This window comes from Actinoplanes sp. NPDC051494 (assembly GCF_044454705.1).
In the GTDB taxonomy this organism is placed as follows: Bacteria; Actinomycetota; Actinomycetes; order Mycobacteriales; family Micromonosporaceae; genus Actinoplanes.
In genome coordinates, this window is record NZ_JBITDZ010000007.1 from 170,933 (window position 1) to 227,347 (window position 56,415).

Here is a 56,415-nt window from a genome sequence, read left to right on the forward strand (position 1 = left end):
ACGGACGGTTCGGCCAGGTCCACGGCTACGACGGGGCGAGCATCCCGGCCCCGCCGATGCCGATCACCAGGCTCGTGTCCCGGGGGCGGAGCCGCGACGGTTCCTGACCGGGTTCCCCCCGGCTCACATGTGGGTTGACGCTGGCGGCGGCGCGGCGGATCGTCGGGAGGAACGGAACTTCCGCACTGCCGGGAGGAGCACGCCATCAGCCTGCTCGACCTTGGAAAACTCGCCCTCATCGCGGTGACACCGACTCTCCTCGGCGCCGCGTTCTTCCAGGCGCCGCGAATGTGGGCCGCGGTCAGCCGGGCCTGGCCCCGCCGGGACGATACGCAACCGCAGCCCCTCGGGCCGCCCATCGAACGGCTGGCCACCGACCTGCGCCGGTTGCTCCGCCTGCACAACGACCTGACCAGCTCGGCCCAGCTCGCCCTGAGAGCCCACCGCCTCTGGTCCGTCGAAGCGGCAATCGCAGCACGGGCCGTCGAAGCCGCCCGGGCCATCGGCGTGCCCCACCACGAACCCGAGCCCTCGGCGGACCTCACCAGACCCGAACTGATCGCCCTGCTGCACGCTCTGACCGACGCCGGCCTGTCGTTGCCCACCTCGGTCGGGCACTTCACCCGGGACGGGCGCCTCTGACCAAGAGACATCCACCCGGACCGCGTCGGCGAACACCATCAGGACGGGCTGGCAGGCGGACGGCACGAGGCCCTGCGAATCAGCGTGCGGGGAGGACAGGGACGCGAGCGAAAGACAGGAAACGGGCTGAGGAGGTTTGTGCGCTGAGGCGAAGCCCGAGGAAGGCCCGAACCAGTCGCGGGGCGAACCAGTCGCGGGGCGAACCAGTCGCGGGGCGAACCAGTCGCGGGGCGAACCAGTCGCGGGGCGAACCAGTCGCGGGGCGAAACGGTGGCGGGTGCACCCGCCACCGTTTCTATGTCCCTGGCGGCGCTCATCGGGGGCGGTTCGCGCGCGCCAGGGGGCTTGATGCCTGCCGCCTTCCGGCCGGACCGCGGGGTCCGATGTCAGATCCTGACCAGGCGCCAACGGCGAGGGTTGGGGCCGGCCTCCAGCAGCGGAGTTGGCCGCCAGCGCTGGCGGCGGGCAGCGGGGCGTGGAACAGCCGGAATTAGGACGGCCGGAGTTGGGACAGCCGGGTTGGGACAGCGGGGGTTGGGACGGCCGGAGTTGGGACGGCCGGGTTGGGACAGCGGGGGTTGGGTGGCAGGCAGCGGGCAGCGGGCAGCGGGCAGCGGCCCGCCAGCAGGAGGCGGAGAGCAGCGGGCAGCAGCACCGGGTGTCGGGCGGCCAGCGGTAGCCGACCAACGGCGGGCGGCCGACAGCGGACAGGCAGCAGCAGGCAGGCAGCAGCGGGTAGGCAGCAGCGGGCGGGGAATCGCCGGCCGCGGGCTGTCAGTAGCGGGCGGCTCGGGCCTGGGAGTCCGCGGCCAGGACGCTGAGAGCCGGGGAATTGAGCACCGGGGAATTGAGGGCCGGGGAATTGAGGGTGGACAACGTCCAGGTGTCCAGGTGGCGCAGGATCGTCGTGAGCGTGGCGCGGACGGCGCCGAGGTCGAGGCGCGGCATGGGGCGCTCCTTTCGATCGGTGTCGTGCGGGTGTGGGCCGGGGGCGGCCGCCGCATCGTGGGATCGGGGCCGGGCAATCACTGTCGTGTATCTGTCACTTCCGCGGGCGAACCCTGATGGGGACGCCCACTGTGGCCCGTCGCGGCAGCCGCAGCAGACCCGCACAGCATCGGGTCGGCCCGTCCCACCAACCGTGACACCCGCACCCGTCAAGATCCGTGCCCGCCCGACGTGTCCCTCGACACGCTCACCGTACGTGTGCACAGGGTTGATCGTGCGGGGCGCACGGAATCGCGTACCCGGGGGATTTCTGCCTTTGTTCTCAGCCGGGGTTTAAGAATGGCTTAATTTATCGACCGTTCTACGCGCCCGAAACATTTAGCCACGCTCATGTAAGGAAATGCCGCCTCGACCGCCCCGGTCACTCTCTGTCGATCATCCTCGATCCGCCTGCCATCGCGCCGCAGGAAATGAACCCCTGGGCACCCGCGTCCGTACTATGCGTCGACGGACCATCACGGGTGGGCCGCGGCGCCGGATCCGGCCGGGAGCGCCGGGGGTACCCTCGGGACGGGTGACGCTCCTCCACGGGCGGTAGCGCCGTACGCAAATACGTGGTTAACCTTCCAACCCGACCGTGTAGAGGGACGCGCGGGCGAGGGTACGCGGAGGCTAGAACGGGGGGCACGGATGCGGCAGCGGGCCGGCTCGGCAATCCCGGGACCATGCCTCGGCGGCGGGGTGTCCCGGTGAGCTACGAGGACGACGAGTACTGGGAATCCGAGTACGACGACGGCAAGCGGCCGAGGCGCCAGCAGGGCACCCCGGCTACCGCGCGTGACCCGTACGCGGAGGCTGCCGTGCTCTCCCGCTGGGGTCCCGAAACCCGCCGCCAGGCCGAGAGCCGCCCTCCCGCGCCGCGCACGCAATACGTCGAGAACGACGATTTCGACCCCGAACCCCGCATTTCCCGTACGCCGCAAGGGGCCCCGCAGTCCGCCCCGCCGGCGCACGACGAGCTTGCCGAACGGCGTGAACGCCGCCAGAACGGTCACCCGCGGTCACCGGGCCGTGAGACGCAGATCAAGCAGGCGTTCGACGGTGCGCGTCCCAGCTGGTTGGACGACCCGAACTTCGAGGCCGCCGACCTGGACGCGGCTCCCCCCGAGCTCGGCCCGGACGGCACCTGGCAGACCCGCAGCCTCGACTTCGACGAACTGGAGTACGACGACCGCGAGTTCGACGCGGACGACTGGGAGACCCAGCGCAAGTACACCTCGATCGAGCGCGCCCGCCGGATCGAGACGTCGTCGTTCTGGGACGGCGATCCCGCGGTCGCGGAGCCCGAACCGGTCCCGGCCCGGCCCCGTCGTGGCCGCCGCAAGCCGGAACCCGAGGCACCGGCCGCCGCCGGACGCGCGAAGGTCACCCCCGCACGCCCCGAACCGGAGGAGAAAGCGCCGCGCATCGGCCGCCGGTTCCGCAAACGCGAGGACACCGGGTACGAGTCCGAGCCGCGCCGTGACGCCGAACCGGCCACGCGCCGTGAAGCGGATCCCGCGCGCCGTGACGTCGATCCGGCTGCCCGGCGGGAGGGTGAGCCCGGGCGGGAACGGCGCGGCGCCGAGAACCCGGCCGCGTTCCGGGGCAAGCCCGGTGGTCAGGCACCGCTGCGTCGCGACGAACCCGCGCAGCCGGCGTTCGACCGGGAGAAGTCCGGCCCGTTCCCGCGCGTACAGCCCGCCGCGTCCCGGCCGGACAGCTACGACCCGGCCGCGTTCCACCGGGATCAGCCGGCCGGGTTCGGGCGCGACGGCGCCGCTGCTGCCGGACGCGACCATGCCGTCACCTTCGGGCGCGGCGAGGCAGCCGCGTTCGGGCGCGATGACGCAGCCGCGTTCGGCCGCAACGATGCCGCTGCTTTCGGGCGCGACGACCTCGTGGCGTTCCAGCGCGAGGACGCCCCGGCGTTCCCGCCCGCCGCGGTCACGTCCCCCCACGACGTATCGTTCGAGGACGGCGGCGAGGTAGCCCTCGAGGATGCCCGCGAGGCGACGTTCGAGGAACCCACCACGTACCGGTCCGGGTCCTACGCCGCGGTCGTCATCGAGGGCGAGGCGGCGAGCGACCGCTGGGCCGACGAGCACGCCCCGTACCGTCCGCCGGTCGATGCTCCCCCGCCGAGCGGGACCGTCGCACCGGAGCCGCAGGGTGACGGGCCCCGGATCCTGAGCCGGGCCGTCCCGCCCACGCAGCCCAAGATCGTCAAGAAGGCGGCGCCGCCCGCGGTGCCCCGGGTCGTCAAGGCCGAACCGCCGGCCAAGCCGCGGGTGGTCAACGCTCCCCCGCAGGTGGCGCAGCCGCGCGTCGCCGCCGCCGCCGCGGATCAGGCACCGCCGGCTGCGCTCCAGCGTCCGGTCTCGCCCGCCGGCCCTGCCCAGGACGGCCCTGCCCAGGACGGTCCCGCCCAGAACGGTCTCGCCCAGAACGGTCTCGCCCACGACGGTCCCGCCCACGACGGCCAGGACCGGCGGTCGTCGCGGGTCGGCTACGTCACGTCGGACGGGCCGATCATCCCAGCCGGGCACGACCACGCCCGGCGTAGCACCGGTCGCGGCTCGGCGTCCGTACCGCCGGTCTCGCCGGCACCCGCGCCGGCCGCACACGCCGCGCCTCCGGTGTCCCCCGCACCGGCTTTCCCGCCGCCGCCCGTACCCCCGATGGCGTCCCCGCCGGTCCGGCGGCCCGCAGCGTCCGCACCCCCGCAGCGTCCGGCCGGGGACCGGCCCCCGTTCGAGGCACCGGCGGCCTACGCACCGTGGGACGAACACCTGCGGCGCCCCGAGGGCGAGACCTCCGAGCGTCCCATCGCCGGCGGACCCCGTACGTCGATGATCCTGTCGACCGGCGAGCCCAGCCAGGTTCCCCCGTCACAGCGGCCGCCGTCGCGCACCGCCCCGATGGGCGACATCCCGGGCACGGAACGCCCGACCAGCGGCGGACCGGGCCGGCACCCGGTCAGCGGCGCCCCCGGGCCGGTGCGCCCGGCGAGTGCCGTCCCCGACCAGCGGCAACCGGATCAGCGGCAATCGAATCAGCGGCAACCCGGGCAGGGCGGTCCGCACGGGCCGTTCACCGGGACCGGGCAGCCCGTCGGCGAAGGCCCGACAGTGCCGGTGTCGCGTGCCGGTGTCGCGCCGGTACCCGCGCCTCGCCTGCCCCACATGGACCGGCCGCAGTTCGCCGTACCCGGGCATGACACCGGGCAGCCGGCCCGCCACGCCGATGCCTTCCGCGACGCCTCCGGCCGGTCCGAGGCGGCGCGGCAGGCCGAGGCGGCACGGCAGGCGGCGGAAGCGGCACGCCAGGCCGCGGAAGCCCGGAAGGCCGAGGCCGTCCGGCTGGCGGAGGAAGCAGCGCGCAACGCTGAGGAGGCGCGCCAGGCCGAGGAAGCCGCCCGGCAGGCCGAACTGGCAGCGCGCCAGGCCGAGGAGGCACGCCGAGCCGAGGAAGGCGCCCGTACCGCGGAAACCACCCGTCAGCAGGACGAAGCCCGGCGAGCCGAAGCGGCCCGCCAGGCCGAGGCACGCCGGCAGGCAGAAGAGGCTGCCCGCACCGCGGAGACCGCGCGACAGGCCGAGGCCGCCCGGCAGGCAGAAGAGATCCGGCAGGCCGAGGCCGCACGCCAGGCGGCGGCGCAGCGTCAAGCTGAGGAAGCCGCACGCCGAGCGGACGCGGCACGGCAGGCCGAGGCGGCACGGCAGGCCGAGGCAGCGCGCCTGGCCGAGGCGCAGCGGCAGGCGGAGGCCGCACGCCAGGCCCAGGAAGCCGAACGCAAGGCCGAGGAAGCCCGCCTCGCCGAGGTGGAAGCCGCCTGGCAGGCCGAGCAAGCCACCCGCCGAGCCGAGGAAGCACGCCGGGCCGAGGAAGCCACGCGACAGGCGGAAGAGGCCGCCCGGCAGGCAGAGCTGGCCGCACGTCAGGCACAAGCGGAACGGGAGGCCGAGGCCGCCCGCCTCGTCGAAGAGGCACGGCGCGCCGACGAAGTCCGGCGAGCTGAGGAGGCACGCCAGGCTGAGGCCGCCCGGCTGGCCGAGGAGGCACGCCAGGCTGAGGCCGCCCGGCTGGCCGAGGAGGCACGCCAGGCTGAGGCCGCCCGGCTGGCCGAGGAGGCACGCCGGGCTGAGGCCGCCCGCCAGGTTGAAGTAGCACGCCAGGTTGAAGTGGCACGCCAGGTTGAAGCCGCCCGGCTGGCCGAGGAAGCACGGCAGGCGGACGTGGCACGGCGGGCCGAGGAAGCACGGCGCGCCGAGCAGGACATGGTCCGGCGGGATGCCGCGGCTCGGCAGGCCGCCGAGGCCGGGCGCCAGGCCGAGGCGGCACGGCAGTCGGCCGCCAACCGCGAGATGCAGCGCAACGGCGCCCTGCCGTCGAGTGCGCTGCCGGTCTCGGCCGTACCCCAGGCATCACGGCCGGGGCCGAACCCGGCCGCGGCGGCACTGCCCATCGGGCGGATCATGACGTCGGGTCCGTCCGCGCCGATCAAGTATTCCGACGCGGATCTCGGCCCGACCTGGTTCGGGGCGAAGGGTGACGCGCCGGCTACGGAACCCGATTCGGGGAGCGCGGGGACGCGGGCCGAATCGGCCGCGGCGGCTCCGGCTGCGGGGACCGGGAGCGGTGCCGGCCACAACATCCCGGTGGCAGGCAGCGCGACAACGAGCAGCCCTGCAGCGAGCAATTCGGCAACGGGCAACCCAGCAATGGCCAACGACACGACGGGCAGCTCAGCGACCCACGGCTCGGCAACGGGCAACCCGGTGACGGGCAACCCGGTGGCGGGCAGCTCAGCGACCGGCGGCTCGCCCACAAGCAACTCGGCCACGAGCAACTCGGCCACGAGCAACTCGGCCATGAGCAACCCGGCCACGGAGAGCGTCGTCAACGGCCACTCCGTCAGGGACAGCGCGGCCGGGGGCAACCCGATCGAGGATGGTCACGCCAAGAACGATCCGGCCGCGGGCGGCGCTGCCAGGATCAGCACGGTCGGCGACGATGTCCGTCATGACAGTCCGAACATGGACAAAACTATCGATGGCACTGCGACCAGGGCCGGTGCGGTCGAGAACAGCCTGGCCCAGAACAGCCCGGTCCGCGATGTCGCGGCCGGGAACGGCGCGGCCACGAGCAGTGTGAGCCACAACGCCACCACCAAGAGCAGCGGCGCCCAGGGCAGCGCGAGCCAGGGCAGCGCGAGCCAGGGCAGCGCGAGCCAGGGCAGCGCGAGCCAGAACGGGGCGGGCCAGGGCAGCGCGAGCCGGAACGGGGCGGGCGCAGGCGGCGCGAGCCAGGCGGGCGCGGGCGGTGCGGGCCGGAACGGCTTGGGCGGCGTGGGCGCGGGGGCTGGTCGTGGTGCGGCCGGTAGTGCTGTGGGTGACGGGGGTGGGACCGGGGGGAAGCCTGGGTTCGACCAGCCTACGTCCGAGCATGCGACGCTCGCGGATGACGCCGGGGTGGATGAGCACGGGTTCGTTCTCGACCTTGATATCACCGGGTTGATGAACGGGCTGGTTGCCGCGGCCGGCACCATGCCGGAGCCGGAGCCAGAGCCGGAGAAGCCTCGGGTCGCGGGGCTGATGCCGCTGGTCGCTCGGGAGGCCCGGGTGCCGGCTGCTCGCGTACCGGAGAAGAAGCCTCTTGGTCCTGAGGATCTTGCCGCCATCCGGTGGCGGTTGGACGGGGCTTCGCTCAAGGAGGTCGTCGACGACCGCGAGGCGCTGCGTGAGCTGGGGGAACGGCTCGACGGGCCGTTGGCCGAGGAGCTGGACAACGTTGCCCGGGCCGGGTTGCTGAGCGTGCGGGCCGAGGTCTACCGGTTGCTGGACGAGCTGGGGATGGCCGCCGCGGCCAGCCGGCTGGCGCTGGCTCACGCCGAGTCCGCCGGGGATGTGCAGGCCATTGTCATCGCGCAGGCCGAGTTGGCGCACGTGTTGCGGCTGCGGGGTGACTATCAGGAGGCGGACCGGTTGTTCGAGGAGGCCTCCAGCTCGGACGCGCCTGATCTGCTGCGCAGCGTGGTGCACGAGAACGCCGGCCGCAGCGCCTTCGACCAGGGTCGTCACATGGAGGCGCTCGACCATTTCACCCGGTCGGTCCGGTTGGGGCTGCCGGACGATCAGGAGCTCATCCAGCGTATCGACGTGGCGCTCGAGGCGATCTACATCCATGTGCTCCGCGACGGGTGGGGGCCCTACCCCCGGCTGCGCCGGGAGATCCTGGGGCTGGTCAAGGCCGCGGACCCGGAAACCGCCTGAGTGTCGGCGACGACGGGTACGGGATCCGGGTCCCGCCGTCCCCCGGCGACCGCGATCCGGCCTCGTCCCGACGTCTTCGCCTCGTAGAGCGCGGCGTCGGAGGCGGCGACCAGGCCCTCGACCGTGTCCGCGTCGGCCGGTAGCGCGGCGACCCCGATGCTCAGGCTGGGTGGCCCGCCCGGAAGGCCCGTGGCGGCCCGCACCAGCGTGGTCAGCTGCCGGGCCACGCCGACGGCGGTGGTGCGGTCGGTGTGCAGGAGCAGGACGAACTCGTCACCACCCAGGCGGGCCGCTGTCCCGGTGCCTGTGGTCACCGTACGCATCGCCGCGGCGACCACTGTCAGTGCGCGGTCACCCTCGGCATGACCGTACGTGTCATTGATGCCCTTGAAGTGGTCGAGGTCGACGGTGATGAGGGCGAGCGGGCCTTCCGCCCCGGCCAGCGCGGTCTCGAACGAGCGTCGGTTCGCGAGGCCGGTCAGCGGATCGGCGTTGGCCTGCTGCTCGAGCACGTCACGCAACCGGTCCGCGCGCGCCCGCAGGCCCCGGACGACGAGCGTGGTCATCGTCATGGCCAGGATCATCGCGACCACGTCGGCGAGGCCCTTGCCCGCGCCGAGCACGGTGTAGACGACGGCCGAGTGCCCGGCGTACACCATGGCCAGGACGACGTAGACGGCTTTGCGGCCGAGGAAGTTCGCCGTGTACAGCACCGGCCACAGGTAGAAGAGCTGCGCGCCGGTGCTGGCGTCCCGGGTTCCCAGGTTGAGCCCGGAGATCAGGGCCGTGGCGATGAGCGGGGCGGCGTACCAGAAGAGGCCCGGCAGTTTCCCCGGCCGGTGCCAGCAGACCAGGCCGATCCCGACCATGATCAGGGCGATCGTCAGGATCGCCGCGGTGGCGGATGGGCCGACGTGGGACAGGACCCCGGTGACCGCGACGTACGGGGCTCCGGCCAGCGTGAGGTAAGCGACCGCGCGCGACGCACCGTGCAGGTCGCGCAACTCACGGGCCCCGCTGAGCAACACACCCGTAGATCGGCGGCCGGGTCCCGGTCTTGAGGCATTAGCCCCGGCGGATCGTTGCGCCACCCGCATCGCGGAGGACGGCCGGGGGGCTGCTGCTGAAACAGCCCGCCGGCAATCGCCGGCGGGCTGTTCGTGGGGCGGATGCTGGTGGATCAGGTGCCTGAGCGGCGCCCGAAGACCTTCACCGTGGAGCCGATCTTGCCGATGCCGTAGTAGGTCTTGGCGTCGGCCGGCAGCAGGTTGACGCAGCCGTGCGATCCTCGCCACGCGTCGTGGATGTACGTCGTGGTCTGGTGGAAGCCGATGCCGCCGATGAAGCGCTGCCAGTACGGCAACCACACCTCGTACGGGTTCGACCATTCCTTCTTGGTGCGCTTGTTGATCTTGTACGTGCCGGCCGGGGTCCGGTAGCCCTTCATGCCGCTACGGATCACGGTCGGCTTCTTGAAGACCTTGCCATTTTTCATGACGAAGGTCGTCTGGTGCGTCAGGTCCACGCAGAACGTGATGCCCGACTTCTTGGCCTTGCACGACTTCGTGTTCGTGGCGGCGAGGCGCTTGGCCACCGCGTACGTCGTCGGGCCGGCGAGACCCGCGGCCGGCTTGACGCCGTAGCGGGACTGGAACTTCTTGATGGCCGCACAGTCGGCGGCGGACTGCTTGCCGTCGACGGTGACGGCGCCGAAGCCGCCGAGTTTCTTGAGGTAACCCTCAACCTGCTTCTGGTACTTGCCGGTGGCACACGAGGCCGCTGCGGCCTTGGTGACCACGACAGCGGCGACCGGTGCCAGACTGACGGCCCGCGGCGCGGCTGATGCCGTGCCGGGGGTCAGGGCGACGGCGCCGAGGCCACCGCCGACAGCCGTGGCCAGGATGGCCGCGGCGAGGCGCGCGGAGAATCCCAAATCGTCCTCCCCAGGAGATGTGTCCGCACATAGAAGCACACCTGTGGGACGGGCAGGATCGTCCGGTTGACCATGGCACGATCCAGGGAGTTGGAGGATCGGCGGGCACCCGGCCGACTTGAGCGAAATATGTGGCTATAGCGGGGTGGCGAAGTCCTGGACCCAGTAGGGCGTCCGGGTGCCGGAGAACGCCAGCCCGTGGCCCACCTCACGCAGCCGGCAGTCCATGATGTTCGCCCGGTGCTCCGGGCTGCGCATCCAGCCGTCGACCACCTCGGTGACATCGTCCTGACCACGGGCGATGTTCTCGCCGTAGCGCGACCACGCGTACCCCGCGTCCCCGACCCGCTCCCCCGCCCGCTCGCCGCCACGGCTCTCGTGCGCGAAGTAACCGTGCGCCGCCATGTCGGCCGCGTGCCTCCCGGCCGCGACGACCAGGCGGCGGTCCACCGTCAGCGGGTCGCAACCACCGCGTCGGCGGTGCTCGTTGACGAGGTCCAGGGCCCGCCGCTGGAAGCCATCGGACGCGGTCACCCTGTGCCGCGGCTGGGCGGCGGTCGTCACCACCGGCGACGGCGAGGCGGAGACGGTGCGTGACGCGGGAACCGTGGGTGACGCGGGAACGGTGGGCGACGGCGGGGCGGTGGGCGGGCTGGAGACCGCCGGGTCCTTCACCCCGGTGGGTACGCGGTCAGGTGCGGCCGCCACCGGCGGCGCCGACGCGCCGGGGGTGGTCTCCGCGCCGGCCGTGGTCGCCACCATGATGCCGCCGGTCACGATCGCCGACACCGCGACGGCCACGACGACGGGGGGCTTTCGCATGCCGTGGTTCCCTTCGTGTTCCGCGACGGGTGCCGGTCGCACACCGCCTCGCCGGGTACCAACGGCTTGCCCCGCGTGGCGGTGACTGTGCGGGCGGCCCGGCGCGCTCGGGTTCCCGTACCGTGAAGGCGAGGTTGACCTGGTCTTTCGTCCTTGACCGGGGAGCCTGGACGTCGCACAGTCGCACCGGCGAATCGGACACTTCACCCGTCCGGGGTCGGCCGGCGGGGTGTACTTGGCGACCGGCCGGACGGTCCCCCGCGACCTACCGGCCTAGCTACCGTTTCGCGGTGCGCAACCGCTACCTGGACCTTCTCCGGGCCGCCGCCATCCTGCGGGTCGTGGTCTACCACCTCTTCGGCTGGCCATGGCTGTCGATCCTGCTGCCCGCCATGGGCATCATGTTCGCGCTGGCCGGCTCGCTGACCGCCGCCTCCCTCGACAAGCGCACGGCCGGGCAGGTCGTGACCTCCCGGCTACGCCGGCTCCTGCCACCGCTGTGGCTCCTAGGACTGATCGCCGTCCCGGCCATGCTCTACGGGGGCTGGGCCGAGCAGGAGGGCGGCGATCACCCCTGGAGCTGGAAACTCGCCCTCTGGATCCTCCCGATCGGCGACCCGCCCGGCAGTTCGGCGGGCATCGACGCGTGGGAGCCGCTCTGGTACATCCGGGCGTACCTGTGGTTCGTCCTGCTGTCCCCGCTGCTCTATCTCGCCTACAAGAAGGTGGGCTGGGTCCTGATCGCCGGCCCGCTGGCACTGCTGGCCGTGCTCGACAAGACCGGCTACAGCATGCCGTTCGGCCGGGCGGACGGGGCACTCTGGGACTTCGTCACGTACGGCGCGTGCTGGATCGCCGGGTTCGCCCACCACGACGGCCGGTTGCACCGCCTGAAGGCCGGGGTCGCCTACCCGGTGGCGGTCCTGATGGGCCTGGTCGCGTTCTACTGGCTGCGCGGGCACCCCGGCGAGGACGGTTACGACCTCAACGAGGTGCCGGAGGCGCAGGCGCTCTGGTCGCTGGCGTTCGTGATCCTCGCCCTGCGCTGGCAGCCGGACATGACCTGGCTGTCCTACGCGCGGCCGCTGGACCGGGCCGTCACGCTGCTGAACAACCGGGCGGTGACGGTGTACCTCTGGCACAACATCGCGATCTGGGCGATCTGGCCGGTTCTCACGTTCCTGGCGCTGGACGACGTCTCGAGCATGGAGGGGCCGATCGAGCTGGCGATGACGTTGCTGCTGACCGCGGTGGCGGTGGTGGCGTTCGGGTGGGCCGAGGACCTGGCCGCCCGCCGCCGGCCGCATCTGTGGCCGGCCCACGCCACCGGTCGCCCGCCGGTCCCGCCGGGGCCGTACGTCCCGCCCGGCTCGCACATTCCCGCTCAGGCCGGCGGCGGGACACCCCATGCGGAGGCCGCCCACCGGTCCACCTCGCCCGACATCCCGGAGACGTCAGGTGGGGAGACGCCGACACAGCGGGATTCCCCGGAGCAGCCGGTGGTCACCTGGCTCGGACCGCCCGAGCAGCGCTGATACCGCCTGACCCGCGGTCAGCGGGTGAAATGAACCATTTTCACCGATAGGGCCCGACCGCTCGATAGCCTGAGCGATATGGGGCAGCCTGGACAAATGACGCCACCGGCGGATACGTCCGCCGGTGTGCCGTCGCTGGTGTTCCGGGCCGGGTCGCTGCTCTGCGCGCTGCGGCTGGACGAGATCATCGAGACGATGCGGCCGCTGACCACGCATCCGCTGGCCGGCACCCCCGCGTACGTCAGTGGGATCTGCATCATGCGGGGTGTGCCCACGCTCGTGGTGGACGTGGCCCGGCTGCTCGGCGGCGGGCACGCCGAGGTGGTCCGGTTCGTGGCCGTGCGGTCCGAGCGGGGTCCGGTGGCGTTCGCGACCGGGGCGATCTCCGGGGTCCGGGCGGTCGCCGGGGACGCCGCGGCCGCGCACGAGGCGCTGCTGGGTGACGCCCCGGCCCGGCTGGTCGCCGCGGTGGGGACGATCGACGCCGAGCCGGTGCTGCTGCTGCGCAGCCTGCGGCTGGTGCCCGACGAGGTGTGGGCCGCCGCCGCGGCCATGGCGGGGTCAGCGTGACCGGGGGCGCCGACGTGGCGCGTTTCCGGTCGGTGCTGTCGGCCCGGCTCGGCTGGGTGTTCGACGACAACGACAGCCCACAGCTCGCCCAGGTGCTGGGCCGGCGGGCGGACGCGGCGAAGCTGGACCGGACGGCGTACCTGTCCCGGCTCGGGGCCGGGGACTGGCCGGCCGAGCTGAGCGCGCTGGCCGAGGAACTCACCATCAACGAGACCTACTTCTTCCGGCACGGTGAGCAGTTCCGGGCGCTGGCCGAGGTCGCGCTGCCGGAGCGGATCACCGCCCGCGCCACCCAGCGGGTGCTACGGATGCTGTCGGTCGGCTGTTCGTCGGGCGACGAGGCGTACACGCTGGCGATCGTGGCCCGGGAGACGCTGAAGAACCCGGACTGGATCGTGTCGGTGCTGGGCCTGGACGCGAGCCCGGCGGTGCTCAAGCGGGCCGCGGTGGCCCGGTACTCGGCGTGGTCGCTGCGGGAGACCCCGGACGCGATCCGGCAGCGGTGGTTCCATCCCCGCGACGGGTTGTACGAGCTGGACGCGGAGATCCGCTCGGCGGTGCAGTTCCGGCAGCACAACGTGGCCTCGGAGGACGCCGGCCTGTGGCGCCCCGAGCAGTACGACGTGGTGTTCTGCCGGAACCTGCTGATGTACCTGACCCCCGACGTGCAGGCCGCGCTGGTCCGGAAGATGACCCGGGTGCTGGCCCCGGGTGGCTACCTGTTCCTGGGGCACACCGATTCGCTGGGCAGCCGGCCGGACGGACTCGAGCCGATCCACTCGCACCGGACGTTCTTCTACCGGCGCGGCACGGCGGCGGTGACGCCGGCACCGGCACCGGGGGCGGCACCGGCACCGCCCATGGCATCGGCCGCGGCGCGCGAGCCCCGGCCCGCTCCCCCGGTCGTCGACGGAAGCTACGACCGGGCGCTGGGCCTGTTGCGCGACGAACGGTTCGCGGAGGCCCTCACGGTCGTCGAGGGCGCACCGGGCGGGCGGCCCGAGCCACGGGCAGACCTGTTGCACGCGGTGCTGCTGGCGCACACCGGACGGCTCACCGAGGCCGTGACGACCTGCCGGCGGCTGCTCGACGCCAACGGGTTGTACGCCGACGCGCACCAGCAGCTCGCGGTCTGCCTGGAGGGCGGCAACGACCTGACCGGCGCGCTCGAGCACTACCGGCTGGGGGCGTACGTGGACCCGGAGTTCGCCATGCCCCGGCTGCGGCTCGGCCTGCTGGCCCGGCGCCGGGGCGAGACCCGGGCCGCCGGGCCGGAGCTGGAGCGGGCGCTGGACCTGCTGCGCCAGGAACGCGACGACCGCATCGTGCTGTTCGGCGGCGGGTTCGGCCGGATCGCCCTGACCGCGCTGTGCCGGGCCGAGCTCGAGGCCTGCGGGGTGCGCCGGTGAGCGCGCCCGAGGTCACCGACCGGCTGGCCGACCTGCGTGCCGACTTCGACCGCTCGTTCGCCGAACCCGCCCGCAGCCACGACGCCGAGTACGCGGAGCTGCTCGCCGTGCACGCCGGTGGGCGCCCGTACGCGCTGCGGCTGTCCCAGGCGTCCGGGGTGCACTCGGACCGGCCGGTGACGCCGTTGCCCGGCCCGCAGCCCGCCCTGCTCGGGGTGGCCGGCTTCAGCGGCGCGATCGTGCCCGTCTACGACCTGGCGGCGCTGCTCGGGCATCCGTCGCCGGAACGGCCGCGCTGGCTGGTGCTGGCGGCCGGACAGCCCCCGCTCGCGCTCGCGTTCCACCAGCTCGACGGCCATGTCCGGGTCGACTCGACGGTGATCGTCGGCGAGCCGGACGGCCATGACGGCCGCGACATGCTGCGCGGCATGGTGCCGCTCACCGGCGGCACCCGCCCGATCGTCGATCTGCCGGCCGCCCGTGCCGTCGTGCACCAGCTGACCGGTCACCAACCGCACGTCCTCCAGGAGCGATGATGGCGAAACGCACCTTCGGCAACAAGCTCGGCCTCGGCTTCGGCGTCACCGTCGCGCTGACCCTGATCATGGGGGCGGCCTCGGTCGTCGCCCTGACCGTCGTGGTGCAGGCCAAGGACGACGCGATCAACCTGGCCGTCAACGACCTGGTCGCCTCGGAGCACCTCACCACCAAGGCGGAGAGCCGGATCAGCGACTACCGCGGCTACATCCTCTACGGGCTGCCGGCGTACTTCGAGGCCGCCAAGAAGGACCGGGAGGAGTTCCTGGCCCTGGTGAGCAAGCTGCGGACCAACCTCACCGATGCGACCGCCCGGAACCTCCTGGACGCGGTGTCGACCGCGGAGGCCGCGCACGCGGCGGTGCTGGAACCGATCATGGCGAAGCGGGCCGGCATCACGGACCTGAACAAGCTCAAGGACCTGAACCTCGACACGGTGACCCCGGTACGCGAAAAACTGCAGCAGACCATCACCGCACTGACCGCACGGGTACGGACCGATGTCGACGTCGCACGGACCTCGGCCACCGCGCGGGCCAAACAGGCGATCTGGCTGATCATCGTGCTGGCGCTGCTGGCCACCGCGTTCGCGGCGGCGGTCGCGTGGAAGCTGAGCCGGGACCTGCGGCGCGAGGTCGGCGCCGCGGTCGGGCACATCCAGAGCTCGTCGGCAGAGCTGGAGGCGGCCGCGGCGCAGCAGGCCGGTGGTGGGCGGGACCAGGCCAGCGCGATGAACGAGATCACCACGACGATCAGCGAGCTGCTGATCACCTCGCGCCAGATCTCGGACAGCGCCCAGCGGGTGTCCAAGATCGCCGAGGACACCTCGGAGGCCGCGCTGAGCGGTGACGCCACCATCGAGCAGACCCGCGCCTCGATCTCGGCGATCCGCTCGCAGGTGGACCAGATCGTGCAGCACATGCTGGCCCTGGGCGAGAAGTCGCAACAGATCGGCGGCGTCGTCGACCTGGTCTCCGAGCTGGCCGAGCAGACCAACATCCTGGCCATCAACGCGACGATCGAGGCCAGCGGCGCCGGCGAGTGGGGCCGCCGGTTCGCGGTGGTCGCCGAGGAGATCCGCAAGCTGGCCGACCGGACCGCCGGGTCGGCCAAGGAGATCCGGGCGCTGATCGACGACGTACGCGGCGCCGTGAACACCACCGTGATGGCCACCGAGATCGGGGCCAAGTCGGTCGACGCGGGGGCCCGGCAGTTCGACGACGCGACCAACTCGTTCCGGCGCATCGCGCACCTGGTGGCCACCACCAACGACGCGACCCGGGAGATCGAGCTCTCCACCGCGCAGCAGACCACCGCCGTCGAGCAGGTCAACGTCGCGGCCTCGGACACCGCACGGGTCACCCGGGAGACCGAGGCCAGCGCCGTGCAGACCAAGCAGACCGCCGCGCACCTGTCCAGCCTCTCCGGCGACCTGCTCGAACTGGTGGGCACCGGCCGGCGATGACCCAGGATCCACTGCGGTACTTCCGCATCGAGGCGCGCGAGCTGGTCGACCAGATCAGCGCGGGTGTGCTCGACCTCGATCAGCAACCGGGCACCGAACTGGTCGCCCGGCTGCTGCGTTTCGCGCACACCCTCAAGGGCGCCGCCCGGGTGGTGCGCCAGGTCGACATCGCCGACCGGGCCCACGCGTTCGAGGAGGTCCTGGTCCCGCACCGGGGGCAGGACAACCCGCTGCCGGGCGACGAGATGCGGGAACTGCTGCGCCTCAACGACGAGATCGAACGGTACGTGGCGGCGCTGGAACCGTCCGCGTCCCCGGAGCAGTCCGCGCCCCCGGAGAAGGAGGCACCGCCGCCCGCGCCGACGGTGGAGAAGCCGGCCGAGAATCCGGTGGAGAAGGCGGTGGAGAAGAAGCCCGAACCGCCGGCCCGCGCGACGACGACCTCCGACGTGGACGACCTGCTGGACGCCGTCGGCGAGACGCACGCCCGGTTCGCCCCGTTGCGCGCCGGCACCGGTTCGCTGGACCGGCTGCACCGCACCGCGGAGTCGCTCGCCTACCAGCTGCGCGTCGGGCGCACCCCCGGGCAGGCCGAGGCGGCCCGCAGCGCCGCCGTGCGCCTGGCCACCGAGCTGGGGCTGCTCGGCCGCCGGCTCACCGACACCGTCGAGCAGGTCGAACGGGAACTCGACGAGGTGCGGGGCCGCGCCGAGCGGCTGCGGCTGGTCGCCGCGTCCAGCATCTTCACCGCCCTGCACCGGGCCGTGCGCGACGCCGCCGACGCGGAGGGCAAACGGATCCGGTTCGAGGGGCGCGGCGGCGAGCTGCGGATGGACCCGCAGGTGCTCGCGCTGGCCAACGGCGCGCTGCTGCACGTCGTCCGCAACGCGGTGGTGCACGGCATCGAGAACGACGACGGCCGCGCCGCCGCCGGCAAGCCCGCCGAGGGCCATGTGGTGGTGGAGATCCAGCGCCGCGGACGGTACGCCGCGTTCCTGTGCACCGACGACGGCCGCGGTTTCGACCTCGGGGCGGTCCGGCGCACCGCCGAGTCGCGCGGGCTGCTGGCGCCCGGCGGCTCCGAACCGGACGAGCAGACCCTGGTGGACCTCGTGCTGCGCGGCGGGATCAGCACCTCCCCGACGGTCACCGAGGTGGCCGGGCGCGGCATCGGGCTCGACGTGGCCCGCGACGTCGCCGACCAGCTCGGCGGCGAGGTGGGCGTGCGCACGGACGCCGGCCGGGGCACCACCATCGAGCTGGTGCTGCCGCTGGCCCTGCTGTCGCTGCACGGGCTGGTCGTCGAGGCGGCCGGCACGGTGGCGACGGTGCCGCTGGACGCGGTGCGGACCTGCGTACGGCTGCTGCCCGACCAGGCCGCGGCCGCGGCCGTCACCGGCAAGATGGCCCACGACGGCGCCGCGGTGCCGTTCCTGCCGCTGGCCCGGGCGTTGTACGCGCGCACCGCCGTCCCCGAGGGCGGCAGCCCCGGCGTCGCGGTGATCGTCGAGGCGGACGGCGAGTCGGTGGCCGTCGGCGTGGACCGGCTGGCCGGCACGTCCACCCTGGTCGTCCGGCCGCTGCCCGAGCTGGCCCCGGCGGCCGCGGTGATCGGCGGGGTGTCGATGGACCTCGACGGCAACCCGCGGCTGGTGCTCGACGCGCAGGGGCTGATCGCCGAGACGGCCCGGCACGGCGCGGGCGGGGCCGCCCCGGCGGAACCGGCCCGGCGGCTGCCGATCCTGGTCGTCGACGACTCGCTGACCACCCGGATGCTGGAGCGCAGCATCCTGGAGTCGGCCGGCTACGAGGTGGATCTGGCCGCGTCCGGCGAGGAGGGGCTCGAACGGGCCCGTGCCCGCGAGTACGGGTTGTACCTGACCGACATCGACATGCCGGGGATCGACGGGTTCACCTTCGTCGCCGAGACCCGCGCCGACCCCGACCTGGCCATGGTGCCGGCGATCCTGGTCAGCTCCCGGGCCAGCGCCGAGGACCGGGCCCGGGGTGCGGCGGCCGGGGCCAGCGCGTACGTCGTCAAGGGCGAGTTCAATCAGGAGGAACTGCTCGGTCACATCCGCCGGCTGGTGCGCTCATGATCCGGGTGCTGGTGGTCGAGGACTCCGCGACCATGCGCCACCACCTGCGCGAGTCGCTGGCGACCGACCCGGACCTGCAGGTGGTCGGCGAGGCCATGGACGGCGGGCAGGCCGTCGAGATGGTCGGCCGGCTGCGCCCGGACGTGGTGACCATGGACATGATGCTGCCGACGATGAGCGGCCTGGCCGCGACCGAGCACATCATGGCGGAGTTCCCCACCCCGATCCTGGTCGTGTCGTCGGCCGACCGGCAGGAGCTGTTCAGCACCTACAACGCGCTCGCCGCGGGCGCGGTGGACGTGCTGGAGAAGCCGCGCGGCGACGACTCCGACGCCGGGTGGGCCCGCCGGCTCTGCGCCTGCGTCCGCATGGTGTCCCGGATCCGCGTCATCACCCATCCCCGCGCGCGCCTGGAGGGCCGCAGCCGCGGCGAGGCCGCCCCGCCGCCGGTGAAAGCACCCCCGCCGGCCCTGTCGCCCCCGCCGGCCCCGGTGTCCACCGTGGATCCCGCGCTGCGCCTCGTCGCGGTCGGTGCCTCGACCGGTGGCCCCGGCGCCCTGACCGACCTGCTGCGGGCGTTGCCGGCCGGCTTCCGCACCCCGGTGCTCTGCGTGCAGCACATCGCCGCGAGCGAACCGTTCGCGGTGGCGTTCTCCGACTGGCTCGCCGGGCAGAGCGGCCGGGCGGTCAGCTACGCCGTCGACGGGACCCCGCTGCGGTCGGTGGCCGGGCAGGTCCTGCTCGCCCCGCCGGACCGGCACCTGCTGGTGCGCGACGGGATCCTGCGGCTCAGCGACGCCGCCGCGCGGCACTCCTGCCGGCCGTCGGTGGACGTGCTGTTCGAGTCGGTGGCGACCGAGTTCGGCGCGGCGGCCGCCGGGTGCCTGCTCACCGGCATGGGACGCGACGGCGCCGAGGGGCTGCTGCGGATGCGCGGGCGCGGTGCCGTCACGTTCGCGCAGGACGAGGCGAGCTGCGTCGTGTACGGCATGCCCCGGGAGGCGGCGCTGCTCGGCGCGGCCGCGTACGTCATGCCCCCGGCCCGGATCGCCGCGCGGGTCGCCGAGCTCGTCACCGCCCCGGGAGGACGGCGATGAGCGGGCCGGTCGTGCTGATCGTCGACGACAGCCTGACCGTACGGATGGACCTGCACGAGGCGTTCGAGGCCGACGGCTTCGCCACCCGGCTGTGCTCGACCGGCACCGAGGCCCGGGCCGCGTTCGCCGCCGGCGGCTTCGACGTGGCGGTGCTGGACGTGCTGCTGCCCGACGCGGACGGCGTGGAACTGCTGCGCGAGCTGCGCGCCCGGCCGGGCGGCGACAAGACGGTCACGGTGCTGCTCTCCAGCGAGGCCGAGATCGCGGACCGGCTGTACGGGCTGCGCACCGGCGCCGACGAGTACGTGGGCAAGCCCTACGACGCCGGGTACGTGGTGGGCCGCTGCCGGCAGCTGCTCGGCGAGGACGGTCCGCAGCAACCGGCCGCCACCACGATCCTGGTCATCGACGACAGCATCACGTTCCGCGAGCAGCTGCGGGAACTGCTCGAACCCGAGGGGTACGCGGTCATCACCGCCGCCTCGGGCGAGGAGGGCCTGCGGGCCGCGGCGGACCGGCGTCCCCAGGCGGTCATCGTGGACGGCGTGATGCCCGGTATCGACGGCGCGACGGTGATCCGGCGGATCCGCCTCGACCCCGGTCTGCGCGACACCCCGTGCCTGCTGATGACCGCGGCCGACGACTACGCGACCGAGGTGCAGATGCTGGAGGCGGGCGCCGACGCGTTCGTCCGCAAGCAGCAGAACCTCGCGGTCGTGCTGGCCAAGCTGGCCGCGGTGCTGCGGACCAGCGCCGAGAAGCTGCCCATCGAGGTGATCGGCAGCCTGCACGGGCCGGGCAAGGTGCTGACCGTGACCCGCGAACGGGATCGGCTGGCCGAGCTCGGCGACGCGCTGCGCGCCGACGGGTACGACGTGGTGGCCGCCGACAACGGCAAGGACGCGCTGGACCTGCTCGCCGCCCAGCCGGTCGACTGCATCGTGATCGGGCTGGAACCCGGTTCCGACGGGGACGAACCCGGTCACGCCGACGGCGGCGCCCGCGAGACGTGCCGCCGGATCAAGGAGGTCCCGCAGATCGGCGACACCCCGCTGGTGATGACCGGCGACCGGGACGACGCGCTGCTGGACTCACTGGCCGCCGGCGCCGACGACTACGTGCGCTGGCAGGAGGGCGCGGAGACGCTGCGGGCCCACGTCCGGGCACAGATCCGCCGCAAGCAGTCGCTCGACGAGAGCCGGCGCATCCGCGAGGAGCTGATGCGCCGCGAGCTCGACGCGGCGGGCGAGCGGGCGGCCCGGCAGCTGGCCGAGACCCGGGCGGCGCTGGTCGAGGAGCTGGAGTGGCGCAACCGGGAGCTGGAGGCGTTCAGCGGGTCGGTCTCGCACGACCTGCGCGGCCCGCTGCAGATCATCAGCAGCTTCGCCGAGACCATCCTGGACGAGGACGACGAGCCGCTCGGCGCCCAGGCCAAGCACCGGGTGCAGCGCATCCACGCGGCCGCGATGCGGATGGCGGACCTGGTGGAGTCACTGCTCATCCTGGCCCGGGCCAGCCGGGGCGACCTGCGCCGCGCGCAGTTCGACCTGACCATGACGACGTGGCAGGTCATCGGCGAGGTCCAGGCCCGCGATCCGGCCCGCGAGGTGGACTTCGTGGTGGCCGGGGACATGACCGCCGACGCCGACGAGGGCCTGGTCCGGGTGATCCTGGAGAACCTGATCAACAACGCGTTCAAGTTCACCCGCAAGGTCGCGCACCCGGTGATCGAGGTCGGCTGGAACGGCCCCGGCGACAACCCGCGGTTCCACATCCGCGACAACGGGGCCGGGTTCCCGGCGGGCAAGGCGATCGAGCTGTTCCGCCCGTTCGCGCGGCTGCACAGCGCCGAGGAGTTCCCGGGCACCGGGATCGGGCTGACCACCGTGCACCGGGCGGTCGAGCGCCACGGCGGCGAGATCCACGCCGAGGGCGAGGACGGCCGGGGGGCGACGTTCTGGTTCACGCTCCCCCCGGCCAGACCCTGACCCCGGCTACTTGACGTACGCGAGCCCGTCGACGGTCACGGCCGGGCGGCCGCTCGTGCCCAGCACGACGAGCTGGATCGTGTGCTTGCCGGAGGCGAGGTTGCGGGTCCAGACCACCTGGCGGTACCCGTTCTTGCTCGCCTTCGTGTCGACCGTCGAGACCTTCTTGCCGTCGACCAGGACGTCGAACTTGCCGGCCTTCTTGCCGGTCATCGCGACGATCCCGAACGAGCGGCCGGTGTAGGTCCACCGCAGCTTGGCGTTCTTCTTCGAGCTGGTGAGGGCCTTGCCGTCGAGGTTGCCGTTGGCGACCTTCGTGGTCCAGGTGCCGTTGCGCTTGGCCTTGGTCTCCGGGATCAGCACCGCGGTACGGACGACCGACGCGCTGCGGTTGTTGCCGACCAGGTCCCGGGCCCCGACGGTGAACGTCTGCTTGCCCGGCTTGACCGTGGTGCTCCAGGTCTTCGCCGACGTGGACAGGTTCGCCTTGGCCGGGGACGTCGCGCCGACCCAGAACAGCTTGACGTTGTCCTTGGCCGTGAAGTTCACCGAGACCGGGACCTTCGAGGTGGTCGCCGTGCCCTTGCGCAGCAGCACCGACGGCGTGGACACCGACGGCTTGGTGGTGTCGGTGTACACGGTGGCCGCCGCCGAGGTCGTGGTCCGGCCGCTGCGGTGCGTCGCCCGTACCGCGACCTTGTGGGTGCCGGCCGGGATGTTGACCTTGGCGGAGCGGACCGTGGCACCGGTCGTGCCGCGGGACACGCCGTCCACCAGCACCTCGAACTTGGTGATCTGGGCGGACGGGGTGGCGGTGGACCAGTAGGCGGTCGCGCTGCTCTTCACGTACAGCTTGGTGCCGTTCCAGGTGCCGCCGCCGGCGGTCACCTTCAGCGCGAGCACCGACATGGACGCCTCGTTGCGGATCGTGCCGAGCTGGGCGTACAGCGCGTTGCCCGGGCACGCGGTGTTGACCGCGTCGCGGTGACCGGAGACCCGCTGGAACGTCACGACGGTGCCCTTGGGGAACTTGCCGTCGGAGACGCCCTCGGTGAGCTTCGCGGTGCTCGCCGGGTCGAAGCCGTACTGGGTGAGCCGTGCGGCGGCGACCTGCGAGACGACCTTGCGCGCGGCCTCGGACACCTGGCTGCTGGTGTACGTGCCCATGACCGCGATCGCGGCCGTGCCGGTGTTGAAGCCGTAGGTGTGCGCCCCGATGACGGCCTTGTCGACGCCGCCCTTACGGCCCTCGAACAGCTTGCCGCAGCGGTCGACGAGGAAGTTGTAGCCGATGTCGCTCCAGCCGTTGCTCTTCACGTGGTACGTGAGGATCGCGCGGACCCGGGCCGCGGAGTCGGCGCAGCTGTAGGTGTTGCCACCGTCGGCGGTGTGGTGCACGAAGAACACGTTGACCGCGCTCGCGTACGACGGGGTGCCCTTGACGATCGTCTCGTCGGCGCCCCACCCGGCCCGGCTGGTGTAGTTGGGCAGCGAGACGCGCCCGGACGGCGGGATCACCACGGGCGGCGCGCTGGTGGTGGGCTTGGTCGTCGCGGGAGCCGTGGTGGTGGGCTTCGTCGTCGCCGGGGTCGTGGTGGGCGCGGTGGTGGCGGCCGGCGGCGTCGTGGTGGGGGCCGTGGTCGGCGGGGTCGTGACCGGCTCCGTGGTCGGCGGGGTCGCGGACGGCTCCTCCGTGACGGGCGCCGAGGGCTCCTCACTCGGCTCCATCAGCAGACCGCCGCCCTGGCCCCCACTCGCACCCTTCGGCTTGCCCGGGTCGATCAGGTCGACGCGCAGGCCGGCCGGGAGCGGCTTCGAGCCCTTGCCGGCGGTGATCCGGGCGGCGACCCCGTCGGACGGGCCCACCCACAGCGGCTCGGTCGCGCCGCGCAGCCCACCGGACGCCTCGGCGCCGGAGTCCGGGCCGTCCTCGCCGGCCCCGAGCGCCTGCCAGCCGGACCACGCGCCGGTCTGCACCGACCGGGTGCGGACCTCGATGTCACCCGACACCTTGACACTGTGGTCGGTCCACGTCACGCCGACCATGCTGAACGACGGGGTCTCACGCTTCGGCACCTCGGCCGCGCCGGTCGACGCGCCCTTCCCGACGGCCACCGTGTGCAGCTCACCGGGGACCGGGGTGCCGTCACCGTCGTCGACGACGGGGGCGACCGGCGTGTCCTCGGGCGGACTCGCCGCCGAGACGGCCGCCACCGGCTCGCCCGACGGCCATTTGGCCACCGCTACCGCCGTTCCGGTGACCACCAGGGCCACCCCCGCGACGATCCCGACAACACGGTGCTGCTTCACCCGTACCCCCGTCTGGTCCGGCCACTGACGACGGCCGATCGGCCGTGAGGGTAGCGGGAGATCGACCTGGGCCGTGACCCTCGTCCATGCGACGAAGGCCACGACCTGGGCCTGTTCCCCCGAAAGGGTGGTGAATTCGAACCTTTCAGTCGGTGGCCAGCGCGGCCACCGGGCTGACCTTGGCCGCCTTGCGGGCCGGGAGCACCCCGGCCAGCGCGGTGAGCACCACCAGCGCGACGAAGACCGCGATCAGCTGCAGGACCGGCAGGCTCAGCGGGGCGGTGTAGTCGTAGGCCCGGATCGCCAGCCACGCGTACGGGACCCCGAGCAGCAACCCCAGCGCCGCACCCAGCACGCCGTACAGCGCGGATTCCGCGGTCAGCATCGTGCGCAGCCCCGTCCGGGACAGCCCGACCGCGCGCAGCAGACCGGCCTCGCGGTGCCGCTCGACGACCGACAGCGCCGTCGTGGTGCCCACCCCGACGACCGCGATGAGCACGGTCAGCCCGATCAGGCCGATCGCGATCGCCAGCACCGCGCCGATCACGTCGTCGAACTCGTCGCGCTGGTCCGCCAGGACCTCCGTGCCGAGCCCGGTGTTGCCCTGGGCGAGCTGGAGCATCGCCTTCTGCCCGGCGTTGCGGCCGTCCTCCCCGGCGACCGCCGCGTCGGCGAGCAGCCCGTCCAGCGTGGCCGGGGCACCGAGCGCGGTCAGGTCGGCCGGGTCGAGCATGAAGAACGACTGCAGCGGCCCGTTGTCACCCAGCACCGCGGCGACCTCGACCGTGACCTGCTTGCCCTTCGTGGTCAGCGTGGTCCGGTCCCCCGCCTTCAGGCCGAGCTCCCCGGCGGCGAACCCGGCCAGTACCACCTTGCCCGGTCCGGCCGCGGCCAGCGAGCCGTCGCGGACGTCCAGGTTCTTCAGCGCGGGCAGCGCGGTCAGGTTCAGGTCGGTGGCCGGCAACCGCATGTCGCTGCCGGCGGCGGCGACCTCCGGGAGCTTGCGGTAGCCGCTGACGTGGGCCAGATCGGGGCTGGCCTGGGCCCGGGTGACCACGTCGGCCGGGACCGCGTCGCCGCCCTGGGCGGTCAGCTCGAAGTCGGCCGGGGACGACGTGGCCAGTTCACGTTCGGCGATGGTGCGCACCGACGCCCCGGTCACCACGACACCGGCGATCAGCGTGACGCCGAGTGCCACCACCACCGAGACCGCGGCGGCCCGGCGGGGGGCTCCCCCGACGCCACCCACCGCGAGCCGCCCGACCGGGCCGAACCGGCCGAGGACCAGCCCGGCGCCGGCGAGCAGCGGGCCGACCAGCAGCGGGCCGAGGATGATCAGCGCGACGAACGCCAGCGCCCCGGAGCCGACCACGGACAGCAGCATCTGTTCCGCCGGGTAGTCCTTCGTGTCCGGGCCGGGCAGGTTGGCCAGCACGTACCCGGCCGGGGCGATCGCCGCCAGCAGGACAAGGACGCCGGCCACGCCGCGCAGCACGCCGACGCCCCGCTTGCCCGGGGCCGCACCGGCCTGCCGCAACGCCTCCAGGGGCGCGACCCGGGCCGCGGTGAACGCCGGGGCGAGCACGGCCACCACGGTCAGGACCACGGCCAGCAGCAGCACGCCGAGCGCCGCGACCACGGGCAGGTCCGGGGACGCGACGTTCGTGCCGGACGCCCGCAGCAACGGCGGCACCCCGAAACCGACGGCGGTCGCGGCGAGCACACCCACGACGCCGGCCGCGAGCCCGGTCAGCGCCCCCTCGGTGGCCAGCGCCCGCCAGAGCGCGCCCCGGCCCGCGCCGATGGCCCGCAGCAGGGCGAGCTGGCGCATCCGCTGGGCGAACACGATCCGGAACGTGGACGCGGCGACCAGGCCGGCGGCCATGACCGCGACGGCGACGAACAGGTCCACCGCGATGAACACGTCGTCCACGTCGCTCGCGGCGTCACGGGCCTCCGCGGCGCGCATCTCGGCACCGGTGAGCACCAGCGGACGCTTCAGCCCCTCCTCCGGAGCGGGAGCGGTGTCGAGGACCCGCTGCACCGCGGCGGTCACGTCGGCCGCGTCGATGGCGGGGTCGAGGCGCAGGTCGATCTGGTACAGGGTGTCGCCGCCGACGAGGTCGGTGACGGTGGACAGCGGCGCGTACCCGGTGAACCCGTAGTCGGCGCTCGCCTCCACCAGACCGGTGACCGTCAGCGTCCGGGGCTTCTCCGGCTTGCCGTCCTCGCTGAACCGGGTGGCGAGCGTGACGGTCGAACCGACCGGCAGGCCGAGCCGTTCCGCGGTGCGCGGGCTGACCGCGACCTGTCCCGGCTGCGACGGGTACGCCCCCTGGGTCACCCGGACCGTCGACAGCGGGCCGCTGCCCGGGTCGGCGACGACGTTCAGATACTGCCCGTCCACGCCGCCGCCGATCTGGCCACCGGCGTCGAACCGGCCGACCGCCTCGGTGACACCGGGCAGCGCCTTGATCGTCGCGAGCTCGCCGGTGTCCAGATCGACCGAGTCGAACGTGGCCGGGTCGTGGCCGACGACCAGGTCGACGGCGGCGGGGGTGCCGCTGAGCCCGTCGAGCACGGTCTTGCCGGCGATGTCCTGGGCGAGCACGGTGGAGTAGACGACGAACGACGCGACGAGCACGGCCAGCCCCGAGAGCAGCATCCGCGCGGGCCGGCGGGCCACCCCGGCCAGCTGGGTTCCGAGGACCTTCACCGGCGGGACCCCAGCTCCTGCAGCGCGGCGGCGATCGAGCCGTGGTCGGGGTTGTCGAGCGAGCCCGCGACCCGGCCGTCGGCGAGCAGCACGACCCGGTCCGCGTACGCGGCGGCGCCCGGATCGTGGGTGACCATGACCACCGTCTGGCCGAGCTCACGCACCGAGTTGCGCAGGAACGACAGCACCTCGGCACCGGAGCGGGAGTCCAGGTTGCCGGTCGGCTCGTCGGCGAAGACCACCTCGGGGCGCGAGATCAGTGCCCGGGCCACGGCGACCCGCTGCTGCTGGCCGCCGGAGAGCTCGCCGGGGCGGTGACCCAGCCGGCCGGTCAGTCCCAGCGACTCGGTCAGGTGGGCCAGCAGCCCCCGCTCGGGCCGCCGGCCGGCGAGCTCGAGGGGCAGCACGATGTTCTGCTCAGCGGTCAGCTGGGGCAGCAGGTTGAAGGACTGGAAGACGAAACCGATGCGCTCACGGCGTACCTTGGTCAGCACTTTGTCGCTCTGTGCCGTGAGGTCCGTGCCGCCGAGCAGGGCCCGCCCGGAGGTGGCCGTGTCCAGGCCGGCGAGGCAGTGCATCAAGGTGGACTTGCCGGAGCCGGACGGGCCCATGATCGCGGTGAAGTGGGCCCGGGCGAAGCCGACGGTCACGCCGTCGAGGGCACGGACGGCGGTGTCGCCGCTGCCGTACACCTTCACCAGGTCGACGGCGGCGACGGCGGTACGGCCGTCGTCCAGGCCACCGGGGGCGGTCGTCGCCGGTGCGGCGTGGGGGTGCATCGAGCCTCCAGGAGTTACGGATCGGTCGGGTGGTGCCGGCTCACAGCCTGGAGGAGGCCACCCGGCCGGCACATCGGACCGCAGCGGGGATCCCGGACCGGCCGGCATCTGACTTTCGGCCGATGGGAAGCCCATGACCTGCCACTACGCTGGGTCACGATGGTGACGCAACGGGATCTGCTCTTTCGCGCGGGACAGCTCGCCGCGCTGTTCGTGATGTTCTGCCTGGGCCTGGTCGACGTGGCCGGCGGCCTCACGAGCGACGGACGGGCGGTGGCGCTGCTGCGCGTGCTGGTGGCGGTCTCCACCGCCGCCGTGTGGCTGCCCCTGTACAAACAGGGCTCGCGCCGGCTGCCGCTCGCCGCGACCGTGGTGGCCGGCGGCTCGCTGCTGGTGACGGTCGCCGTCTGGGCGTCGGCGAGCGGCCTCGGCGGCTCCTACGGCTTCGCCGAGACCGCCGGCCTGCTCGGGGTGCTGTTCATGGTGGCCCGCCGCGGCCACCCGCGCTGGTCGATCATCGCGGTGCTGGCGCTCGGCCTGGCCATCGGGATCCTGCCGCTGCGGGCCGACGACAACTACTACATGGTCATCATCGGGCTCATCCAGGGGCTGGTCGCCACCGCGGTCATCGGCGCCGGGGTCTACCTGCGGACCGTCGAGGCCAACCGGCGCCGGGCCATGGACTCCGTACGCGCCGAGCAGCGCGCCGAGTTCGCCCGCGACCTGCACGACTTCATCGCCCACCACGTCACCGGCATCGTGGTGCAGGCCCAGGGCGCCCGCTACGTCGCCGAGCAGGACCCGAAACGGGCCGTCGAGGCCCTGGAACGCATCGAGGCCGCGGGCGCGGAGACGATGGCGTCGATGCGGCGGATGGTCGGTGTGCTGCGCGACCCCGACGCCAGGCCGGACGCCCCGCTGGCACCGCTGGCCGGGGTGGACGAGCTGACCCCGCTGCTGGAGCAGTTCACCGCGGCGGGCGGCCCGCTGGCCCGGCTGCACGTCGAGGGTGACACCGCCGGGATCCCGGTCGAGGTCTCCACGTCGGCGTACCGGGTCGTGATGGAGGCGCTGACCAACATCCGGCGCCACGCGCGCGGGGCCCGGGTCGCCGACGTGTGGGTCCGGCGGACCCCCGACTGGCTCCTGGTCCGGGTGGCCAACGACGGCCTGGAGGCTTCCGCGTCGCCGAAGGACGCCCCGGGGTACGGTCTGGTGGGCCTGCAGGAGCGGGTCCGCACGGTGGGCGGGCGTATCACCGCGGGGCCGGGCATCGACGGCGGCTGGGTGGTGGACGCGGCGCTCCCGCTGGACCGCGAGACAGCTTGGTGAGTGGGGTTCCGTGATTCGCGTCTTGATCGCCGACGACCAGGCGATGGTCCGCACCGGTTTCGGCATGATCATCGGGGCCCAGCCGGACATGGAGGTCGTCGGCGAGGCGGCCGACGGCGTCCAGGCCGTGGCGATGGCCCGCAACCTGCGCCCGGACGTGGCGCTGTTCGACATCCGGATGCCCCGCATGGACGGCCTCGAGGCGCTGCGGCTGCTGGCCGGCCCCGGCGTCGTGGACCCGGTCAAGGTCGTCGTGGTGACCACGTTCGACCTCGACGAGTACGTCCATCAGGCGCTGCGCAACGGTGCGGCCGGCTTCCTGCTCAAGGACTCCGGCCCGGCCCTGCTGGTGGAGGCCGTGCGCGCGGCGGTCTCCGGCGACGCGCTGATCAGCCCGTCGATCACCGTACGCCTGCTGGAGCACCTGTCCCCGCCGATGCCCGACGGCGACGACGGCGGCCTGTCCCCCCGCGAGATCGACGTGGTGAAGCTGGCCGCCCGGGGCCTGACCAACGCGGAGATCGCCCAGCAGCTGTTCATCTCGGTGGGCACGGTCAAGACCCACCTCGGCAGCGTCCAGACCAAACTCGGCGCCCGCAACCGCGTCGAGATCGCCGCCTGGGCCTGGGAACGCCGCCTGGTCAGCTGACCGGTGTGGTGATCCAGTACCGGCGGACCTTGCCGTGCCCGGAGTCGCGGATGTCCTCCAGCACCCCGCCGTTCTTCTCGATCGTGCGGCGCGACGCGTCGTTGTCCAGGTCGCAACTCACCAGGACACGATCGATGCCGAGCCGGCCCGCGTACGCGATGACCTGCGCGAGAGCGGCCCCGGCGAGCCCCTTCCCCCGGGCCGACGGGCGCACGCCGTAACCGATGTGCCCCCCGGCCTCGAGCAGCCAGTCGTTCAGCTCGTGCCGCAACGCGATCGACCCGAGCACCTCGTCCCCGTCGACCATCCACCAATAGGTGCAGTGCACCCAGCCCTCGGCGGGCGGGACCGACCGGTCGGACTCGCGCAGCAGCTTGCGCACGAACGCGGCGAAGCCGTCCACGGTGTCCACCTCGTCGGTGGGGCGCAGACCGGAACCGTCCTGATACACGCCGCGTCCCCAGTCGTCCCGGGCGGCGAGCCACTGCCGGTGCAGGCGGGAGGTGGGCGCGATCAGCTCAGGCATGGTTGCTCTTCTCCGGCGGGGCCTTGTCCGTGTTCTGCGGGCCGGTGCTGTCCAGGCGGGCGACGATGCGCCGGGCCATGTCACCGAGCTGGGCCAGCTCGTCCTCGGTGAGCACGTCGAGCACCAGCGACCGCACGATACCGACATGCCCGGGGGCGCTGTCCAGCACTTTCTCCCAGCCGGCCGGGGTCAGCACGGCATTGGTGTAACGGCCGTCGCTCGGGCAGGCCCGGCGCTCCACCCAGCCCCGGGCCTCGAGTCGCTTGACCACATGCGACAGCCGCGACAGCGACCCGTTGGCGAGCGCGGCGAGGGCACTCATCCGCCGGGTCCGGTCCGGCGCCTCCGACAGGTTCGCCAGCACCAGATACTCGAAGTGGCTCAGCCCGGAGTCACGCTGCATCTGCGCGTCCAGGGCCGCCGGCAGCCGCAGGAGCAGGCCACCGACCGGCAGCCAGGACCCGAGCTCACGCGGGTCCAGCCAGCGGGGCGGATCGACCGGTTCGACACTCACCTAACCATCGTAGTGCCCGTTTGAAGCTTCAACATCAACCGGATCTGCTCCTGCCGGGCCGCGACCACCCGCTCCGCGAACGCCGTCGCCGGCGGATAGCGCCCGCCGGCCACCTCCATCCGGGCCACCTCGACACAGTTGTGCAGGTGCCCCAGCAGCAGACTCACCGCCGTACGGTCGAAATCGGCCCCCTGCGCCGCGACAAGCTCGGCGATGTCCGCCGGGCGCAAGGAACGCAGATCGCCATGGCCGGCATGCGCACCGGCCGCCGGATCCGCCGTCACCGGCTGCTCCCAGCCGCTCAGCCACCGCCGCATGACCTCGGCCTCCGCCCGCCACCGGTCCCGCAGCCCGACGGCGAGCGCCCGGACCGCCTCGTCACCGGCACGCTCCGCGGCCGGCCCGGCGACCTGGTCACCCTGGCGCAGATACTCCAGGCTCATCTGCAGAAACATGACATCAACACTGTTGTACGGGTCCCCGGCCCCGTTCCCGCCCTTCTCTGAGGGCGAACCGCAACCGCCCACGACCATTGCCAGGAGCGCGAGGGCCGCGAGCCCACGACGGATGCCGTGGGCCCGCTCCCGCCTCAGATCCGTTCCCACAGCGCCGGGACGTTCGGCGGCTCCCACCCGGTCAGCGCCGTGTGCGGCTGCCGGCACCGGTACGACAGACCGCCGTACGTGACGACGTTGCCCACCACGTACGCCGTCCCGGCCTGCCACGTCCCACCGGTCGGCGGGGTCGTGGGCGGGGTGGCCGGCGGGGTCGTGGGAGGCGGGGTCGTGGGAGGCGGCGTGGTGGGCGGGGTCGTGGTGCCACCCCCGATGTTCAGGTCCACGCAGGCGTAGAACGCGTTCACCGTGTCGGCGATGTTCCACCGGGCCAGCACCGTCTGCCGACCGCTGAAACCGCCCATGCTGACCGTGTGCGACTTGGTGGCACCGGGCTGCGCCCCGCCGTCGTTGAACGACGCCAGCTGCGTGTTGCCGATGAAATACTCCCAGGTGCTGGTCGAGTGGCGGGCGGTCAGCACCCAGTTGAACGTGACGCTCTGCCCGACGCTCGCGGCCGGCCAGTTCCTGCTCGCGTCGTTCAGCACGGCGAACCTGCTGCCACCGCCGTTGCACTGCTTCGACCCCTTGGGAGCCTCGACGCTCTGCGGCTCGTAGACGATGTCGCCGCAGCCGGAGACGGCCCCGCTGGCACAGTTGGCCTGCCGGCTGGGCGGCGAGGAGATGTAGCCGTGCGCACTCGCGGGCGCCACGGCGACGATCAGGGAGGCGGCGATGGCGGCGGAACTGAGCAGGGGAAGGGTGATCCGGCGTCTCATGAAGGGCTCCTCTTCATGGGGGTGGCAGGCCGGGTTGGGGGTTCCCGGCCTGCCCGGGGATGAGCCGCCGGAGCCGAAGGGGGGATGCTCCGGACGACTTCCGTTCAACCTAAGGTAAAGCTTATTAACAGTAAAGACAGAAAATGAAGTTTTTCGATACAAGCAGGTAGATCCCGGGAACGATCTCCGGGCCGCCGCACCCGAACGCCGGCGCCGCCGGCGCCGTGGTCGCCCTGGCCATCGCCCGGCAGCAGCGGCATGGCCGCAGCCCGACCTCCACCACCCCTGCCCCGGGCCCGCTCGACCAGGGCTGCGCGCGTGTGCCCGCCCGACCAGGGCTGCGCGCGTGTCCACGGCACGCGCGTGTCCACGGCACGCGCGTGTCCCCGGCAGCAGCCGAGCCGGCGCGCGACTGAGCCGGCGTGCGACTGAGCCGGCGCGCAGGGCCGAGCCCGCAGAGCCGAGCCCGTGTGCAGAGCCGCGCCGGACCCCCTGCGCCGGTTGACGATGCCAACCTGCGGCCAAGGGCTCCGACGGCCGGCCTACGGCCCGGACGTTCACCCTCGATGCCGGGCTCGCCCTGGCGGCGCCGGGCGACATCATACTGAGCATCGGGCCGGCAAATCACCAGGAGCCGGCGACGGACCGGGCTGAGCCGGGTCGGGCCAAGCCAAACCGTGCCGGGCCGGGCGGAGCCAGGCCGGGGCGGCCGGGGCGGGCCGAGCCAGGCCAAACCGAGCCAGGCCAAACCGGGCCGGGCCGAGCCGAGCCGAGCCAGGCCGAGCCGAGCCAGGCCGAGCCGAGCCAGGCCGAGCCGAGCCGGGCCGAGCCGGGGCGGGCCGGGCCGGGCAGGGCGGGGCGGGGCGGGGCGGGGCTGTGGTCGGCGACGCGGGCGGGGCACGGCTGGTTGTTGTGGCGTCGGTGGGTGGCACTCACCGGTCCGTCCAGTTCGGAGGAGGTGGGCGCTTTCTGGTCCGCACGGCGGACGGCGAGGTGGAGGCGCGCCGGCCCACGCCGCCACCTGTCCTGGTCGTCGGCACCGCCACCGGCCGCCGACCCCGCGCTGGCCGCGGGGCGGGTCGGAACCCGGTCCCGGCGGCCGTCAGAGAGCGACCCGTCAGAGCGCGGCCGTCAGAGAGCCGCCTCGGCCGCCGCCGGGCGGGTGGGGCCGGTCAGGGCGTAGGCGAGCAGGCCGGCGACGGCGAATGCGGCTGCGGTCAATGCTGCCGGGACGTTGCCCGGGGCCTGGGACTGCCAGGTGAGGATCTGGCCGGCGGTCGTGTCCGGGTGGGTGAAGATCAGGGCGATCAGGGTCCAGCCCAGCGGCAGGAACCAGGAGCGGGCCACCCCGATCGTCACCGCGCCCAGGGCGGTCAGGCCGAACAGGCCGGCCGCGTCGCGCAACACCAGCCCGGCCGGGCCGAAGCGGGCGCCGGTCAGCAGCGTCGGCAGCAGCAGGGCCAGCACGAGGGCCACCGCCGCCAGCAGGTGGGCGGCCCGGCGGGGCTGCCAGGCCAGGGACGCCGTGCGGTCCAGTGCCTCGTCCGGGCCGGCGAGCGTGACGGTCACCGCCGCGACGATCAGCAGCACCGTCAGCACGACCAGGGCCGGGTCGGCGTCGCGGGACTCGGCGAACGCCATCGTCAGCGACCACATCAGCACGGCGGACCCGGCCGCCGACAGCAGTGCCGCCGGCACCCGTCGCGAGCGCAGGTAGAGCGTCAGCCCTCTCATCGGGCACCCCCGGCCGGCAGTTCGGCCAGCTCCTGGCAGGCCAGGGCGGCTTCGCGGACGGCCCCGGCGCGGGCCGCCGCCTCGGCCTCGGGCAGGGCGCTCAGTTCTTTCCACACCGCGCGGGCCTGGTCGATGGTCCCGGGTTCCGCCCATTGGTCCCCGGCCGGCTCGCGGCCCTGCAGCCAGGACCCGACCGCCAGGGCCAGGGCCGGGTTCGGCGCGTCGGGACAGTGCCGGCCGGCGCCGCCCGCGGACAGCATCGAGGTGAGGATGGCGTCCTGGTCCGTCAGGCCGTCGCCGACGACGACGAGCGCGAACAGGGCCGTTCCGGCCTGCTGCTGCCCGGTCTGCGGGTCGGCGAAGGTGGTGGTGTCCTCGACGGCCTCGCGGGGTGCGTCCGGGAGTTTCGCCAGCAGCGTGAGGCCCTGCCGGGCCACGGCGGCGGTCGCGGGCAGCAGCGCGGCGTGTACCCGGGCGACGCAGACGCGGGGGCCGTTCTCGTCGCAGACGAGTTCCCGGGCGACCGGGTCGATCGGCGTCCGCACCCAGTCGGCACCCCGCGGGACGACCAGGACCGCGGCGGTCGCACCGATCAGTACGGGCAGCAGGGCCGCCACCCGGGTGCGGCGGCTCCCCGCCGCGAGCAGCACCACGGCGGCCGTGGCGAGCGCGACCAGCCAGATGCCCTGGGCGGCGCTGATCCGGCCGGGCACGGTCGCGAAGTCGGTGTAGAGGCCGAGTCCCTGGTTCGGCCCGGCCAGCGCGGCCAGCCAGTCCCGGGGCCGGGTGGCCGCCGGCACCAGCAGCAGCACGCCGGTTCCCACCACCGCCAGGGCGGGCGCCGTCACCGCGGACGGCAGCAGGTGTCCGGCCGCGAGGCCGAGCCAGACCGCCGCGACCAGTGCCACGGCACCGACCCCGACGACGGCGAAGAACGTCGCGGGCAGGTAGGTGGCGCTGTCGGCGATCCACAGCATCGACGCCCCGGTGAGGGTCGCGTAGCCGCACACCGCGGCGATCGCCAGCGCGGCGAGCGTCGGCGTGAACCGTTGCAGGCGCGGCCGGGCCGTGGTGGCGAATAGCTCCGCCACGTTCGACCGCTGCTCGCGACGGGCCTGCCAGGCGCCCGCGGCCAGGGCCAGGGGGAACAGCAGGACCAGGAACTCGCGCAGGGACCGGGCCAGCGGCATCCAGCCGACCGCCCAGAACGACGCGTCCATGGCCAGCACGATCGCGCCAACCACCAGCAGGGTGAGCGCGGTGCCGGCGGCGGCGGAGCGGCGCAGTTCGATGCGCAGGATGCGGCTCATCGGGCCTCCTCCGCCCGGTGCCGGCGCAGCAGAGCCGAGTAGCCCCGCTCGGCCGGGCTGTCGCCGGCGTCGCCGGTCGCGCCCTGGGTGATCAGGTCGCCGGGGGTGCCCTGGTAGACCAGCCGCCCCTCGTTGATCATCACCACATCGGTGCAGGCGGCCACCACGTCCTCGACCAGGTGGGTCGAGACCAGCACGCAGCTGTCCGTGCCGATGTCACGCAGCAGCTCACGGAAGTCGAGACGCTGCTCCGGGTCGAGACCCACGGTCGGCTCGTCGAGCAGCAGCACCTCGGGGTCGTTCACGATGGCCTGGGCGATGCCGGCCCGGCGCAGCATGCCGCCGGACAGTGTCTTCATCCGGGCGCCGACCTTGGCGGACAGGCCCACCCGGTCGATGGCCCGTTGCGTGGCTCCGGGCACCGCCTCGCGCGGCATCTCCTTGAGCCAGGCCATGTACTCCACGAACTCGCGGACCGTGAACCTCGGGTAGAACCCGAACTGCTGGGGCAGGTAGCCCAGCCGCCGCCGGACCAGCCGCAGGTCGGCCGCGCCGCTCACCGTCTCGCCGACGAGGCTCAGCCGCCCGCCGTCCGGTTTCAGGACCGTCGCCAGGCAGCGCATCAGGGTGGTCTTGCCGGCCCCGTTCGGGCCCAGCAGGCCGTGCACCCCGGTGCCGAGGGTCAGATCGAGCCCGTCGACGGCCAGGTGCCGGCCGGCACGTACCCGCAGACCCTCGGCGTGCACGGTCCACGGATAGGTGGTGGGGGCCGTCTCGGCCGCGCTCACCGTACGCATCATCAAATCCTCCGGATAACTGGGCAGCACCGTACAGCGCCGCCGCGGTGCGGGGGTCGGAAAGGGGTGAAGCGGTAAGTCGTCAGTTGCGGCTGGTCAGCCGCCGGAAGTCACCGGTGCGGGTGGTCAGGAACGCCGCCAGGGCCACGGTCACCAGGGCCCACACCGGGATGCTGCCCTGGTGCAGGACCACGGGAAGGCGTTCGGTGACGACGCTGGGCAGCACCACCGCGGCCGACCACGCGGCGCCGACCCCGAGCGCGGCCCGGCGCAGGCCGGTCACCCCGCCGATGGCGATCGTGACGGCCGTGCACGCCAGGCACGGCAGCAGGACCAGCGCCAGCGAGACGCCGGTGCCCGCACCGGCCAGGGCGAGCGCCGGCACGATCACGGCCAGCACCGCGAGGGTCCGGCGCAGCAGCATCGTGAGCCCGGCGGCGGGGGTGCCGGCGACCAGCTCCCATGCCGGGTCGGTGCGGCGGCTCCAGGCGACCACCACGGCCGGCAGCGGGGCCAGCGGGGCCAGCAGCAGCACCAGCGACGGCAGGCCGGTGCGCAGGTTGTCGAGCAGCAGGGCGGTGCCCAGCAGCGCGACCGTCACCGTGAGCCACGGCAGCAGGGTCCAGACGAGCCAGCGCCGGTGCAGCGCCGACCAGATCCGGCGCAGCGGGGCCGGCTCGGGCTCCGCCGCGAAACCGAGGTCGATGCCGGCCGCCACGCGTTCGAGCAGGGCCCGGGTGTCGTCGGTCGTGCTCGCGGCGAGCGTGCCTCGGCAGGCGGCACAGGTCTCGAGGTGGACCTCCACCGACCACACGGTGGCCTCGTCGAGGCCGGGGCCGCCGTCGGCGTACCGGGCGATCACCGCGGGGTTCGGGTGACCAGGGTCCGGGTGATCAGGGTTCGGGTGACCAGGGTTCGGGTGAGTGGTCATGACAGTGCCTCCCGCAGAGCCAGCCGAGCCCGCCGCGCGCGGGACTTCACGGTGCCTTCCGGCACTCCCAGGAGCACCGAGGTCTCCCGGACGGAGAGCCCGTCGAGCACCATCGAGCGCAGCACCAGCCGCATCTCCACGGGCAGGACGAGCAGCGCCTGTTCGAGGTCCTGACCGACCCGGCCGGCCATCACCTCGTCCTCGGCCGCGGGGGCCGTGGTGGCGGTGAGCGGGACCGGCGGCAGCTGGCTCTGCCGGGCCCGGCGGCGGAACGCGTCGACCAGCCGGTTGGCGGCGATCGTCCACAGCCAGCCCACGGCGCTGCCCTGGGCGGCGGCGCCGGCGAAGCCACCGGCCGCCCGCCACACCGCCAGGTAGGTCTCCTGCAGCACGTCGGCGACCACGTCCTCGTCGGCGCACCGGCGGCGCAGGCGCACCGCCAGCCACGGCGAGGTGCGCCGGTACAACTCGTCGAACGCCCGCCGGTCACCACCGGCGGTGCGCCGCACGAGTTCTTCCTCGTCGACCGCTTCCAGGCTTCGTCTCACACCAGGCAAGACGACTCCCCCGCACCCACGGTTCCCGGAATCAAGTGACCCCGATCACATTATGGCCGATGACGGTGGCCGATCCCCTACCTGTACCGTCGCCCGCGTGAGTGATCCAGGCCAGCACTACCCGGGACTGCCGTTCTCCTACGGTGCGACAGCGCCCGTCTACTGGAGCGACGAGTTCGCCGGTGACGAGCGCAGCGCCCTGGAGCAGGAGGTCTGCGTCATCAGGGCGGAGCACTTCTTCGTCCGGGCCCGACTGATCCTCCCGGTGATCGACGCCGAGACGGACTTCGAGTGGGGCGTGTGGGTGTCGCTGAGCGCGCCGAGCTTCAGCCGGATGATGGAGCTCTGGAGCGTCCCGGGCCGCGAGCGGGAGCCCTCGTCCTTCGGCTGGCTCTGCACCGAGCTGCCCGGGTACCGGGTGCCGACGGTCAACCTCAAGACGCACGTGCACACCGGGCCGGTCGGCGAGCGCCCGCACATCGAGCTCGAGCCGACCGACCATCCGCTGGCGCTCGAGCAGCGGATGGGCATCACCACCGCCCGGGTGCGCGAGATCGCCGAGCTGATCCGGCGGCACCCCGGCGGGTGAGTCAGCTCGCGGCCAGGTCCTCGAGCGTCGCGCGGGCGCCCTTGCTGTGCAGCGACGCCAGGACCGTGCGGTACGTCGACACGAACCGCTCGTTCTCGGCCAGGTCGCCGAACAGCTCGCGGTTCTTGACGAACGCGAGCGGGTCGTCGCGCTGGGAGCCGGCGATCGTGACGAGGCTGTCGCGCAGCCGGTCGACGACCTCGATCGGCTGACCCTGCTCGTCGACACCCTCGGCGTAGCGGGCCCAGGACGCCACCACCGCGGCGGAGCGCAGGATCTCGCCACCGGTCTCGAGGTTCTGCCGGATCACCGGGACCAGCCACTTGGGGATCCGGTCGGAGCTCTCGGCGCACAGCCGGGCGACGGTGTCGCGGACCTGGGCGTTGGAGAACCGTTCGATGAGCTGGTGCCGGTACTCGCCGAGGTCGATGCCGGGCACCGGGGCCAGCGTCGGGGTGGCCTCGCGCTCCATGTAGGCCAGCAGGAAATCGGCGAACAGCGGGTCCTGGGACACGTCGTGCACGAGGCGGTACCCGGAGAGGTAACCGAAGTAGCACAGCGCCTGGTGGCTCGCGTTGAGCAGGCGCAACTTCATCAGCTCGTACGGCTCGACGTCCTCGACGAGCTGCACTCCGGCGTCCTCGAACGGCGGGCGGCCCAGCGGGAACGCGTCCTCGAGCACCCACTGGGTGAACGGTTCGCACACGACCGGCCAGGCGTCGTCGACCCCGAACCGCTTGCCGGTCTCGGCGCGGTCGTCGTCGGTGGTCACCGGCGTGATGCGGTCGACCATGCTGTTCGGGAACGCGACGTGCTCCTCGACGTACGCGCCGAGCTCCGGGTCTCGCAGGGTGGCGAACGCGACGAAGCTGCGCCGGGCGACGTGGCCGTTGCCCTGGATGTTGTCGCAGCTCATGATCGTGAACGGCTGCTGCCCGCGGGCCCGCCGCCGGGCCAGTGCCTCGGTGATCAGCCCGAACGTGGTCCTCGGCGCGACGCCCGGTTGCAGGTCGTGGCGCACGTCGGGGTTGTCGGCGACGAACTGCCCGGTGACGGCGTTGATGTTGTACCCGCCCTCGGTCACCGTCAGCGAAACGATCCGTACGTCCGCGGAGGCCATCTTCTCGATGACCGCCTCCGGGTCGTCCGGGGCGTACAGGTATTCCTTGATCGAACCGACGACCCGGGGTGTCCAGGTGCCGTCCGGCGCCTTCACGACCAGCGTGTACAGCCCGTCCTGCGCGGTCAGCGCGTCGCGCATCCGGGCGTCGGCCGGCATCACGCCGACGCCGCAGACGGCCCAGTCGAGAGCCTTGCCCTCGTTCATCAGGCGATCGAGGTACATCGCCTCATGGGCACGGTGGAAACCGCCGACCCCGAAGTGCACGATCCCGGTCCGGAGACGGTCACGGTCGTACCCGGGGACGGGCAGGCCGTCCGGCAGCGACGACAGGTTCGGGGCATTGAGCGGCAACATCGGGGTGTCCTCCCAGGCTGCTGGACGGGCCGGATCGACCCAGCATCGCACCTGGAACGGGACATCGCGCCAAGATCTTTCTCACCGTCCGTCAACCCGGTCACCGGCCTGCCGGAAACGGTCACGGCCCGGCGGCGAACCACCGCCGGGCCGTGAGGTCTGTGCAGCTCAGGCCGGGATCGCGGGCACGGGCAGCGGCTTGTTGCTGGTCAGATGACGCAGGTACGCGGGCAGGGTGAAGAACTCCGGGCAAGTGCGCTCGGTGAGCAGAACGGTCAGCAGCGTCCGGGCCTGGCCGAAGCGCCGGGCCGAGTCCTCGTCGAGCGCCCCGGTCTCGGCGAGGACGTCCAGTTCCTCGCGCAGCATCCGGGTCACCAGGCCCCCGGTGACCGGCACGCCGTAGTCGGTGCGGGTGCCGCGGGAGATCCACTGCCACAGCTGGGTACGGCAGATCTCCGCCGTCGCCGCGTCCTCCATCAGCCCGCCGAGCGCCACCGCGCCGCGCCCGCCCAGCCACGCGGCCACGTACCGCAGCGCCACGCTGACGTTGGTGCGCAGCGCGACCTCGGTGACCGTGATGCCGGTGGAGCGGACGTCGAGCAGGTCCTTCGCGGTGACCCGCACGTCGTCGCGGCGGCGCACGATCTGGTTCGGCTCGAAGCCGAGCCACTGGTCGAACACCTCCCGGCACGTCTCGACCAGGGCCGGGTGGGCCACCCAGCTGCCGTCGAAGCCGTCGCCGACCTCGCGCCGTTTGTCCTGCCGGACCTGGTTGAGCGCCCGCTTCGCGGCGACCGGGTCACGGCTGGGCACGACCGCCGCCATGCCGCCGATCGCGTGGGCGCCGCGGCGGTGACAGGTCCGCACGAGCAGTTCGGTGTACGCCCGCATGAACGGCGCCGTCATCGTCAGCTGGGACCGTTCGGGCAGGACCACGTCCGGCCGGTTCTTGATCATGCTGAACAGGTAGTCCCAGCGGCCGGCGTTGAGTCCCGCGGAGTGCTCGCGGAGTTCGTACAGGATCTCGTCCATCTCGAACGCGGCGGTGACCGTCTCGATCAGCACCGTCGCGCGGATCGTGCCGCGCGGGATGCCGAGCAGTTGCTGGGCGTGGACGAACACGTCGTTCCACAGCCGCGCTTCGAGGTGGCTCTCCAGTTTCGGCAGGTAGAAGTACGGTCCGCTGTCGCGGTCGAGCTGCCGGCGGCCGCAGTGGAACAGGTACATGCCGAAGTCGAACAGCGACGCCGACACCGCGCGGCCGCCGATACGCAGGTGGCATTCGGGCAGGTGCCAGCCTCTGGGCCGTACCATGATGGTCGGCAGGTCGCCGTTGACCTGGTACTGCTTGCCGTCGCGGGCGGTGTAGCCGAGCGTGCCGTCCAGCGCGTCGCGCAGGTTGCACTGACCGGAGACGACGTTGTCCCAGGTCGGCGACGTGGCGTCCTCGAAGTCGGCCATCCAGACCTGGGCGCCGGAGTTCAGCGCGTTGATGGTCATCTTGCGTTCCGGCGGGCCGGTGATCTCCACCCGGCGGTCGGCCAGGTCCTCGGCCGGCGGCGCGACCGTCCACGAGTCGTCGCGGCGCACCGCCGCCGTCGAGGCGAGGAAGTCCAGCTCGTCGGTACGGGTGGAACGCCGCCGGCGGCGCCGCTCCAGCAGCTGGACGCGGCGCGCGCCGAACTCCCGGTCGAGGGCGACGACGAACGCGATCGCCTCCGGGGTGAGGATGTCCGGGTACGCCGACCCGGCAACCGTGATCGGCTCCATCAGAACTGCTCCGCCTCGGTCGAGCCGGCCAGCGCGGTCGTGGAGCTGGCCGGGTTCAGCGCCGTGGAGACCGCGTCGAAGTAGCCGGTGCCGACCTCCGCCTGGTGCTTGGTCGCCGTGTAGCCGTCGGCTTCCGCCGCGAACTCGGCCTCCTGCAGCTTCACGTAGGCGGTCATCCCGTCGGCCGCGTACCCCTTGGCCAGGTCGAACATCGAGTGGTTCAGGGCGTGGAACCCGGCCAGCGTCACGAACTGGAACTTGTAGCCCATCGCGCCGAGCTCCTTCTGGAACCGGGCGATGGTGGCGTCGTCGAGGTTGCGCTTCCAGTTGAACGACGGCGAGCAGTTGTAGGCCAGCATCTTGTCCGGGTGGACCTGGTGGACCGCCTCGGCGAACGACTTCGCGAACTCCAGGTCGGGTTTGCCGGTCTCGACCCACAGCAGGTCGGCGTAGTCGGCGTAGGCCACCCCACGGGCGATCGCGGCCGCCGGTCCGCTGCGGACCCGGAAGAACCCCTCCGCCGTACGGTCACCGGTGAGGAACGGCTGGTCCCGCTCGTCGACATCGGTGGTGAGCAGGTCGGCCGCCAGCGCGTCGGTGCGGGCGATGACCAGGGTCGGCACCCCGGCCACGTCCGCGGCCAGGCGGGCCGCGTTGAGCGTGCGGATGTGCTGCGACGTGGGCACGAGGACCTTGCCGCCCAGGTGCCCGCACTTCTTCTCGGACGCGAGCTGGTCCTCCCAGTGCACGCCCGCGGCCCCGGCGGCGATCATCGCTTTCATCAGCTCGAACGCGTTGAGCGGCCCGCCGAAGCCGGCTTCCGCGTCGGCGACGACCGGGGCGAACCAGTCCCGCTCGTGGCGCCCGGCGGCGGTGTCGATCTGGTCGGCGCGCAGCAGCGCGTTGTTGATCCGGCGCACCACCGCCGGCACCGAGTTCGCCGGGTACAGGCTCTGGTCCGGGTACGTGTGCCCGGACAGGTTGGCGTCCGCCGCGACCTGCCATCCGGACAGGTAGATCGCCTTGAGCCCGGCCCGCACCATCTGCACGGCCTGGCCGCCGGTGAGCGCGCCGAGAGCGTTGACGTACTCCTGTTCGTGCAGCAGTTCCCACAGCCGCTGGGCGCCGCGTTCGGCGAGGGTGTGCCGCTCCTGCAGTGTGCCGCGCAGCTTCACGACGTCCTGCGCCGTGTAGTCGCGCTTGACACCCAGCCATCGCGGATCGCCGGCCCACGCCCTGGTGAGGTCCGAAACGCTCATAGTCGGCCTTCCTTCCGTTCTCGGTGGAGAACTCGACTGTCGCCGAGGTGCGTGGGGCTCCTGAAGCCATTTGTGAGCAGAAGAAACGTGAAAATTCTGTTAGCGTCAAAACCCATGACGGCTTCCGATGTCGACCTGGTGACCCTGGGCCAGCGGCTCAGACATCTACGGCGGTCGAAGAACATGACGCTCGGCCAACTGAGTGCCCAGGTCGGTCGCGCCCCCTCCCAGCTGTCGTTGATCGAGAACGGCAAACGGGAGCCGAAGCTCGGCGTGCTGCAGGCGATCGCGGGCGCGCTCGGCGTACCGCTGCAGGATCTGCTGCGCCCGGAGGCGCCGAGCCGGCGCGCCGGGCTGGAGATCGAGCTGGCCCGTTTTCAGAAAGATCCCGGATATTCCGCGCTGGGCCTGCCCACCGTCCGGGCCGGGCGGCGGTTGCCGGCCGACGCGCTGGAATCGCTGATCGGGCTGCACCGCGAACTCGCGCGCCGGCTGACCGAGCAGAGCGCCACCCCGGAGGTGGCCCGCCGCGCCAATCAGGCGCTGCGCGAGCAGATGCGCGAACGCGACAACTATTTCGCGGACATCGAACAGGCCGCCGCGACAGTGCTGCGATCGGTCCGCAACACCACCGGCCCGCTGTCGCAGCGCGGGATCCTCGACATCGCGGCCGGCCTCGGTTTCACCCTGCATTACGTGCCGGACCTGCCCGGCTCGACCCGGTCGGTCACCGATCTGCGCAACCACCGCATCTACCTGCCCCAGATCGCGAGCGGGAAAGGCCACGACCCGCGTGCGGTCGTGCTGCAGACACTGGGCCACTTCGTGCTCGGGCACGCCGACCCGGCCGATTACGGCGACTTCCTGCGACAGCGCGTCGAGGCCAACTACTTCGCCGCCGCGCTGCTGATGCCGGAGAAGTTCGCGGTGGATTTCCTGCGCGCCGCCAAGGCCGACCGCGCCCTGGCCATCGACGACTTCCGGGACGCGTTCGGCGTCTCCTACGAAACGGCGGCCCACCGTTTCACGAACCTGGCCACCCACCATTTCGGCATCCCGGTGCACTTCGTCCGGGTCCACGAGAGCGGCACCGTCTACAAGGCCTACGAGAACGACAACGTCACGTTCCCCGCGGACGTCACCGGCGCCATCGAGGGCCAGCCGGTCTGCCGCAACTGGGCCTCCCGGACGGTCTTCCAGGCGCCCGATCCCTATTCGTCGTTCTACCAGTTCACCGATACGCCCGGCGGCACGTACTGGTGCACCGTGCACGTCGAGTCGACCCGGTCCGGGGAATTCTCGGTGACGGTGGGAACCCCGTACGAACACGCCCGCTGGTTCCGGGGTGGCGACACCTCACGGCGTACGGTGTCGCGCTGCCCGGACCCGTCCTGCTGCCGGCGCCCGCCCGCCGAGCTGGTCCGATCGTGGTCCGGCCAGGCCTGGCCGAGCGCCCGGGTCCACTCCCACCTGCTCGCGGCGCTGCCCGCCGGCACGTTCCCGGGCGTCGACGCGCAGGACGTCTACGCGTTCCTGGAGCGCCGGTCCGGCTCCTGACCACGCAGGATGACCGCGCCGGCCGTACCCGCCGCGAGATGACAGGCCGCGACCGCCAGCAGCAGCACCACCGCACCCTGGGCGGTGACCAGGCCCGCGACGGCGACCCCGGCCGCGGCGGCGGTCACCTTGAGACCGGCGGCGATCGTGAAGACCTGGGTGCGGACCCCGGCCGGTGCCTCCCGGTCCCGGACCACCATGATCAGGGCGAGCGCCGGGCCGGTCAGCAGTCCCGCCGCGGCGAAGAACCCGAGCGTCGCCCAGCGGCCGCCGGCGAACACCAGCACCGCGAACGGCAGCGCCACCACGGTCATCGCGACGAGCGCCACGTGCTCGGGAGCCCACCGCCGGACCGGCAGACGGGCGTACAGCAGCGAACTGACCAGGCTGCCCACCGCCATCGCGGACAGCGCGAAACCGGTCAGCGGCGGGTCGGCGTGGTCCTCGGCCAGCAGCGCCGCGACGATCGGCAGCGCGCCCTGACCGAACGCGGCCAGCGTCGCGGCCGTGGTGACCGCGGCCAGCGCCGGCCGCCGCACGATCGCCCGGACCGCACCGCCGCGCCGCCCGTCGTGCGGCGGCGCGGTGCCGAGCCGGAGCGTCGCCACCAGCGCCGCCGCGACCAGCCCGGAACCCGACAGCACCACCACGGACCAGATCGGCGCGGTCCATCCGGCGACCAGCGCGGCGACGGCCGGCCCGGCGATCCCGGCGACGCTGTACGACGCGACGTCCAGCCCGAACGCCCGCGGCAGCCGGCCGGGCGCGATCTCGCCCAGCAGGCTGGTCAGCCCGCCGATCTGCAACGGCGCGCAGCAGCCCGCGACCACGGCCAGCACGAATGCGAGCACCGGGAGGTCCCGTACGCAGAGGGCGGCACCGAGCAGGCACACCGCGTACCCGGCAAGGCCCGAGACATAGAGCAACCGCCGGTGCCGGACCCGATCGGCGAGCGCGCCCACCGCCGGGGCCACGAGGACGTGCGGCACCATGAGCGCGGCCACCAGCAGGCCACCGAACGCGGCACCGCGGCCCACGGCCAGGACATGCAGGAGCACGGCGACCCGCGCGCCCTCGTCGGCCAACCGCGCGAGCGACGCCGCTACGGTGTATCGGGCCAGCACAAGATCCATCCAACCAGCCCGCGCCGCAGCGCGCTCGGTTCAGTGGGACACGCGGTAGCGCAGGTAGACGACCCCGTTGCCGAACCGGCGTTGCTCCCGCAACTCGAGCGAGAGCTTGACACCGTCGGGCAGGAAGCGCTTGCCGCCACCCACGACGACCGGCGACACGAACATCCCGATCTCGTCGACCAGGCCCGCGCGCAGGGCCTGCGCGGCGAGCCCCGGACCGCCGACGCTCACCCGGCCGTTCTCCTTGATCGCCCGGACCGCCGCGGGATCGAAAGAGCGTTCGACACGCGTACGGGCGGTGCGCGCCCGCGGCAACGTCGTGGAGTAGACGACCTTGTCGGCGGCCTGCCACACCGAGGCATAGTCCAGGATGTACGGCGGCAGCCCGGGCTCGGTGTGCATGGTCTCCCAGGCGGACATGACCTCGTACATCCCCCGCCCGTACAGGTAGGTCCCGATGCCCTTCTCCAGGTCGTTGACCGCGCGGTGCACCTCCTCGTCCGGCACGCTCCAGTCGAACGCGCCGTTCTCGTCGGCGATGTACCCGTCGAGGGAGGTGATACCGGTGCAGATCAGGTCGCCCACGATGCCCGCCCCTATCCGGTTGCAATCTGCAACCGGATTCAGGATACGCGGCCGAGCAACGACCGGGCCGCGGCGACCACGAGGTCCCGCTGATACGTGACCGCGAACCCGAACCGGTCCCCGTCGATCTCCCGGGCCACCAGCGCCGCGGCCTGCTGCGGACCCAGCACGATCAGGTTCCGCTCACCCCGCAACGGATCCCCCTCGGTAAGATCCACGCCGCGCACCCCCGGCGCCGGCTCCGCGTCGACACCTTCCCCCAGCACGGCGACCAGCGGACTCAGCCGGGCGATCCGGCCGAGGCGCCGCACCATGGCCGCGCCGGGATCCCCGGCCTCCGGACCACAGGCGAGCAGCACCTGACCGTCCGCCGCAAGGGCTTCCAGCCGCCGGCTCACCGCCACCAGAGACGCCCGGGACGTCTCCATCACCGGACGACAACCCCCGACGATCGCGTACGGGGTGCCGCCCGCGATCCCCGGAGCAACCGCCCTGGGCGGCCACTTCTCCCCGGCCGTGAGCTCCGGCGCCACGCCCTCCCGCACCACGCCCTCCCGCACCACGGTGGCCCCGGCCGCCCAGGCCAGGCGCGCGTCCTCCGGGCTCTGCACCCCGGTGACCACCACCGCCGCCCCGAAGGCCTCGGCATACTCCCCGACCGCCGCGACCGTCCGAGCCCGGTACGGATCCTCCGGCGACCGCAGCGAACCCATGTCCACCGTCACCACATCGGGCTGCACCAACGGCAACAACGCCACCCCGGCCGCGACATCCCCCAGCGCCACCCCGTGCCCCGCCGCCCGGATCCCCGCGGCCGCCCCCAGCAACCCGCCCCCGCCCCCGCGCCCGGCCAGCTCCCTGCCCGCGGCCAGCTCCCTGCTCAGGGCCAGTTCCCGTCCGGTGGCCAGCTCTTCGACGATGGTCAGCTGCTTTTCGGCCCGGGCCACCTCGGCGGCGAGCTCCGGCGGGCACGGTGCCCGTTCCGCGGCGACGAGCAGCGTGACGTCGAGGCCGGTGTCGAGAGCCGTGCGATACGCCGCCGCCCGGAACACCCACGCGAGCTCGGCGCCCCGCCCCACCGCACGGGCAGCCGCGGCCAGATCCCCCGGCGGCCCGGAAACCTCGAAGCCCACCGGCGCACCGGTCCGCAACGAGACCAGGCGCCGGAAGACCGGAGTGACCGCCCGAGCGTCGATCACCGCATGAATGTCACCCACATCCGCTTATCGGCCGGAATCTTCCCTTTCTGAGCCGGGCCGAGGACCCCTGGAAAGTTTTCTCCCGGCCCGGGCAACCTTTCCGGGGCCAACCGACACTGAGCACTCGATGGACCCTCACGGGCCATAGAGTTCCCGGCCGGCATACCGAGGGCCCGGCCGGGTTCACCGTCCCCGGTCGGCGTTTCCCCGCGCCGGCCGGGCCGGGTGAACCCCCACCCCCGCTGCCCGCCCCCGCTGCCCGCCCCTGGCGCGCGGGCATCTCGGCAGCCGGATTCGCTGCATCGATCGGCGTCGACGGGCGGCGTTAGGCGTGGCAGGCGACCCGAACGGGTGGCTCCCGGTCCGGCGCGAGCGATTACAGTCCCCTTCATAACCGATCCATCATGGAGGGACACCGATATGCCGGACATCCCGCCCGCCCAGTCGAATCATTCTGTGGTCCGCCAGGCGGAAGATCAGAAGAAATTGGCCGACGAGCAGCTCCGCCTGCGCAAGAAAGAAGAGGAGGAGCGCCAGAAAGCCCTCGCCGCCGAATCTCGCCGCCGCGCCCAGGAAAGTCGCCAGAATCGCTGAGTAATATCGTACAGAAAGCGTGACCCATCATGCAGACGAAGTCGATGACAGTGGACACCGCGATCCCCTGGCCGAGGTGGCGGCTCTGCTGAACGCCGCCCTGAGCAGCCAGAAAGCGACGGTGGAACCGCTGACCGTCAGCGACAACCCGCTCGACCAGTTCAGCGGCCGGCCGGACATCTCACTGCTCGCGTCCCGCAAGGGCCCGACCGGCGTGTGGGGCGTGCGACTCTATCTGATGGACCATGACGACCGGCGTGAGATCCATTTCGAGGCACTCGGTGACGGCGGCTTCTCCCGCGCTTTCCACGGCATCAAGAATACGTTCTCCCTGGCCAAGAGTTTCACCAGGGCCGAGGCAATTGCCGCCGTTGTCACCAATGCCGACTCGACCGCGGTGGTGCGTTAACATCGCTGCATGACAGACCGGCCGGTTCGCGTCGGGTTGCAGTTGCAGCCGGAGCACCTGGACTATGCCACCATCCGCCGCGTCGCCGCCGGGGCCGAGGATCTCGGTGTCGATCTGCTGTTCAACGCGGACCATTTCCATCCGGTCACCGGCCCGCCGGACGGCCCGACCTTCGAGTGCTGGACCATGCTCGCGGCCTGGGCGGAGTCCACCTCCCGGGTCGAGATCGGCGCCCTGGTCTCCGGCAACGGTTACCGCAACCCGGATCTGCTCGCCGACATGGCCCGCACCGTCGACCACATCAGCGCCGGCCGCCTGGTCCTCGGCATCGGGTCGGGCTGGTTCGAACGCGACTACACCGGATACGGCTACGAGTTCGGCACCGCCGGCAGCCGCCTCGACGACCTCGCCCGGGCCCTGCCCCGCATCGAGTCCCGGTGGGCCGAGCTCGATCCGCCGCCCACCCGCAGGATCCCGGTCCTGATCGGCGGTGGTGGCGAGAAGAAGACGCTCCGGCTCGCCGCGAAGCACGCCGACATCTGGCACAGCTATGCCGACGCCGAGGCCCTGGAACGCAAGCTGCGCATCCTCGGCGAGCACTGCGCGGCGGCCGGCCGCGACCCGGCCGGGATCGAGATCTCGGTGATGGGCAGGACCGCCGACCGCGACCGGATGTACGCCCTCGGCGCCCGCCTCTTCACCGTCCACACCGGTGGGCCTGAACCGGACCTCGCCGGGCTCCGCGAGTTCCTTGCCTGGCGAGACGAACGCAACACTACTTCCTGACCAGGCCCTTGGCGATCATCGACCCGGCGGCGGCGAGGATGGCGGAGTCGACGTCACGCGGCGTCCAGCCGAGCACCGTGCGGGCCTTGTCGCTGGACGGCTTCTTGACATATCCGAGGTCGGGGACCAGCGCCCGGAACTCCGGATCGACGAGAGCGGCGAGGCGCACCACGACGTTCGGGATGCCGCGGGCCGGCACCCGCCCGGCCGCGGCACCGAGATGTGCCTTCAACAGGCTGCCGACGTGTTCAGCGAGATCGCCGGCCCGCTGGACAGCAGGAACCGCTGCCCACCCGCACCGGGCGTGGTCAGGGCCAGGACGTGGGCCGCGGCGACGTCACGCACGTCGATGAACGGGATGTGGACGTCCGGATATCCGGGCAGGCCCCCGCTACGGAGTCGCAGCCGGCCACGGCATCGGCCCATCCGGCGTCGTCGAGCAGGTCCGCCACCGTGAAACTCAGCGCGTCGCCGCGGACCACAGCCAGGGGCCCGACAGGACCCCCTCACCGGCGCGCGCACCCGCCTACCTTGGGATGATGACCGGGCCATCGAATCTTCTGGGTGCGTTTCTGCGTGCCCGGCGCGACCTTGTCACTCCCGAGCAGGCGGGTGTTCCCGTGCTGGGCGTACGCCGGGTGCCGGGCCTGCGCCGCGAGGAGGTCGCGATGCTCGCCGGGATCAGTGCCGACTACTACCTGCGGCTCGAACGCGGCCGCGACCGCAGCCCGTCGGTGCAGGTCCTGGAGTCCTTGGCCCGCGTGCTGCACCTCGACGACACGACCCGGGACCATCTGCTGGGTCTCGCCGGCGGCGTCCCCGCCGGGAAGCGGTGCCGGCGAGCACCGCGCAGTTCCTGACGGTGCTGCCGTTCCCCGCGTTCGTGGAGGGCCGTCACCTGGACGTGCTCGCCGCCAACCGCCTCGCGACCGCGCTCTCGCCGCGCCTGGTCGCCGGCGGCAACCGGCTGCGTGACGTGTTCCTGGACCCCGCCGAGCAGGACATGTGGCCCGACTGGGAGGCAGCCGCGGCGGCGCTGGTCGCCTCCTTCCGAATCATGCTCGTGGTCTACCACCCCGACCCGTCCACCACCGGCGCCGACAAACTGACCCTGCTCGCCGCGGCCGCCCTGACCAGCTCAGGAGCCGGGGGCGAGGGCTGACATCACGATGGCGTCGGCCCAGCCGCCGGGGGTGCGCAGGGCGTCGCGCAGCACGCCCTCGGCCTGGAATCCGGCTTTCTCGTAGACGCGGCGGGCGCGGGGGTTGAACGCGAAGACCTGGAGCTCGACGCGGTGCAGACCCAGGGTGCCGAACGCGTGGTCGAGCAGGAGCCGGACCGCTTCGGTGCCGAACCCCTGGTCGCGGCCGCCGGGGCCGATCAGGATCCGGAAGTTGCAGGCCTGGTTGTGCACGTCGACCTTGTTGAGGACGACCTCGCCCACCCAGTGTCCGGTGGCCCGGTCCGTGACGGCCAGGTCGAGCCGGTCCGGCTGCCGGTTGCGGGTCGAATACCACTCCCGCAGGCGCACGTGGGCCGCCTCGTCCCACACTATCGGGGTGCTGCCGGTCAGCCGGATCACCTCGGGGTCGCGCAACGCGGCCTCGATCGCCGGGTAGTCCTCGTCGAGGAAGGGGCGCAGCTCCACCCGTTCACCGGTCAGCGTCGGCTTGATCGAGAAGTCACCGGTCATCCGGTCAATGTAGATCTCCGCAGCGCCCGCGGCGAATACATCAGGTCGCCGCGCCTGATCCCGCGACCCGTGCGTACCGCAACGACGGCCCAGGTGGCGAGCAGGCATCCGTACAGCAGAAGTGCCAGCAGGGCGAGTGCCGGTGAGCCGGACCGGACCGCCATGCCGCTGGTGCCGGTGACGACTGTGCCGACCGGGAACGTGAAGCTCCACCAGGTCAGCGAGAAGGGCAGGCCGGCGCGGGCGGTGCGCAGCGTGATCGCGCCGGCGAGGGCGGCCCAGAAGAAGGCGAAACCGAGCGCGGGTACGCCGTAGAGCAGCGCGATCACCTGGGCCCCGGTCGCGTAGGGCTCGTCGAGGACCCCCTCGGCGGACCGGCCGAGCAGGTGGAACGCGGTGACGGACTGCCCGAGCGGGCCGAGCACGATCCACAGGGTCGGCACGGAGCGCGCGGCACCGCCGGGGTGGCGCACGAGCCGCGCCCAGATCTGGGTGATGACCACGACGGCGGCGAACAGGCTGATCCCGGCCAGCGCGTAGCAGCCGAGCAGCAGCTCGCGGGGGAACGGCACGTGCCGCACCAGCAGCGCGCCGGTCGCGGCGGACACCATGGGCGGCACGACCGGCATCAGCCAGCCTCCGAACGCGGCGTCCGGCTCGGCGGGTGTCCCGGTCATCATCCGGTACGGCACGGCGACCGCGACCGCCAGCCCGAGGGCCGTTCCGGTGCCCCAGAGCACCAGGTCGGCGGCGACCGCGGCCGGTTGCCCGACGAGGTCCCGGCCGAGCAGCAGCGTCCCCGCCCCGACCGTCATCAGCGCCATCGGGGGTGCGCCCCAGAACTGCACCATGACCGGGTCGCCGGCGTGCCAGGAGCCGCGCCGCAGCAGCGCACCGGTGACGGCGATCAGCAGCACGACGGCCAGCGCCCACACGAGGGTGGCGAAGGTACGCAGCCCCGGCACGTCGACGGGCAGGGTCGCCGCGGCGGTGGCGACGATCCCGGTGCCCATGACGCAGGCAAACCAGTTGGGTCCGATCATGTGTCCATGCTCGCCCGGTGGCGGGCGGCCCGGTAGGGACCGATCACCCATGGGGCCATAACCCACGGTTATGACCGGAGACGGGTCACGGTTCACGGGTCGCGGGTCGTGCGTCCCGGCCGGGCCGGCATCCGCGATGATGACCGCCATGCCCCTGCCGCCGGTGTTCGCCGACCTGACCGGCTTCGACCTGCTGCTCAGCGTCGCCCGCCTCGGCAGCGTGGGACAGGCCGCCGCGGCCCACCGGGTCTCCCAGCCGGCCGCCAGCGCCCGCCTGCGCGAGCTCGAACGCCGGCTCGGCCTCACCCTGCTGCACCGGGGCCCGCGCGGCTCGACCCTGACCGGGACCGGGGCCCTGGTCGCGGACTGGGCCCGGACCGCGGTCGACGCCGCCGACGCGCTCGCCACCGGGGTCGCGGCGCTGCGCACGACCCAGGAGAGCCGCCTGGCGGTGGCCGCCAGCCAGACCGTCGCGGAGTACCTGCTGCCGCCGTGGCTGGTGGCGCTGCGGGTGGCCCACCCGGGGCTGAGCGTGACGCTGCGTGCGGCGAACTCCTCAGACGTCGCCGACGCGGTCCTGGCCGGCCGGGTCGAGCTGGGTTTCGTGGAGGGCCCGGACCTGCCCGCCGGCCTGCACGCCGAGGTGGTCGCCACCGACCGGCTCGCGGTGGTCGTCGGACCGGGCCATCCCTGGGCCCGCCGGCGCCGGGGTGTGAGCGCCGCGGAGCTGGCCGCGACGCCGCTGGTCTCCCGGGAGGCGGGGTCGGGCACCCGGCGCGCGTTCGAGCAGGCCCTGGGCGGGCACACCACGACCCCGCTGCTGGAGCTGTCGTCGACCACGGCGATCAAGCACGCGGTGGCGGCGGGCTCGGGCGTGGCGGTGCTGAGCTCGCTGGCGGTGACCGCCGAGCTGGCCGCCGGCACCCTGGTCGCGGTGCCGTCGGCGGTGCCGCTGCAGCGCCGGCTCCGGGCGATCTGGCCGGCCGCGGGTCAGCTGACCGGACCGGCCCGGGATCTGTACGCGATCGCCCGCCGGCACCGCTGAACGCTCAGGGCAGGCGGCGGCGACCGGCGAAGCCCAGGTCGGCGCGGTGGTACCAGGTCAGCTCGGCGTCGCCCTCGAGCCAGCAGAGCAGCACCGGCACGCCGTCGAGGTCGGCCGGGAAGTCGACGAGCAGCGGCGCGATGCCCTTGAGCTCGACCCCGGTCTCCTGCACCTCGGTCATCAGCTCGTTGAGCCGGGCCTCGGCCGCCTTGTGCTCGGGCAGCCCGCCGAGCGGGGTGGGCCGGCCGCCCGGGGTCAGCGCCGCGGACAGCTCGACCACGTCGGCCCGCAGCGCGACGATGTCGTCGAGCAGCGGCCGCAGCCGGACCAGCTCCTTGCGTGCCTCGTCGAGCGTGAACAGACCCATGGCGGCAAGTCTGTCACCCCGGGATCGCGGGCTCGGTGGTGGCCTCGATCGGCGAGAACGGGTTCAGGACCACCCCGTGGAAGTCCACCTTCCGGGCGCAGGCGAGAGCGGCCCGCCAGTCGGCCTCGCTCAGCCAGCCGGTAGCCAGACGATGGCTGATCGGGACGTGACCCCCGCCGGTCCGGAAGGAATCGCCCAGGCGGATCCGGGCGCCGGAGGGGTGCACGACAACCTCCTCGTCGGCCAGCCAGCGGGTGCCGGCCGGCCAGATGACGACGCTGCGGGCATCGCCGTTCGCGAGCAGCAGGCACCGCCCGTCACGGGTGAGTTCGCCGCTGATCAGCGCCAGCATCCCGTACTCCGCCGGCGGCGCGACCAGGAGGTCCAGCGGCGCGACCACAGGGTCCAGCGGGGCGGGTGCATCCGGCGGGACGAAAGGGGTGGCGGCCAGCAGGAGCGCGGCCGCGGCGCGGGGAAGTCTCACCCCGTCAGGATCACCCCTGGTGGCCCGGTCCGGGCGGACATACCGTCGAAGTCATGGGTGGCGAGACGCACGAGGTCGTGAATCAGGTGCCGCCGCTGGCCGGGCACGATCTGGCCGCGGACGCCGCACTGCTCGAGGCCGTCGCGCGCGAGGGCGCCGGGTGGGCAGCCGACGAGCTGCACCGGCTGGGCGAGCTGGGTGGGCGGGAGGAGGCCCAGCGGTGGGCCGACGACGCCAATCGGTACGAGCCACGCCTGCGCACCCACGACCGGTACGGCCACCGCGTCGACGAGGTCGAGTTCCACCCGTCCTGGCACCGGCTCATGGACGTCGCGGTCGGGGCCGGGCTGGCCGGGGCCGCGTGGGCCGACGCCCGGCCGGGGGCCCACGTCGCCCGGGCCGCGGGCCTGTTCACGTGGAGCCAGGTGGAGGCCGGGCACTCCTGTCCGGTCTCCATGACGTACGCGGTGGTGCCGGCCCTGCGCCACGACGCCGGCCTGGCCGCCGCCTACGAGCCGCTGCTGACCGGCCGGGTCTACGATCCGGGGCTGCGGGCCCCGGACGGCAAGGCCGGGCTGCTCGCCGGCATGGGGATGACCGAGAAGCAGGGTGGCTCCGACGTGCGGGCCACCACGACGACGGCCACCCCGGTCGCCGACGGCACCTACCGGTTGCGCGGGCACAAGTGGTTCACCAGCGCCCCGATGAGCGACCTGTTCCTGGTGCTGGCCCAGGCACCGGGCGGGCTGACCTGTTTCCTGCTCCCGCGGGTGCTGCCGGACGGCACCCGCAACACGTTCCGGATCCAGCGGCTCAAGGACAAGCTCGGCAACCGCAGCAACGCCAGCGCCGAGCCCGAGTTCGACGCGACCGTGGCGTGGCGGGTCGGCGACGAGGGCCGGGGCGTGCCGACCATCCTGGAGATGGTCGCGATGACCCGGCTCGACTGCGTGACCGGCTCCGCGTCCGGGATGCGGGCCGCGCTGGTCCAGGCCGTGCACCACGCCCGGCACCGGTCCACGTCCGGCGCCCCGCTGATCACCAGGCCGCTGATGCGGGCCGTCCTGGCCGACCTGGCGGTGGAGACCGAGGCCGCGACGGCGCTGGCCCTGCGGCTGGCCGGGGCCGTCGACCGGGGCGTACGCGGTGACGGCACCGAACGCGCGTTCGCCCGCATGGTGATCGCGGCCGGCAAGTACTGGGTCTGCAAACGGCAGCCCGCCGTGGTCGGGGAGGCCCTGGAGTGCCTGGGCGGCAACGGTTACGTCGAGGAGTCCGGGCTGCCCCGGTTGTACCGCGACGCCCCGCTCAACTCGATCTGGGAGGGCTCGGGCAACGTCCAGGCGCTCGACGTGCTGCGGACCCTGCGCCGCGATCCGGGCAGCCTCGAGGCGTGGCGGGCGGAGATCGGCACCACCGCCGGGGCGGACCGCCGCCTGGACCGGGCCGTCGCCGGGCTGGACAGGCTGCTCACCGCCGCCGACCCGGAGCCGCTGGCCCGCCGGGTCGCGGAGCGGATGGCCCTGGTGCTGCAGGGGTCGTTGCTGGTCCGGCACGCCCCGGCCGTGGTCGCCGACGCGTTCTGCGGCTCCCGCCTCGGCGGCGACGGGGGCGGCGACGGGGGCGGGGGCGGCCTGACGTTCGGCACCCTGCTGGCCGGCACGGACACGGCCGCGATCGTCGAGCGCGCCCTGCCGGCCTGACGCCCGCGGCAAACCCCGGGCGCCGCGCCGCTCAGATGGACCCGCGAACTGCCGATGGCATGACGTGCGGAAGGGATCTGCCGACCGGGTGGTCGTGGCGTGGACGATCGTGGGGCTGCTGGTCAGCGTCGCGTACCCGTTCATGCGCGACGGCACCCCGGCCGCCGCGGTCGTCTACAACAGTTTCACGCTCGCGACGCTCGCCGTGATCATCGCCGGGATCCGGCGCAACCGCCCCGGTCAGCGCGCCGGGTGGTACGTGTTCGCGGTGGCGGTGCTGGTGCGGCTGCTCGGCGACGTCACGTACGAGATCTACCGGCAGGTCCTGCACCAGTCGCCGTTCCCGTCCCTGGCCGACGTCTTCTACCTCGGGGCCTGCCCGCTGCTGGTGGCCGGCACGCTCATGGTCTCCCGGGGCCGCTTCGGGCGCGACTGGGCCGGCATGCTCGACGCGGCCGTCATCGCCGGTGGGCTGAGCCTGGTCTGGTGGGTGTTCGTGATCGGCCCGCTCGCCGCCGACGGATCGGTGCCGTGGGGGCAGCGGATCATCGGGGCCGCGTACCCGGCGCTCGATCTTCTGCTCCTGGCCCTGGTGGCCCGGCTGCTGACCCGGGCCGGGCGGCCCACGGCCAGTCTGACGCTGCTCACCGTCGGGATGGGCACACTGCTCGCCTCCGACGTCGCGTACCAGGTCGTGACCACCTATGCGACCGACATGGAGGGCGCGGTCGCGGTCGGCTGGCTGGTTTCCAACACCGTCTGGGGCGCCGCCGCCCTGCACCGCTCGTCGCGCGAGCCCGCGCCGGAGGTCACGCGAGCCGACCACAGCCTGGGCCGGACCCGGCTGGCCGTGCTCGCCGCCTGCACGCTGCTCGTGCCCGTCCTGCTGTTCGTGCAGGGGCTGACGGTCGGCTCGTCCCGGCTGAACTGGCTGGCCATCGGGGTCGGCGCGGTCGTGCTGTTCCTGCTGGTCATGGCCCGGATGTCGGGTTTCGTGTCGCAGGTGCAGCGCCAGGCCCGCCAGCTGGAGGAGCTCGCGCTGTGCGACGCGCTGACCGAGCTGCCGAACCGGCGGGTGTTCGAGGAACGGCTGGCCGCCGTGGCCGCCACCGGGAACCCGCTGGTCGCCATGCTCGACCTCGACGGGTTCAAGGACGTCAACGACCGGCTCGGTCACGCCGTCGGCGACCGGCTGCTCGCCGTGGTCGCCGGCCGGCTCGCGGGCGCGCTGCGCGAGGGTGACCTGGTGGCCCGGATGGGCGGTGACGAGTTCGCGGTGCTGGTCGGCACCGGCTCGCCCGCCACCATGGCCGGCATCGTCGAACGGCTCGGCGCCGCCCTACGCCGGCCGATCGAGGCCGGCGGGCACGAACTGCTCATCGGGGCCAGCATCGGCAGCGCGGACGGCGAGGGCACCACCGACGCCGGCGAGGTGCTGCGGCGCGCCGACATCGCGATGTACGCCGCCAAGGAGGCCGGCGGCGGGCGGCACCGGCACTACACCGCCGACCTCGACGCCCGGGCCGGGGAGCAGGCCCAGCTCGGCGCGGAGATCCGCACCGCCCTGGACACCGGGCAGTTCCGGGTCGTCTACCAGCCCATCGTGTCGCTGCCCGACGGGCGCATCGTCTCCGTCGAGGCGCTGGTGCGGTGGGAGCACCCGGAGCGCGGCTTCGTCAGCCCGGCGGAGTTCATCCCGGTCGCCGAGCAGAACGGTCTCATCGTCGAGCTCGGCGCCTGGATCCTGCGGACCGCGTGCGCGCAGGCCGTCATGTGGCGCGACACGCTCGGCGACCACGCGCCCGAGCGCATGTCGGTCAACGTGTCGGCCCGCCAGCTCGCCGAACCGGGCTTCACCGCGGTGGTCGCCGAGGT

Annotated in this window: 51 protein-coding genes (2 of these 51 only partly in view); 23 read left to right on the forward strand and 28 right to left on the reverse strand. The window is 73.1% G+C overall.

Translation table 11 applies throughout. The features are described 5' to 3' along the window. Positions 1 to 107 carry the end of a pirin family protein gene (locus tag ACIA6A_RS24300; RefSeq protein ID WP_396100126.1) on the forward strand. The gene continues 817 nt to the left of window position 1, outside the view, so 107 of the gene's 924 nt are visible here — the last part of the coding sequence; its start codon lies beyond the left edge, outside the window; the stop codon is at positions 105 to 107. 136 nt (positions 108 to 243) lie between these two features. Further along, positions 244 to 642, forward strand: a complete 399-nt coding sequence (locus tag ACIA6A_RS24305) for a hypothetical protein (RefSeq protein ID WP_396100127.1) — start codon at positions 244 to 246, stop codon at positions 640 to 642. 774 nt (positions 643 to 1,416) lie between these two features. On the opposite strand, the gene ACIA6A_RS24310 is transcribed toward ACIA6A_RS24305, so the two are convergent. Then, positions 1,417 to 1,590: a hypothetical protein gene (locus ACIA6A_RS24310; protein WP_396100128.1), complete on the reverse strand. Its 174-nt coding sequence runs from the start codon at positions 1,588 to 1,590 to the stop codon at positions 1,417 to 1,419. 749 nt (positions 1,591 to 2,339) lie between these two features. Between ACIA6A_RS24310 and ACIA6A_RS24315 the strand changes: the two genes are divergently transcribed. After that, positions 2,340 to 7,904 (forward strand): hypothetical protein, encoded by a 5,565-nt coding sequence (locus ACIA6A_RS24315; RefSeq protein ID WP_396100129.1) that lies wholly within the window; start codon positions 2,340 to 2,342, stop codon positions 7,902 to 7,904. Here ACIA6A_RS24315 and ACIA6A_RS24320 read toward each other — a convergent pair. The 3 genes from ACIA6A_RS24320 to ACIA6A_RS24330 all read right to left on the reverse strand — a co-directional run bounded on the left by ACIA6A_RS24320 (position 7,841) and on the right by ACIA6A_RS24330 (position 10,659). Continuing rightward, entirely contained in the window at positions 7,841 to 8,932 is a 1,092-nt protein-coding gene (locus ACIA6A_RS24320) for a GGDEF domain-containing protein (protein ID WP_396100130.1), read from the reverse strand. The genes ACIA6A_RS24315 and ACIA6A_RS24320 overlap by 64 nt on opposite strands. 152 nt (positions 8,933 to 9,084) lie before the next feature. Then, the gene (locus ACIA6A_RS24325) at positions 9,085 to 9,837 is read right to left on the reverse strand and encodes a L,D-transpeptidase family protein (RefSeq protein WP_396100131.1); all 753 of its coding nucleotides are present in this window, start codon (positions 9,835 to 9,837) and stop codon (positions 9,085 to 9,087) included. Positions 9,838 to 9,972: 135 nt separating this feature from the next. Beyond that, positions 9,973 to 10,659, reverse strand: coding sequence for a CAP domain-containing protein (locus ACIA6A_RS24330; RefSeq protein ID WP_396100132.1), 687 nt, complete (start codon positions 10,657 to 10,659; stop codon positions 9,973 to 9,975). A 290-nt stretch (positions 10,660 to 10,949) separates the two neighbouring features. Between ACIA6A_RS24330 and ACIA6A_RS24335 the strand changes: the two genes are divergently transcribed. The 8 genes from ACIA6A_RS24335 to ACIA6A_RS24370 all read left to right on the forward strand — a co-directional run bounded on the left by ACIA6A_RS24335 (position 10,950) and on the right by ACIA6A_RS24370 (position 21,359). Continuing rightward, positions 10,950 to 12,194, forward strand: coding sequence for an acyltransferase (locus ACIA6A_RS24335; RefSeq protein ID WP_396100133.1), 1,245 nt, complete (start codon positions 10,950 to 10,952; stop codon positions 12,192 to 12,194). Positions 12,195 to 12,290: 96 nt separating this feature from the next. Further along, a complete protein-coding gene (locus tag ACIA6A_RS24340; protein WP_396100134.1) occupies positions 12,291 to 12,764 on the forward strand; it encodes a chemotaxis protein CheW in 474 nt (157 codons plus the stop codon). Continuing rightward, positions 12,761 to 14,173, forward strand: coding sequence for a CheR family methyltransferase (locus tag ACIA6A_RS24345; protein WP_396100135.1), 1,413 nt, complete (start codon positions 12,761 to 12,763; stop codon positions 14,171 to 14,173). The genes ACIA6A_RS24340 and ACIA6A_RS24345 overlap by 4 nt, the downstream gene beginning before the upstream one ends. Continuing rightward, positions 14,170 to 14,709 (forward strand): chemotaxis protein CheW, encoded by a 540-nt coding sequence (locus tag ACIA6A_RS24350; protein ID WP_396100136.1) that lies wholly within the window; start codon positions 14,170 to 14,172, stop codon positions 14,707 to 14,709. The genes ACIA6A_RS24345 and ACIA6A_RS24350 overlap by 4 nt, the downstream gene beginning before the upstream one ends. Further along, positions 14,709 to 16,175: a methyl-accepting chemotaxis protein gene (locus tag ACIA6A_RS24355; RefSeq protein WP_396100137.1), complete on the forward strand. Its 1,467-nt coding sequence runs from the start codon at positions 14,709 to 14,711 to the stop codon at positions 16,173 to 16,175. The genes ACIA6A_RS24350 and ACIA6A_RS24355 overlap by 1 nt, the downstream gene beginning before the upstream one ends. After that, entirely contained in the window at positions 16,172 to 18,274 is a 2,103-nt protein-coding gene (locus ACIA6A_RS24360; protein ID WP_396100138.1) for a response regulator, read from the forward strand. The genes ACIA6A_RS24355 and ACIA6A_RS24360 overlap by 4 nt, the downstream gene beginning before the upstream one ends. Next, positions 18,271 to 19,371, forward strand: a complete 1,101-nt coding sequence (cheB, locus tag ACIA6A_RS24365) for a chemotaxis-specific protein-glutamate methyltransferase CheB (RefSeq protein ID WP_396100139.1) — start codon at positions 18,271 to 18,273, stop codon at positions 19,369 to 19,371. Before ACIA6A_RS24360 ends, cheB begins: the two co-directional genes overlap by 4 nt. Further along, positions 19,368 to 21,359 (forward strand): response regulator, encoded by a 1,992-nt coding sequence (locus ACIA6A_RS24370; RefSeq protein ID WP_396100140.1) that lies wholly within the window; start codon positions 19,368 to 19,370, stop codon positions 21,357 to 21,359. Before cheB ends, ACIA6A_RS24370 begins: the two co-directional genes overlap by 4 nt. Positions 21,360 to 21,365: 6 nt before the next feature. On the opposite strand, the gene ACIA6A_RS24375 is transcribed toward ACIA6A_RS24370, so the two are convergent. The 3 genes from ACIA6A_RS24375 to ACIA6A_RS24385 form a co-directional block, all read right to left on the reverse strand. Then, entirely contained in the window at positions 21,366 to 23,669 is a 2,304-nt protein-coding gene (locus ACIA6A_RS24375; RefSeq protein ID WP_396100141.1) for an N-acetylmuramoyl-L-alanine amidase, read from the reverse strand. A 145-nt stretch (positions 23,670 to 23,814) separates the two neighbouring features. After that, positions 23,815 to 26,385 carry an FtsX-like permease family protein gene (locus tag ACIA6A_RS24380; RefSeq protein WP_396100142.1) on the reverse strand — a complete coding sequence of 857 codons (2,571 nt, stop codon included), beginning with the start codon at positions 26,383 to 26,385 and terminating at the stop codon, positions 23,815 to 23,817. Next, positions 26,382 to 27,164, reverse strand: a complete 783-nt coding sequence (locus ACIA6A_RS24385; protein ID WP_396100143.1) for an ABC transporter ATP-binding protein — start codon at positions 27,162 to 27,164, stop codon at positions 26,382 to 26,384. Before ACIA6A_RS24385 ends, ACIA6A_RS24380 begins: the two co-directional genes overlap by 4 nt. 159 nt (positions 27,165 to 27,323) lie before the next feature. Between ACIA6A_RS24385 and ACIA6A_RS24390 the strand changes: the two genes are divergently transcribed. Both ACIA6A_RS24390 and ACIA6A_RS24395 read left to right on the forward strand, forming a co-directional pair. Further along, positions 27,324 to 28,496, forward strand: coding sequence for a sensor histidine kinase (locus ACIA6A_RS24390; protein WP_396100144.1), 1,173 nt, complete (start codon positions 27,324 to 27,326; stop codon positions 28,494 to 28,496). A gap of 10 nt (positions 28,497 to 28,506) precedes the next feature. Beyond that, on the forward strand, positions 28,507 to 29,145 hold the full coding sequence (locus ACIA6A_RS24395) for a response regulator (protein WP_396100145.1): 639 nt from the start codon (positions 28,507 to 28,509) through the stop codon (positions 29,143 to 29,145). Here the strand turns inward: ACIA6A_RS24395 and ACIA6A_RS24400 are convergent. From ACIA6A_RS24400 to ACIA6A_RS24440, 9 genes are all read right to left on the reverse strand, one after another. Continuing rightward, positions 29,138 to 29,671, reverse strand: coding sequence for a GNAT family N-acetyltransferase (locus tag ACIA6A_RS24400; RefSeq protein WP_396100146.1), 534 nt, complete (start codon positions 29,669 to 29,671; stop codon positions 29,138 to 29,140). The genes ACIA6A_RS24395 and ACIA6A_RS24400 overlap by 8 nt on opposite strands. Next, positions 29,664 to 30,185 (reverse strand): MarR family winged helix-turn-helix transcriptional regulator, encoded by a 522-nt coding sequence (locus tag ACIA6A_RS24405; RefSeq protein ID WP_396100147.1) that lies wholly within the window; start codon positions 30,183 to 30,185, stop codon positions 29,664 to 29,666. Before ACIA6A_RS24405 ends, ACIA6A_RS24400 begins: the two co-directional genes overlap by 8 nt. Next, positions 30,182 to 30,640 (reverse strand): DUF305 domain-containing protein, encoded by a 459-nt coding sequence (locus tag ACIA6A_RS24410; RefSeq protein WP_396100148.1) that lies wholly within the window; start codon positions 30,638 to 30,640, stop codon positions 30,182 to 30,184. Before ACIA6A_RS24410 ends, ACIA6A_RS24405 begins: the two co-directional genes overlap by 4 nt. 134 nt (positions 30,641 to 30,774) lie before the next feature. Further along, a complete protein-coding gene (locus ACIA6A_RS24415) occupies positions 30,775 to 31,518 on the reverse strand; it encodes a lytic polysaccharide monooxygenase (RefSeq protein WP_396100149.1) in 744 nt (247 codons plus the stop codon). Between the two features lie 1,131 nt (positions 31,519 to 32,649). Beyond that, complete coding sequence (locus ACIA6A_RS24420; RefSeq protein ID WP_396100150.1) at positions 32,650 to 33,252, reverse strand: hypothetical protein; 603 nt, start codon at positions 33,250 to 33,252, stop codon at positions 32,650 to 32,652. Beyond that, positions 33,249 to 34,562, reverse strand: a complete 1,314-nt coding sequence (locus ACIA6A_RS24425) for a hypothetical protein (RefSeq protein WP_396100151.1) — start codon at positions 34,560 to 34,562, stop codon at positions 33,249 to 33,251. Before ACIA6A_RS24425 ends, ACIA6A_RS24420 begins: the two co-directional genes overlap by 4 nt. Next, complete coding sequence (locus ACIA6A_RS24430) at positions 34,559 to 35,362, reverse strand: ATP-binding cassette domain-containing protein (protein ID WP_396100152.1); 804 nt, start codon at positions 35,360 to 35,362, stop codon at positions 34,559 to 34,561. The genes ACIA6A_RS24425 and ACIA6A_RS24430 overlap by 4 nt, the downstream gene beginning before the upstream one ends. A 79-nt stretch (positions 35,363 to 35,441) precedes the next feature. Continuing rightward, the gene (locus tag ACIA6A_RS24435) at positions 35,442 to 36,290 is read right to left on the reverse strand and encodes a hypothetical protein (protein WP_396100153.1); all 849 of its coding nucleotides are present in this window, start codon (positions 36,288 to 36,290) and stop codon (positions 35,442 to 35,444) included. Continuing rightward, positions 36,287 to 36,838 carry an RNA polymerase sigma factor gene (locus tag ACIA6A_RS24440; RefSeq protein ID WP_396100154.1) on the reverse strand — a complete coding sequence of 184 codons (552 nt, stop codon included), beginning with the start codon at positions 36,836 to 36,838 and terminating at the stop codon, positions 36,287 to 36,289. The genes ACIA6A_RS24435 and ACIA6A_RS24440 overlap by 4 nt, the downstream gene beginning before the upstream one ends. 106 nt (positions 36,839 to 36,944) lie before the next feature. On the opposite strand from ACIA6A_RS24440, the gene ACIA6A_RS24445 reads away from it, so the two are divergent. Next, positions 36,945 to 37,436, forward strand: a complete 492-nt coding sequence (locus ACIA6A_RS24445; protein WP_396100155.1) for a DUF2199 domain-containing protein — start codon at positions 36,945 to 36,947, stop codon at positions 37,434 to 37,436. Position 37,437: 1 nt separating this feature from the next. Here the strand turns inward: ACIA6A_RS24445 and ACIA6A_RS24450 are convergent, their stop codons facing one another. From ACIA6A_RS24450 to aceA, 3 genes are all read right to left on the reverse strand, one after another. After that, on the reverse strand, positions 37,438 to 38,913 hold the full coding sequence (locus ACIA6A_RS24450) for a mannitol dehydrogenase family protein (RefSeq protein ID WP_396100156.1): 1,476 nt from the start codon (positions 38,911 to 38,913) through the stop codon (positions 37,438 to 37,440). 168 nt (positions 38,914 to 39,081) lie between these two features. Then, entirely contained in the window at positions 39,082 to 40,683 is a 1,602-nt protein-coding gene (aceB, locus tag ACIA6A_RS24455; protein WP_396100157.1) for a malate synthase A, read from the reverse strand. Further along, positions 40,683 to 41,942: an isocitrate lyase gene (gene aceA, locus ACIA6A_RS24460; protein WP_396100158.1), complete on the reverse strand. Its 1,260-nt coding sequence runs from the start codon at positions 41,940 to 41,942 to the stop codon at positions 40,683 to 40,685. Before aceA ends, aceB begins: the two co-directional genes overlap by 1 nt. Before the next feature lie 114 nt (positions 41,943 to 42,056). On the opposite strand from aceA, the gene ACIA6A_RS24465 reads away from it, so the two are divergent. Beyond that, positions 42,057 to 43,499 (forward strand): helix-turn-helix domain-containing protein, encoded by a 1,443-nt coding sequence (locus ACIA6A_RS24465; protein ID WP_396100159.1) that lies wholly within the window; start codon positions 42,057 to 42,059, stop codon positions 43,497 to 43,499. Here the strand turns inward: ACIA6A_RS24465 and ACIA6A_RS24470 are convergent. The 3 genes from ACIA6A_RS24470 to ACIA6A_RS24480 are packed head-to-tail and all read right to left on the reverse strand — an operon-like array spanning position 43,466 to position 46,416. After that, positions 43,466 to 44,632 (reverse strand): MFS transporter, encoded by a 1,167-nt coding sequence (locus tag ACIA6A_RS24470; RefSeq protein ID WP_396100160.1) that lies wholly within the window; start codon positions 44,630 to 44,632, stop codon positions 43,466 to 43,468. The two genes, ACIA6A_RS24465 and ACIA6A_RS24470, sit on opposite strands and share 34 nt — an antisense overlap. A gap of 30 nt (positions 44,633 to 44,662) precedes the next feature. After that, complete coding sequence (locus ACIA6A_RS24475; RefSeq protein WP_396100161.1) at positions 44,663 to 45,217, reverse strand: dihydrofolate reductase family protein; 555 nt, start codon at positions 45,215 to 45,217, stop codon at positions 44,663 to 44,665. 38 nt (positions 45,218 to 45,255) lie between these two features. Beyond that, on the reverse strand, positions 45,256 to 46,416 hold the full coding sequence (locus ACIA6A_RS24480; protein WP_396100162.1) for a phytochrome-like protein cph2: 1,161 nt from the start codon (positions 46,414 to 46,416) through the stop codon (positions 45,256 to 45,258). A 420-nt stretch (positions 46,417 to 46,836) separates the two neighbouring features. On the opposite strand from ACIA6A_RS24480, the gene ACIA6A_RS24485 reads away from it, so the two are divergent. Genes ACIA6A_RS24485 through ACIA6A_RS24495 form a run of 3 tightly spaced genes read left to right on the forward strand, consistent with a single transcriptional unit; the run spans position 46,837 to position 48,205 of the window. Further along, entirely contained in the window at positions 46,837 to 47,010 is a 174-nt protein-coding gene (locus ACIA6A_RS24485; RefSeq protein ID WP_396100163.1) for a hypothetical protein, read from the forward strand. Positions 47,011 to 47,029: 19 nt separating this feature from the next. Further along, positions 47,030 to 47,419 (forward strand): hypothetical protein, encoded by a 390-nt coding sequence (locus ACIA6A_RS24490; RefSeq protein ID WP_396100164.1) that lies wholly within the window; start codon positions 47,030 to 47,032, stop codon positions 47,417 to 47,419. Positions 47,420 to 47,428: 9 nt separating this feature from the next. Next, positions 47,429 to 48,205: an LLM class F420-dependent oxidoreductase gene (locus ACIA6A_RS24495; protein ID WP_396100165.1), complete on the forward strand. Its 777-nt coding sequence runs from the start codon at positions 47,429 to 47,431 to the stop codon at positions 48,203 to 48,205. On the opposite strand, the gene ACIA6A_RS24500 is transcribed toward ACIA6A_RS24495, so the two are convergent. Further along, positions 48,195 to 48,437, reverse strand: coding sequence for a hypothetical protein (locus ACIA6A_RS24500; RefSeq protein WP_396100166.1), 243 nt, complete (start codon positions 48,435 to 48,437; stop codon positions 48,195 to 48,197). The genes ACIA6A_RS24495 and ACIA6A_RS24500 overlap by 11 nt on opposite strands. Then, positions 48,434 to 48,631 (reverse strand): hypothetical protein, encoded by a 198-nt coding sequence (locus ACIA6A_RS24505; RefSeq protein ID WP_396100167.1) that lies wholly within the window; start codon positions 48,629 to 48,631, stop codon positions 48,434 to 48,436. Before ACIA6A_RS24505 ends, ACIA6A_RS24500 begins: the two co-directional genes overlap by 4 nt. 113 nt (positions 48,632 to 48,744) lie before the next feature. Here ACIA6A_RS24505 and ACIA6A_RS24510 point away from each other — a divergent pair, with 113 nt between their 5' ends. Together ACIA6A_RS24510 and ACIA6A_RS24515 are read left to right on the forward strand one after the other, a co-directional pair. Then, a complete protein-coding gene (locus ACIA6A_RS24510; protein WP_396100168.1) occupies positions 48,745 to 49,065 on the forward strand; it encodes a helix-turn-helix domain-containing protein in 321 nt (106 codons plus the stop codon). Continuing rightward, the gene (locus ACIA6A_RS24515) at positions 49,038 to 49,367 is read left to right on the forward strand and encodes a hypothetical protein (RefSeq protein WP_396100169.1); all 330 of its coding nucleotides are present in this window, start codon (positions 49,038 to 49,040) and stop codon (positions 49,365 to 49,367) included. Before ACIA6A_RS24510 ends, ACIA6A_RS24515 begins: the two co-directional genes overlap by 28 nt. Here the strand turns inward: ACIA6A_RS24515 and ACIA6A_RS24520 are convergent. Both ACIA6A_RS24520 and ACIA6A_RS24525 read right to left on the reverse strand, forming a co-directional pair. Further along, positions 49,344 to 49,898, reverse strand: coding sequence for a GNAT family N-acetyltransferase (locus tag ACIA6A_RS24520; protein ID WP_396100170.1), 555 nt, complete (start codon positions 49,896 to 49,898; stop codon positions 49,344 to 49,346). The two genes, ACIA6A_RS24515 and ACIA6A_RS24520, sit on opposite strands and share 24 nt — an antisense overlap. Further along, a complete protein-coding gene (locus ACIA6A_RS24525) occupies positions 49,895 to 50,941 on the reverse strand; it encodes a TDT family transporter (protein WP_396100171.1) in 1,047 nt (348 codons plus the stop codon). Before ACIA6A_RS24525 ends, ACIA6A_RS24520 begins: the two co-directional genes overlap by 4 nt. 148 nt (positions 50,942 to 51,089) lie before the next feature. Here ACIA6A_RS24525 and ACIA6A_RS24530 point away from each other — a divergent pair, with 148 nt between their 5' ends. Continuing rightward, entirely contained in the window at positions 51,090 to 51,986 is an 897-nt protein-coding gene (locus ACIA6A_RS24530; protein ID WP_396100172.1) for a LysR family transcriptional regulator, read from the forward strand. Positions 51,987 to 51,990: 4 nt separating this feature from the next. Here ACIA6A_RS24530 and ACIA6A_RS24535 read toward each other — a convergent pair whose 3' ends face one another. Beyond that, a complete protein-coding gene (locus tag ACIA6A_RS24535; protein ID WP_396100173.1) occupies positions 51,991 to 52,353 on the reverse strand; it encodes a DUF2203 domain-containing protein in 363 nt (120 codons plus the stop codon). Between the two features lie 13 nt (positions 52,354 to 52,366). Further along, entirely contained in the window at positions 52,367 to 52,837 is a 471-nt protein-coding gene (locus tag ACIA6A_RS24540) for a hypothetical protein (RefSeq protein WP_396100174.1), read from the reverse strand. A 53-nt stretch (positions 52,838 to 52,890) separates the two neighbouring features. Here ACIA6A_RS24540 and ACIA6A_RS24545 point away from each other — a divergent pair, with 53 nt between their 5' ends. Both ACIA6A_RS24545 and ACIA6A_RS24550 read left to right on the forward strand, forming a co-directional pair. Further along, positions 52,891 to 54,540 carry an acyl-CoA dehydrogenase family protein gene (locus ACIA6A_RS24545; RefSeq protein ID WP_396100175.1) on the forward strand — a complete coding sequence of 550 codons (1,650 nt, stop codon included), beginning with the start codon at positions 52,891 to 52,893 and terminating at the stop codon, positions 54,538 to 54,540. A 64-nt stretch (positions 54,541 to 54,604) separates the two neighbouring features. After that, a protein-coding gene (locus ACIA6A_RS24550; RefSeq protein WP_396100176.1) for a putative bifunctional diguanylate cyclase/phosphodiesterase crosses the window boundary here: on the forward strand, positions 54,605 to 56,415 show its 5' portion. 427 nt of this gene lie beyond the right edge of the window; the window shows 1,811 of its 2,238 coding nt (coding positions 1–1,811); it begins with the start codon at positions 54,605 to 54,607; its stop codon lies off the right edge, out of view.

What these genes read in the sequence shown, in the direction of transcription:
- ACIA6A_RS24545 (WP_396100175.1), top strand. Translation starts at nt 52,891, where the DNA reads ATGGGTGGCGAGACGCACGAGGTCGTGAATCAGGTGCCGCCGCTGGCC.
- ACIA6A_RS24425 (WP_396100151.1), bottom strand. Translation starts at nt 34,562, where the DNA reads ATGAGCCGCATCCTGCGCATCGAACTGCGCCGCTCCGCCGCCGCCGGC.
- ACIA6A_RS24535 (WP_396100173.1), bottom strand. Translation starts at nt 52,353, where the DNA reads ATGGGTCTGTTCACGCTCGACGAGGCACGCAAGGAGCTGGTCCGGCTG.
- aceA (WP_396100158.1), bottom strand. Translation starts at nt 41,942, where the DNA reads ATGAGCGTTTCGGACCTCACCAGGGCGTGGGCCGGCGATCCGCGATGG.
- ACIA6A_RS24530 (WP_396100172.1), top strand. Translation starts at nt 51,090, where the DNA reads ATGCCCCTGCCGCCGGTGTTCGCCGACCTGACCGGCTTCGACCTGCTG.
- ACIA6A_RS24470 (WP_396100160.1), bottom strand. Translation starts at nt 44,632, where the DNA reads ATGGATCTTGTGCTGGCCCGATACACCGTAGCGGCGTCGCTCGCGCGG.
- ACIA6A_RS24465 (WP_396100159.1), top strand. Translation starts at nt 42,057, where the DNA reads ATGACGGCTTCCGATGTCGACCTGGTGACCCTGGGCCAGCGGCTCAGA.
- ACIA6A_RS24410 (WP_396100148.1), bottom strand. Translation starts at nt 30,640, where the DNA reads ATGTTTCTGCAGATGAGCCTGGAGTATCTGCGCCAGGGTGACCAGGTC.
- ACIA6A_RS24370 (WP_396100140.1), top strand. Translation starts at nt 19,368, where the DNA reads ATGAGCGGGCCGGTCGTGCTGATCGTCGACGACAGCCTGACCGTACGG.
- ACIA6A_RS24420 (WP_396100150.1), bottom strand. Translation starts at nt 33,252, where the DNA reads ATGAGAGGGCTGACGCTCTACCTGCGCTCGCGACGGGTGCCGGCGGCA.
- ACIA6A_RS24495 (WP_396100165.1), top strand. Translation starts at nt 47,429, where the DNA reads ATGACAGACCGGCCGGTTCGCGTCGGGTTGCAGTTGCAGCCGGAGCAC.
- ACIA6A_RS24450 (WP_396100156.1), bottom strand. Translation starts at nt 38,913, where the DNA reads ATGTTGCCGCTCAATGCCCCGAACCTGTCGTCGCTGCCGGACGGCCTG.
- ACIA6A_RS24360 (WP_396100138.1), top strand. Translation starts at nt 16,172, where the DNA reads ATGACCCAGGATCCACTGCGGTACTTCCGCATCGAGGCGCGCGAGCTG.
- ACIA6A_RS24330 (WP_396100132.1), bottom strand. Translation starts at nt 10,659, where the DNA reads ATGCGAAAGCCCCCCGTCGTCGTGGCCGTCGCGGTGTCGGCGATCGTG.
- ACIA6A_RS24400 (WP_396100146.1), bottom strand. Translation starts at nt 29,671, where the DNA reads ATGCCTGAGCTGATCGCGCCCACCTCCCGCCTGCACCGGCAGTGGCTC.
- ACIA6A_RS24435 (WP_396100153.1), bottom strand. Translation starts at nt 36,290, where the DNA reads ATGACCACTCACCCGAACCCTGGTCACCCGAACCCTGATCACCCGGAC.
- ACIA6A_RS24430 (WP_396100152.1), bottom strand. Translation starts at nt 35,362, where the DNA reads ATGATGCGTACGGTGAGCGCGGCCGAGACGGCCCCCACCACCTATCCG.
- ACIA6A_RS24525 (WP_396100171.1), bottom strand. Translation starts at nt 50,941, where the DNA reads ATGATCGGACCCAACTGGTTTGCCTGCGTCATGGGCACCGGGATCGTC.
- ACIA6A_RS24485 (WP_396100163.1), top strand. Translation starts at nt 46,837, where the DNA reads ATGCCGGACATCCCGCCCGCCCAGTCGAATCATTCTGTGGTCCGCCAG.
- ACIA6A_RS24520 (WP_396100170.1), bottom strand. Translation starts at nt 49,898, where the DNA reads ATGACCGGTGACTTCTCGATCAAGCCGACGCTGACCGGTGAACGGGTG.
- ACIA6A_RS24385 (WP_396100143.1), bottom strand. Translation starts at nt 27,164, where the DNA reads ATGCACCCCCACGCCGCACCGGCGACGACCGCCCCCGGTGGCCTGGAC.
- ACIA6A_RS24355 (WP_396100137.1), top strand. Translation starts at nt 14,709, where the DNA reads ATGGCGAAACGCACCTTCGGCAACAAGCTCGGCCTCGGCTTCGGCGTC.
- ACIA6A_RS24510 (WP_396100168.1), top strand. Translation starts at nt 48,745, where the DNA reads ATGACCGGGCCATCGAATCTTCTGGGTGCGTTTCTGCGTGCCCGGCGC.
- ACIA6A_RS24310 (WP_396100128.1), bottom strand. Translation starts at nt 1,590, where the DNA reads ATGCCGCGCCTCGACCTCGGCGCCGTCCGCGCCACGCTCACGACGATC.
- aceB (WP_396100157.1), bottom strand. Translation starts at nt 40,683, where the DNA reads ATGGAGCCGATCACGGTTGCCGGGTCGGCGTACCCGGACATCCTCACC.
- cheB (WP_396100139.1), top strand. Translation starts at nt 18,271, where the DNA reads ATGATCCGGGTGCTGGTGGTCGAGGACTCCGCGACCATGCGCCACCAC.
- ACIA6A_RS24415 (WP_396100149.1), bottom strand. Translation starts at nt 31,518, where the DNA reads ATGAGACGCCGGATCACCCTTCCCCTGCTCAGTTCCGCCGCCATCGCC.
- ACIA6A_RS24505 (WP_396100167.1), bottom strand. Translation starts at nt 48,631, where the DNA reads ATGGGCCGATGCCGTGGCCGGCTGCGACTCCGTAGCGGGGGCCTGCCC.
- ACIA6A_RS24390 (WP_396100144.1), top strand. Translation starts at nt 27,324, where the DNA reads ATGGTGACGCAACGGGATCTGCTCTTTCGCGCGGGACAGCTCGCCGCG.
- ACIA6A_RS24340 (WP_396100134.1), top strand. Translation starts at nt 12,291, where the DNA reads ATGACGCCACCGGCGGATACGTCCGCCGGTGTGCCGTCGCTGGTGTTC.